The 54,938-nt window shown below is 72.5% G+C and carries 59 protein-coding genes (2 of these 59 cut by a window edge); 20 read left to right on the top strand and 39 right to left on the bottom strand.

Annotation, left to right across the window (positions count from 1 at the left end):
* Both ACH414_RS32555 and ACH414_RS32550 read left to right on the top strand, forming a co-directional pair.
* Positions 1–171, top strand: the final stretch of a protein-coding gene (locus ACH414_RS32555) for an ABC transporter ATP-binding protein (RefSeq protein ID WP_382548321.1). Its footprint begins 513 nt before the window's first position; the window shows 171 of its 684 coding nt (coding positions 514–684); its start codon lies off the left edge, out of view; the stop codon is at positions 169–171.
* A complete protein-coding gene (locus ACH414_RS32550) occupies positions 168–2,516 on the top strand; it encodes an FtsX-like permease family protein (protein WP_382548319.1) in 2,349 nt (782 codons plus the stop codon). The genes ACH414_RS32555 and ACH414_RS32550 overlap by 4 nt, the downstream gene beginning before the upstream one ends.
* Here ACH414_RS32550 and ACH414_RS32545 read toward each other — a convergent pair.
* The gene (locus ACH414_RS32545; protein WP_382548318.1) at positions 2,503–3,447 is read right to left on the bottom strand and encodes a hydrogen peroxide-inducible genes activator; all 945 of its coding nucleotides are present in this window, start codon (positions 3,445–3,447) and stop codon (positions 2,503–2,505) included. The genes ACH414_RS32550 and ACH414_RS32545 overlap by 14 nt on opposite strands.
* Positions 3,448–3,598: 151 nt before the next feature.
* Here ACH414_RS32545 and ACH414_RS32540 point away from each other — a divergent pair, with 151 nt between their 5' ends.
* Complete coding sequence (locus ACH414_RS32540; RefSeq protein WP_382548316.1) at positions 3,599–4,153, top strand: peroxiredoxin; 555 nt, start codon at positions 3,599–3,601, stop codon at positions 4,151–4,153.
* A 2-nt stretch (positions 4,154–4,155) separates the two neighbouring features.
* Complete coding sequence (locus tag ACH414_RS32535; RefSeq protein ID WP_398944610.1) at positions 4,156–4,689, top strand: alkyl hydroperoxide reductase; 534 nt, start codon at positions 4,156–4,158, stop codon at positions 4,687–4,689.
* A gap of 76 nt (positions 4,690–4,765) precedes the next feature.
* Here the strand turns inward: ACH414_RS32535 and ACH414_RS32530 are convergent, their stop codons facing one another.
* The 5 genes from ACH414_RS32530 to ACH414_RS32510 form a co-directional block, all read right to left on the bottom strand.
* Positions 4,766–5,452, bottom strand: a complete 687-nt coding sequence (locus ACH414_RS32530; protein ID WP_398944608.1) for a hypothetical protein — start codon at positions 5,450–5,452, stop codon at positions 4,766–4,768.
* On the bottom strand, positions 5,449–6,933 hold the full coding sequence (locus ACH414_RS32525) for an AI-2E family transporter (RefSeq protein ID WP_398944607.1): 1,485 nt from the start codon (positions 6,931–6,933) through the stop codon (positions 5,449–5,451). Before ACH414_RS32525 ends, ACH414_RS32530 begins: the two co-directional genes overlap by 4 nt.
* A gap of 98 nt (positions 6,934–7,031) precedes the next feature.
* Positions 7,032–7,742, bottom strand: coding sequence for a transglycosylase SLT domain-containing protein (locus ACH414_RS32520; RefSeq protein ID WP_382548310.1), 711 nt, complete (start codon positions 7,740–7,742; stop codon positions 7,032–7,034).
* Positions 7,743–8,084: 342 nt separating this feature from the next.
* Entirely contained in the window at positions 8,085–9,407 is a 1,323-nt protein-coding gene (locus tag ACH414_RS32515; RefSeq protein WP_382548308.1) for a PhoH family protein, read from the bottom strand.
* A gap of 311 nt (positions 9,408–9,718) precedes the next feature.
* Positions 9,719–10,480 (bottom strand): isoprenyl transferase, encoded by a 762-nt coding sequence (locus ACH414_RS32510; RefSeq protein ID WP_382548306.1) that lies wholly within the window; start codon positions 10,478–10,480, stop codon positions 9,719–9,721.
* Between the two features lie 109 nt (positions 10,481–10,589).
* On the opposite strand from ACH414_RS32510, the gene mgrA reads away from it, so the two are divergent.
* Positions 10,590–11,627 carry an L-glyceraldehyde 3-phosphate reductase gene (mgrA, locus tag ACH414_RS32505; protein WP_382548304.1) on the top strand — a complete coding sequence of 346 codons (1,038 nt, stop codon included), beginning with the start codon at positions 10,590–10,592 and terminating at the stop codon, positions 11,625–11,627.
* 389 nt (positions 11,628–12,016) lie between these two features.
* Here mgrA and ACH414_RS32500 read toward each other — a convergent pair whose 3' ends face one another.
* Together ACH414_RS32500 and ACH414_RS32495 are read right to left on the bottom strand one after the other, a co-directional pair.
* Positions 12,017–13,543 carry a DUF2079 domain-containing protein gene (locus ACH414_RS32500; RefSeq protein ID WP_391770144.1) on the bottom strand — a complete coding sequence of 509 codons (1,527 nt, stop codon included), beginning with the start codon at positions 13,541–13,543 and terminating at the stop codon, positions 12,017–12,019.
* A 25-nt stretch (positions 13,544–13,568) separates the two neighbouring features.
* The gene (locus tag ACH414_RS32495) at positions 13,569–14,315 is read right to left on the bottom strand and encodes a prepilin peptidase (protein ID WP_382548300.1); all 747 of its coding nucleotides are present in this window, start codon (positions 14,313–14,315) and stop codon (positions 13,569–13,571) included.
* A 43-nt stretch (positions 14,316–14,358) separates the two neighbouring features.
* Between ACH414_RS32495 and ACH414_RS32490 the strand changes: the two genes are divergently transcribed.
* A complete protein-coding gene (locus ACH414_RS32490) occupies positions 14,359–14,733 on the top strand; it encodes a DUF192 domain-containing protein (protein WP_382548299.1) in 375 nt (124 codons plus the stop codon).
* On the opposite strand, the gene ACH414_RS32485 is transcribed toward ACH414_RS32490, so the two are convergent.
* Together ACH414_RS32485 and ACH414_RS32480 are read right to left on the bottom strand one after the other, a co-directional pair.
* The gene (locus ACH414_RS32485; protein ID WP_398944602.1) at positions 14,705–15,973 is read right to left on the bottom strand and encodes a hypothetical protein; all 1,269 of its coding nucleotides are present in this window, start codon (positions 15,971–15,973) and stop codon (positions 14,705–14,707) included. The two genes, ACH414_RS32490 and ACH414_RS32485, sit on opposite strands and share 29 nt — an antisense overlap.
* Positions 15,974–16,004: 31 nt before the next feature.
* Positions 16,005–16,361 (bottom strand): hypothetical protein, encoded by a 357-nt coding sequence (locus ACH414_RS32480; RefSeq protein ID WP_382548295.1) that lies wholly within the window; start codon positions 16,359–16,361, stop codon positions 16,005–16,007.
* 169 nt (positions 16,362–16,530) lie between these two features.
* Here ACH414_RS32480 and ACH414_RS32475 point away from each other — a divergent pair, with 169 nt between their 5' ends.
* Positions 16,531–17,514 (top strand): hypothetical protein, encoded by a 984-nt coding sequence (locus ACH414_RS32475; protein WP_398944601.1) that lies wholly within the window; start codon positions 16,531–16,533, stop codon positions 17,512–17,514.
* Between the two features lie 112 nt (positions 17,515–17,626).
* On the opposite strand, the gene ACH414_RS32470 is transcribed toward ACH414_RS32475, so the two are convergent.
* The 13 genes from ACH414_RS32470 to ACH414_RS32410 all read right to left on the bottom strand — a co-directional run bounded on the left by ACH414_RS32470 (position 17,627) and on the right by ACH414_RS32410 (position 27,305).
* Entirely contained in the window at positions 17,627–18,229 is a 603-nt protein-coding gene (locus ACH414_RS32470; RefSeq protein ID WP_382548289.1) for an OmpA family protein, read from the bottom strand.
* 10 nt (positions 18,230–18,239) lie between these two features.
* Positions 18,240–18,791, bottom strand: a complete 552-nt coding sequence (locus ACH414_RS32465; RefSeq protein WP_391770148.1) for a hypothetical protein — start codon at positions 18,789–18,791, stop codon at positions 18,240–18,242.
* 57 nt (positions 18,792–18,848) lie between these two features.
* On the bottom strand, positions 18,849–19,520 hold the full coding sequence (locus ACH414_RS32460; RefSeq protein WP_398944599.1) for a pilus assembly protein TadG-related protein: 672 nt from the start codon (positions 19,518–19,520) through the stop codon (positions 18,849–18,851).
* Positions 19,520–19,741: a Flp family type IVb pilin gene (locus ACH414_RS32455; protein ID WP_386568165.1), complete on the bottom strand. Its 222-nt coding sequence runs from the start codon at positions 19,739–19,741 to the stop codon at positions 19,520–19,522. Before ACH414_RS32455 ends, ACH414_RS32460 begins: the two co-directional genes overlap by 1 nt.
* A gap of 90 nt (positions 19,742–19,831) precedes the next feature.
* Positions 19,832–20,407, bottom strand: coding sequence for a response regulator transcription factor (locus ACH414_RS32450; protein ID WP_386568163.1), 576 nt, complete (start codon positions 20,405–20,407; stop codon positions 19,832–19,834).
* Positions 20,408–20,415: 8 nt separating this feature from the next.
* Entirely contained in the window at positions 20,416–21,303 is an 888-nt protein-coding gene (locus ACH414_RS32445) for a DUF5936 domain-containing protein (RefSeq protein ID WP_382548400.1), read from the bottom strand.
* A gap of 13 nt (positions 21,304–21,316) precedes the next feature.
* Positions 21,317–22,261: a type II secretion system F family protein gene (locus ACH414_RS32440; protein WP_382548283.1), complete on the bottom strand. Its 945-nt coding sequence runs from the start codon at positions 22,259–22,261 to the stop codon at positions 21,317–21,319.
* A gap of 15 nt (positions 22,262–22,276) precedes the next feature.
* Positions 22,277–23,623 carry a CpaF family protein gene (locus ACH414_RS32435; RefSeq protein WP_382548281.1) on the bottom strand — a complete coding sequence of 449 codons (1,347 nt, stop codon included), beginning with the start codon at positions 23,621–23,623 and terminating at the stop codon, positions 22,277–22,279.
* Complete coding sequence (locus ACH414_RS32430; RefSeq protein WP_382548279.1) at positions 23,620–23,994, bottom strand: TadE/TadG family type IV pilus assembly protein; 375 nt, start codon at positions 23,992–23,994, stop codon at positions 23,620–23,622. Before ACH414_RS32430 ends, ACH414_RS32435 begins: the two co-directional genes overlap by 4 nt.
* Positions 23,991–24,356 (bottom strand): TadE/TadG family type IV pilus assembly protein, encoded by a 366-nt coding sequence (locus ACH414_RS32425; protein ID WP_382548277.1) that lies wholly within the window; start codon positions 24,354–24,356, stop codon positions 23,991–23,993. The genes ACH414_RS32430 and ACH414_RS32425 overlap by 4 nt, the downstream gene beginning before the upstream one ends.
* A gap of 2 nt (positions 24,357–24,358) precedes the next feature.
* Entirely contained in the window at positions 24,359–25,609 is a 1,251-nt protein-coding gene (locus tag ACH414_RS32420) for a CpaE family protein (protein WP_382548275.1), read from the bottom strand.
* An 8-nt stretch (positions 25,610–25,617) separates the two neighbouring features.
* Positions 25,618–26,322, bottom strand: coding sequence for a Flp pilus assembly protein CpaB (gene cpaB, locus ACH414_RS32415; protein ID WP_382548273.1), 705 nt, complete (start codon positions 26,320–26,322; stop codon positions 25,618–25,620).
* A gap of 92 nt (positions 26,323–26,414) precedes the next feature.
* Positions 26,415–27,305 (bottom strand): hypothetical protein, encoded by an 891-nt coding sequence (locus ACH414_RS32410; protein WP_382548272.1) that lies wholly within the window; start codon positions 27,303–27,305, stop codon positions 26,415–26,417.
* A gap of 307 nt (positions 27,306–27,612) precedes the next feature.
* On the opposite strand from ACH414_RS32410, the gene ACH414_RS32405 reads away from it, so the two are divergent.
* Complete coding sequence (locus ACH414_RS32405; RefSeq protein ID WP_398944595.1) at positions 27,613–29,295, top strand: chitinase; 1,683 nt, start codon at positions 27,613–27,615, stop codon at positions 29,293–29,295.
* A gap of 211 nt (positions 29,296–29,506) precedes the next feature.
* Positions 29,507–30,850: a M14 family metallopeptidase gene (locus tag ACH414_RS32400; RefSeq protein ID WP_398944593.1), complete on the top strand. Its 1,344-nt coding sequence runs from the start codon at positions 29,507–29,509 to the stop codon at positions 30,848–30,850.
* 5 nt (positions 30,851–30,855) lie between these two features.
* Here ACH414_RS32400 and ACH414_RS32395 read toward each other — a convergent pair whose 3' ends face one another.
* The 4 genes from ACH414_RS32395 to ACH414_RS32380 are packed head-to-tail and all read right to left on the bottom strand — an operon-like array spanning position 30,856 to position 33,966.
* Entirely contained in the window at positions 30,856–31,386 is a 531-nt protein-coding gene (locus ACH414_RS32395; protein ID WP_391770152.1) for a hypothetical protein, read from the bottom strand.
* 47 nt (positions 31,387–31,433) lie between these two features.
* A complete protein-coding gene (locus ACH414_RS32390) occupies positions 31,434–31,844 on the bottom strand; it encodes a RidA family protein (RefSeq protein WP_382548264.1) in 411 nt (136 codons plus the stop codon).
* Entirely contained in the window at positions 31,841–32,611 is a 771-nt protein-coding gene (locus ACH414_RS32385) for an IclR family transcriptional regulator (RefSeq protein WP_382548262.1), read from the bottom strand. The genes ACH414_RS32390 and ACH414_RS32385 overlap by 4 nt, the downstream gene beginning before the upstream one ends.
* Positions 32,608–33,966, bottom strand: a complete 1,359-nt coding sequence (locus ACH414_RS32380) for a sugar kinase (RefSeq protein ID WP_398944627.1) — start codon at positions 33,964–33,966, stop codon at positions 32,608–32,610. The genes ACH414_RS32385 and ACH414_RS32380 overlap by 4 nt, the downstream gene beginning before the upstream one ends.
* A 183-nt stretch (positions 33,967–34,149) precedes the next feature.
* On the opposite strand from ACH414_RS32380, the gene ACH414_RS32375 reads away from it, so the two are divergent.
* Both ACH414_RS32375 and ACH414_RS32370 read left to right on the top strand, forming a co-directional pair.
* The gene (locus tag ACH414_RS32375; RefSeq protein ID WP_386568210.1) at positions 34,150–35,415 is read left to right on the top strand and encodes an alanine racemase; all 1,266 of its coding nucleotides are present in this window, start codon (positions 34,150–34,152) and stop codon (positions 35,413–35,415) included.
* A 9-nt stretch (positions 35,416–35,424) separates the two neighbouring features.
* Positions 35,425–36,999 (top strand): amidohydrolase family protein, encoded by a 1,575-nt coding sequence (locus ACH414_RS32370; protein WP_398944589.1) that lies wholly within the window; start codon positions 35,425–35,427, stop codon positions 36,997–36,999.
* Positions 37,000–37,033: 34 nt separating this feature from the next.
* On the opposite strand, the gene mptB is transcribed toward ACH414_RS32370, so the two are convergent.
* Positions 37,034–38,572 carry a polyprenol phosphomannose-dependent alpha 1,6 mannosyltransferase MptB gene (gene mptB / locus ACH414_RS32365; protein ID WP_398944587.1) on the bottom strand — a complete coding sequence of 513 codons (1,539 nt, stop codon included), beginning with the start codon at positions 38,570–38,572 and terminating at the stop codon, positions 37,034–37,036.
* A gap of 44 nt (positions 38,573–38,616) precedes the next feature.
* On the bottom strand, positions 38,617–39,087 hold the full coding sequence (locus tag ACH414_RS32360) for a hypothetical protein (RefSeq protein WP_382548254.1): 471 nt from the start codon (positions 39,085–39,087) through the stop codon (positions 38,617–38,619).
* Between the two features lie 173 nt (positions 39,088–39,260).
* Between ACH414_RS32360 and ACH414_RS32355 the strand changes: the two genes are divergently transcribed.
* Both ACH414_RS32355 and ACH414_RS32350 read left to right on the top strand, forming a co-directional pair.
* Positions 39,261–40,472, top strand: a complete 1,212-nt coding sequence (locus ACH414_RS32355; protein ID WP_382548252.1) for a pyridoxal phosphate-dependent aminotransferase — start codon at positions 39,261–39,263, stop codon at positions 40,470–40,472.
* A 90-nt stretch (positions 40,473–40,562) separates the two neighbouring features.
* Positions 40,563–40,955, top strand: a complete 393-nt coding sequence (locus ACH414_RS32350; RefSeq protein WP_382548250.1) for a hypothetical protein — start codon at positions 40,563–40,565, stop codon at positions 40,953–40,955.
* A 213-nt stretch (positions 40,956–41,168) separates the two neighbouring features.
* Here ACH414_RS32350 and ACH414_RS32345 read toward each other — a convergent pair whose 3' ends face one another.
* The gene (locus ACH414_RS32345; protein ID WP_382548248.1) at positions 41,169–42,992 is read right to left on the bottom strand and encodes a phosphoenolpyruvate carboxykinase (GTP); all 1,824 of its coding nucleotides are present in this window, start codon (positions 42,990–42,992) and stop codon (positions 41,169–41,171) included.
* A gap of 197 nt (positions 42,993–43,189) precedes the next feature.
* Between ACH414_RS32345 and ACH414_RS32340 the strand changes: the two genes are divergently transcribed.
* Positions 43,190–43,882 (top strand): hemolysin III family protein, encoded by a 693-nt coding sequence (locus ACH414_RS32340; protein WP_382548246.1) that lies wholly within the window; start codon positions 43,190–43,192, stop codon positions 43,880–43,882.
* Positions 43,883–43,943: 61 nt separating this feature from the next.
* Positions 43,944–44,585: a TetR/AcrR family transcriptional regulator gene (locus ACH414_RS32335; RefSeq protein WP_382548244.1), complete on the top strand. Its 642-nt coding sequence runs from the start codon at positions 43,944–43,946 to the stop codon at positions 44,583–44,585.
* Here the strand turns inward: ACH414_RS32335 and ACH414_RS32330 are convergent.
* From ACH414_RS32330 to ACH414_RS32320, 3 genes are read right to left on the bottom strand one after another with little or no spacing between them, the layout of a single operon-like run.
* A complete protein-coding gene (locus ACH414_RS32330) occupies positions 44,551–45,552 on the bottom strand; it encodes a glycoside hydrolase family 26 protein (protein ID WP_383162149.1) in 1,002 nt (333 codons plus the stop codon). The two genes, ACH414_RS32335 and ACH414_RS32330, sit on opposite strands and share 35 nt — an antisense overlap.
* A 34-nt stretch (positions 45,553–45,586) precedes the next feature.
* Positions 45,587–46,234, bottom strand: a complete 648-nt coding sequence (locus tag ACH414_RS32325) for a vitamin K epoxide reductase family protein (RefSeq protein WP_382548240.1) — start codon at positions 46,232–46,234, stop codon at positions 45,587–45,589.
* Between the two features lie 19 nt (positions 46,235–46,253).
* Positions 46,254–46,757, bottom strand: a complete 504-nt coding sequence (locus tag ACH414_RS32320; RefSeq protein ID WP_382548238.1) for a DUF5949 family protein — start codon at positions 46,755–46,757, stop codon at positions 46,254–46,256.
* A 149-nt stretch (positions 46,758–46,906) separates the two neighbouring features.
* Here ACH414_RS32320 and ACH414_RS32315 point away from each other — a divergent pair, with 149 nt between their 5' ends.
* Positions 46,907–47,323 carry a tyrosinase family oxidase copper chaperone gene (locus tag ACH414_RS32315; RefSeq protein ID WP_386568144.1) on the top strand — a complete coding sequence of 139 codons (417 nt, stop codon included), beginning with the start codon at positions 46,907–46,909 and terminating at the stop codon, positions 47,321–47,323.
* Complete coding sequence (locus ACH414_RS32310; RefSeq protein ID WP_382548234.1) at positions 47,307–48,173, top strand: tyrosinase family protein; 867 nt, start codon at positions 47,307–47,309, stop codon at positions 48,171–48,173. The genes ACH414_RS32315 and ACH414_RS32310 overlap by 17 nt, the downstream gene beginning before the upstream one ends.
* A 51-nt stretch (positions 48,174–48,224) precedes the next feature.
* Here ACH414_RS32310 and ACH414_RS32305 read toward each other — a convergent pair whose 3' ends face one another.
* From ACH414_RS32305 to ACH414_RS32280, 6 genes are all read right to left on the bottom strand, one after another.
* Positions 48,225–48,494 (bottom strand): chaplin, encoded by a 270-nt coding sequence (locus ACH414_RS32305; RefSeq protein ID WP_382548232.1) that lies wholly within the window; start codon positions 48,492–48,494, stop codon positions 48,225–48,227.
* Positions 48,495–48,791: 297 nt separating this feature from the next.
* On the bottom strand, positions 48,792–49,286 hold the full coding sequence (locus tag ACH414_RS32300) for a hypothetical protein (RefSeq protein WP_398944584.1): 495 nt from the start codon (positions 49,284–49,286) through the stop codon (positions 48,792–48,794).
* 131 nt (positions 49,287–49,417) lie between these two features.
* Entirely contained in the window at positions 49,418–50,320 is a 903-nt protein-coding gene (locus ACH414_RS32295; protein ID WP_398944583.1) for an LPXTG cell wall anchor domain-containing protein, read from the bottom strand.
* A gap of 244 nt (positions 50,321–50,564) precedes the next feature.
* Entirely contained in the window at positions 50,565–50,831 is a 267-nt protein-coding gene (locus tag ACH414_RS32290) for a hypothetical protein (protein ID WP_382548226.1), read from the bottom strand.
* Between the two features lie 255 nt (positions 50,832–51,086).
* Complete coding sequence (locus ACH414_RS32285) at positions 51,087–51,551, bottom strand: hypothetical protein (protein WP_398944581.1); 465 nt, start codon at positions 51,549–51,551, stop codon at positions 51,087–51,089.
* Positions 51,552–51,828: 277 nt separating this feature from the next.
* Complete coding sequence (locus ACH414_RS32280; RefSeq protein WP_382548222.1) at positions 51,829–52,068, bottom strand: chaplin; 240 nt, start codon at positions 52,066–52,068, stop codon at positions 51,829–51,831.
* Between the two features lie 400 nt (positions 52,069–52,468).
* Here ACH414_RS32280 and ACH414_RS32275 point away from each other — a divergent pair, with 400 nt between their 5' ends.
* The 3 genes in view from ACH414_RS32275 to ACH414_RS32265 are tightly spaced (at most 1 nt apart) and all read left to right on the top strand, a layout consistent with a single transcriptional unit that may run on beyond the window.
* Positions 52,469–53,557 carry a DUF3344 domain-containing protein gene (locus ACH414_RS32275; RefSeq protein WP_382548220.1) on the top strand — a complete coding sequence of 363 codons (1,089 nt, stop codon included), beginning with the start codon at positions 52,469–52,471 and terminating at the stop codon, positions 53,555–53,557.
* A 1-nt stretch (position 53,558) separates the two neighbouring features.
* The gene (locus ACH414_RS32270) at positions 53,559–54,665 is read left to right on the top strand and encodes a glycosyltransferase (protein WP_398944579.1); all 1,107 of its coding nucleotides are present in this window, start codon (positions 53,559–53,561) and stop codon (positions 54,663–54,665) included.
* On the top strand, positions 54,662–54,938 hold the start of the coding sequence (locus ACH414_RS32265; RefSeq protein WP_382548216.1) for an exopolysaccharide biosynthesis polyprenyl glycosylphosphotransferase. 1,154 nt of this gene lie beyond the right edge of the window; the window shows 277 of its 1,431 coding nt (coding positions 1–277); the start codon lies at positions 54,662–54,664; its stop codon lies beyond the right edge, outside the window. The genes ACH414_RS32270 and ACH414_RS32265 overlap by 4 nt, the downstream gene beginning before the upstream one ends.

Raw genomic sequence — 54,938 nt, 5'->3', positions numbered from 1 at the left:
GCGCTCGACTCGCTCAACGGCGAGCGGGTGATGCGGCTGCTCACCGACGCCTCCCGGGACACCGGCGCCGCCGTCGTCCTGGTCACCCACGAGGCCCGGGTCGCCGCCTACTCCGACCGCGAGGTCGTGGTCCGCGACGGCTCCGTACGGGACACGGAGTGGGCGGCATGAACCTGCGGACCTGGGCCCGCGACCTGGCGCTCGGCGCGCGCTTCGCCGTCACCGGCGGCCGCGGCGGCTGGCTGCGCACGGCCCTGACGGCGACCGGGATCGGCCTCGGCGTCGCCCTGCTGCTCGTCGCCGCGTCGATGCCGAACATGCTGTTCCAGCGGGAGGTGCGCGAGTCGGCCCGGCAGCCCGACGCGAGCCACGAGGTCGCCAGGCCCGGCCCGGACACCTTTCTGTACGCGAACAACGAGACCGTCTACCGGGGCGAGAGCGTCACGGGACTGCTGCTGCGGCCCGAGGGCGGGCGCGCCCCGGTGCCGCCCGGTGCCGCCGCACTGCCGGGCGCTGGCCGGATGCTGGTCTCCCCCGCGCTCGGGGAACTGCTCGACTCCCCCGAAGGCGCGCTGCTGCGCGAACGCATCCCGTACGAAAGGGTCGGCACCCTCGGCGAGCCCGGGCTGATCGGCCCGGCCGAACTCCGTTACGTCGCCGGCAGCGCCACCCTCACCACCGACAACCACGACGGCCGCGCCAGGACCTACGGCTGGTCGGTGCCCGAGGAACCGCAGAACGCCTTCCTGCTGCTGCTCGTCGTCATCGCCTGTGTGGTGCTGTTGCTGCCGGTGCTGGTCTTCATCGCCACCGCCGTCCGCTTCGGCGGCGAGCAGCGCGACCGGCGGCTGGCCGCGCTGCGGCTGGTCGGCGCGGACACCGCCATGACCCGGCGGATCGCGGCCGGCGAGTCCCTCGCCGGGGCGCTGCTCGGCCTCGTGGTCGGCGCCGGCTTCTTCGCCGCGGCCAGGCAGCTCGCCGGCACGGTGCAGATCTGGGACGTCAACGCCTTCCCCGGCGATGTCTCCCCGGTGCCCTGGCTCGCCGGGGTGATCGTGGCGGCGGTGCCCGTCGCGGCCGTCGTGGTCAGCCTCTTCGCCCTGCGCGGAGTGGCGATCGAGCCGCTCGGCGTGGTCAGGACCGCCACCCCGAAGCCCCGCAGGCTCGCCTGGCGCCTCGTCCTCGTCCTGGCCGGCGCGGCCCTTCTCGTGCCGACCGTGGGGAGCGTGGACTTCGAGGAGACCTCGATCGACACCGCCGGCATCGCCATCGGAGCGACCGTCGTCCTCGTCGGTCTGACGACCCTGCTGCCCTGGCTGGTGGAGGCGCTGGTCCGGCGCGTCCAAGGGGGGCCCGTGGCCTGGCAACTCGCCATCCGCAGGCTCCAGCTGAGCAGCGGCACCGCCGCCCGCGCGGTGAGCGGCATCGTCGTCGCGGCGGCCGGCGCGATCGCCCTGCTGATGCTGTTCCAGGCGATCCAGAACGACTTCATGCGGCCCACGAACATGGACACCTCCCGGGCCCAGATGCAGACCAAGGCCGGCGCCCGCGACGGCCAGGAGGCCCGGCAGCTCATCGACCGGCTCGCGAAGACCAAGGGCGTCACCGCCGTCACCGGCTCGATCGAGTCCAACGTGTGGCGTCCGGGTCCGCCGGGCAAGGGCGAGGACTTCGGCCCGATCACCTCGATGACCGTCGGCGACTGCGCCTCCCTGCGCGAGTTCGCCACCCTGCCGTCCTGCACGGACGGCGACGTCTTCATCGCCCTCGCGCACGGCGTCGAGGGACCGGAGGACTCCTGGGTGACCAAGACCGCCCGGCCGGGCGCCACGGTGGCGCTGCGCGACCCGGTCGCCCACAAGGCGGGGCCGCCGCCCACCTGGCGCATCCCGGCCTCGGCCCGCACCGTGGACGCCCGCCCGGACCCCATGGGCCTCATCCGGTTCGGCGTGCTGGCCACCCCGAAGGCGATCGACGCCACCCGGCTCGACGCCCCCGAGGCCGGGGCCATGATCCGGCTCGACCCGGCGGTGCCCGACGCCCCGGAGTACGTACGGAACACGGTCGCGGCCCTCGATCCGCTGACCCGCGTGGGCACCCTGCAGGACATGGAGCGCGACACCCGGTTCACCAGCGTCCGCACCGGCATCCTGGCCGGCGCCACGCTGACCATGCTGCTCGTCGCGGTCTCGCTGCTGGTCACCACGGCGGAGCAACTGCGCGAGCGCAGGCGGCTGCTGTCCACGCTGGTCGCCTTCGGCACCCGGCGCGGCACGCTCGGCTGGTCGGTGCTGTGGCAGACGGCGGTGCCGATCGTCCTGGGCCTCGCCCTGGCGGTCGCGGGCGGTCTCGCGCTCGGCGTGGCACTGCTGCGACTGATCGGCAAGCAGGTCGAGGACTGGTGGGCCTTCCTGCCGGTCGCCGGGGTGGGCGCGGCACTGATCGCGCTGGTCACCGTGGCGAGCCTGCCGCTGCTGTGGCGGCTCATGCGTGCCGACGGCCTCAGGACGGAGTAGCGCCCGCCGGGACGATCCGTACCGGAAGCCGCTTCATCGCCTCGCGGAGCGCGCCCGCCAGTTGCTCGAACTCGCGACTGCGGGCCGCTCCCGTGCGCATGGCGAGCGCGATCCGGCGGGACGGGGCCGGTTCGGCGAAGCAGCCCGTGTGCAGGGCCGCGTTGCGGGCCGTCTCGACCCTCACGGCGGTGCGCGGCAGCAGGGTCACGCCGAGGCCGCCCGCGACCAGTTGGACCAGCGTCGACAGGCCGGCCGCGGTGGTGGTGACCGGCGCCCCCTCCGTGCGGCCGGCCTCGCGGCAGATGTCCAGGGCCTGGTCCCGCAGGCAGTGCCCCTCGTCCAGGAGGAGCAGCTTGAGCTCCCTGAGGGCCTCGCGCGGAATGTCCTGGCGCCCGGCGAGCGGATGCCCCTCGGGGGCGACCAGGACGAAGTCCTCGTCGAACAGGGGGAGTTCCGTGACTCCGGGGGCGCCTAGCGGGACCGCCAGCAGCAGCAGGTCGAGGCGGCCGGCGGCGAGCCCGTCGAGGAGCGAGGAGGTCTGCTCCTCGTGGACCTGGAGGTCGAGCTCCGGGTAGCGGGTGTGGACCAGGCGCAGCACGGTCGGGAGCAGATAGGGCGCGACCGTGGGGATCACCCCGAGCCGCAGCACGCCGGTGAACGGGGCCTGGGCGGCCTCGGCCTCCTCCATCAGCTCGCCCACCGCGTCGAGCACGGCGGCGGCCCGGGCCGCGAGCCGCTCCCCCGCGGTCGAGAGCAGCACCTTGCGCGTCGTACGCTCGAGGAGCTGGACACCGAGTGCCTCTTCGAGTGCCGAAACCGCGCCCGAGAGGGCGGGCTGGCTCATGCCGATGGCCGCTGCCGCATCGCGGAAGTGGAGGTGCTCCGCGACCGCCACGAAGGCTCTGAGCTGGGAGAGGCTGGGCTGTTTCACCCGTCGGGCCGGAATCACTGATAACCACCTTCGATCAACCTGACCCAGTCTAGCTATTTCACTGATCAATGCACTCCGTGCCATGCTGGGATCCGTCCAACCCCTCACGGAAGACCCCAAAAGGGCATCTTCCGAACTGCAAGGAGAGCGCGTGCTCACTGTCGGTGACCAGTTCCCCACCTACGACCTGACCGCCTGCGTGTCGCTGGAGAGCGGCAAGGAGTTCGAGCAGATCGACCACAAGTCCTACGAGGGCAAGTGGCGCGTGGTGTTCTTCTGGCCGAAGGACTTCACCTTCGTCTGCCCCACCGAGATCGCCGCCTTCGGCAAGCTGAACGACGAGTTCGCCGACCGCGACGCCCAGATCCTCGGCGTCTCCGGTGACTCCGAGTTCGTCCACCACGCCTGGCGCAAGGACCACGCCGACCTGCGTGACCTGCCCTTCCCGATGCTCGCCGACTCCAAGCACGAGCTCATGCGCGACTGCGGCGTCGAGGGCGCGGACGGCTTCGCCCAGCGTGCCGTCTTCGTGATCGACCCGAACAACGAGATCCAGTTCACCATGGTGACCGCGGGCTCCGTCGGCCGTAACCCCAAGGAGGTCCTGCGGGTCCTCGACGCCCTGCAGACCGACGAGCTGTGCCCCTGCAACTGGAACAAGGGCGAGGACACCCTGGACGCCGGCAAGCTCCTGGCCGGTGAGTGAGCATGGCGCTCGATGAGCTGAAGGCCGCCGTCCCGGACTTCGCCAAGGACCTCAAGCTGAACCTCGGTTCGGTCATCGGCAACAGCGACCTCCCGCAGCAGCAGCTGTGGGGCACGGTGCTGGCCTGCGCGATCGCCTCGCGCTCGCCGAAGGTCCTCAAGGAGCTGGAGCCGGAGGCCCAGGCCAACCTGAAGCCCGAGGCGTACCAGGCCGCCAAGTCGGCCGCCGCGATCATGGCGATGAACAACGTCTTCTACCGGACCCGGCACCTGCTGTCGGACCCGGAGTACGGGACGATGCGCGCCGGTCTGCGGATGAACGTCATCGGCAACCCGGGTGTCGACAAGGTCGACTTCGAGCTGTGGTCGCTGGCCGTCTCCGCGATCAACGGCTGCGGCCAGTGCCTGGACTCGCACGAGCAGGTGCTGCGCAAGTCCGGTGTCGACCGCGAGACGATCCAGGAGGCCGTGAAGATCGCCGCGGTCATCCAGGCGGTCGGCGTCACGCTGGACGCCGAGGCGGTCCTGGCCGAGTAGGGCCGGTCCGCGCGACGAGCGCACGAAGGGCCCCGGGGCGCAGCACGCCCCGGGGCCCTTCGTGCTGTCGGCGGCGCTATTTCCTGAGCGCCGCCAGCAGCGCGTTCATGTCCTCCACCAGGAAGGTGCGGGTGGCGGCGGGGTCGAGTTCGGGCGGCGCGGGCTGCGGGCCGTCCTCCTCGTAGGTCAGGACCGGGGAGAGCGAGAACGAGACGACCGCGTGCCCGTCCAGGACGTGCAGCTCCATCGTGCCGGCCTCGTCCTCCTTGACGTACGCCAGCTGTCCGACGCCCGAGATGCGGTCGCCGCCGCCCTGCAGCGGGTCGGCCATCTGCGCCTCGAACTCCGGGCGCGGGTCGGTGACCCGGTGCAGTGTGTAGGTGACGAGCACGTCGTACGGGGTGGGCTTGGCGTCCAGGGACACCGAGCACTCCGCCCGGAACAGCGCCGGGTGGTCCTGGGTGAGCGGGTTGGTGCTCTCCTTCTTGGGTCCGAACGCCGAGGTCAGCCCGGGCAGGACCGCCTTCGCGCACGGGTCCTCCTGCGCCCGGTACCCCCGCAGGTCCGGCCCCTCGGCCTCGTCCTGCCGCTCGTGCACGGCGAGGGCTCCGGCCCACACCGCCGAGGCGGCGACCGCCCCGCCGAGCGCCCACAGCCAGGGGCGGCGGGCCCGGGGCGGCTTCGGCTCGTGCCGCTGCGGGGGCAGCGGGGCGACCGCCTCGGGGAAGTCCGTACCGCCGACGAGCTCCGGTTCCGAGATCATCCGTCCACCCGCTCGACCGCGCCCGGCGCCGGGGTCGGCGCGACCTGGTGGGCGGTGGCGCCGCGCGGTTCGGGCGCGGCCCGCAGCGCCTGTTCGTGGCTGTACGCGCGGAGGTAGCCGACCACCGTGTTGGCGACGGCGACCAGCGGGACGGCCACCACGGCGCCGCCGATGCCGGCGGTCAGTCCGCCGGCCGCGACCGCGAGGACCACGGCGAGCGGGTGCACCCGGACGGCCCGGCCGAGGATGAACGGCTGGAGCACATGGCCCTCGATCTGCTGCACGGCGAGCACCACCACGAGCACCATCAGGGCGGTGAACACCCCGTTGGTGACGAGCGCGACGACACAGGCGAGAGCACCGGAGACGACGGCGCCGACCAGCGGGATGAAGGCGAAGAGGAAGATGAAGACGGCGAGCGGCACCGCCATCGGCACCTCGAGGAAGTAGAGCCCGAGGCCGATGAAGACGGCGTCGATCAGCGCGACCAGCACCGTGCCGCGGACGTACGCGGTGAGGGTGCGCCAGGCGCGCGGGCCGGCACCGGCCACACCCGGTCGGGCCTGGGCGGGCACCAGCTTCAGCGTCCACTCCCAGACCTTCTGCCCGTCGTAGAGCAGGAAGAGGGTCGAGAACATGGCGAGCAGGATCCCGGTCATCGCCTCGACGATCACGGTCACGCCCTGGAGTCCGGCGGAGGTGATCTGCTCGGCGTTGGCGCCGATGGTGTCGCTGAGGTTCTTGGCGATCTCGTTGATCTGCGACTCGGTCACATGGAACGGGCTGTCGAGCAGCCAGCGCTTGAGCTCCTCGATGCCGTCCCTGACCCGGTCGGACAGGTTGTCGATGTTGTCCATCACCTGCCAGACCACGAACCAGCCGACGAGGCCCATCACCACGAAGCCGGAGACCGCGGTGACGGCGGTGGCGAGACCGCGGGGCAGGCCCTTGCGGCGCAGCAGGGCGACGGTGGGCTGGAGCAGCGCGGTGATGAGGAGGGCGGCGACGAAGGCGAGCACGACCAGCTGGACGGAGCTGATCACCTTCATCAGGACCCAGACCGTGCCGGCCAGGACGAGCAGCCGCCAGCCGGCCTCGGCGGCGACCCGCATGCCCCACGGGATCGCGGCGACCGGGTCGGGGCGGGCCGCGACGGCCGGCGCGTAGGCGGGGGGTGCGGGGACGGAGGGGACGAGGGCCGTGGCCCCGCCGGGCTCCGGCGCCGTACCGCCGCCCTTGCCGCCGTCCTTGCCGATGTCCTCGCCGGTGCCTCCGCCGGCGGCCGGCCGGGTGCCCGGCTCGGCGACGGCGGCGGTCACGGCGGCGGGAGCGGGTGAGGGGGGGTAGACCGGGGCGTCCGGAAGGTCGTAGGGGCCCAGCGGGTCCTCGCGTTCGGCCTCCGCGCGGCGCTCGTCAAGGCGCGCGCCCATGCGGCTGAGGCTCGCGCCCAGCCGGTTCAGCCATCCTGGCAGTCTCGACATGCTCTATCCCTCTCCCCCCTCGGATCCCCGAACCTACACGCACGAAGCCCCCCACCGTAGGACGGCGGGGGGCTTCGCGAAGTTGAGCGCTGCCGGTACTAGTACCAGCGGTTGGCCTGCCAGAACGACCAGGCGCCGCAGGGGCTGCCGTAACGGCCGTCCATGTAGCTCAGGCCCCACTTGATCTGGGTGGCCGGGTTGGTCTGCCAGTCCGCGCCGGCCGAGGACATCTTCGAGCCGGGGAGGGCCTGGACCAGGCCGTAGGCGCCCGAGGAGGCGTTGGTGGCGCGGTAGTTCCAGCCGGACTCGTGGTCCACGATGTTGCTGAAGCACTGGAACTGGTCGGCCGGGATCATCTGGCGGGCGATCGCCTTGACCTCGGAGACGCTGTACGAGCCCTGGGCGGAGAAGCTGGAGGCGTCGCGCACGGCGGAACGGCTGGCGCGCTCGGCTTCCTCCTTGCGCTCCTGCTCGGCCTTGTCGGCCGCCTTCTTCTTGGCCTCGGCGTCCTTGGCGGCCTGGATGCGGGCGGCTTCCTCGGCGGACTTGCGCGCGAGGGAGTCGGCGGCAGCGGCCTGGACGTCGGCCTGCTCCGAGAGCGAGGAGACCTGTACCTGGGCCTGCTCGCCCGCGGGGATGTCCGCGAGCAGCGTGGCGTCGGCCGCGGTGGCCTCGAAGTTGTCGTCCGAGGGCTGCGCGGCATTGCCCGAGGCAACGCCGACGACGGCGCCGACAGTGGTGACCGCAGTGGCCGAAGCCACCGCGAATCCCCGGACCGAGATCCGGCTCACACGGTTTCCTTCCAGCATCGCCCGCACAGGTGACCAAGCGGGCGAAATCGTGCCCCTGACGCTGGTCTCCGAACTAATGGGTCACAGAAGACACGGGCCCGTGGTGCTGTGGGCGGCATACGGCTGACGGCTGTTGAGTTGTGTGGTGCTGCACCCCTGAGGGTGCACGTGTGCCGTATGCGGGGCCTGACGGAAGCAAGACTCTGCCGGACGCCGACACCGCAAGGCAATTCCGTGCTGCGTGTGAAAGCTCACATCAGGGCGGGCGCACGGGTTTTGGCCGATACGCGGGACAACGCGGCGCCGCCCGGCTAAGCTCCTGCGCTTTGCCGGGCGGCGCCAACTACGGGATTTTCCAGGTCAGATCTGGCCGTCCTCCAGCATTTCGGTCACGAGCGCGGCGATCTGCGAGCGCTCGGAGCGGGTGAGGGTGACGTGCGCGAAGAGCGGATGGCCCTTCAACTTCTCGACCACGGCGACGACTCCGTCGTACCGCCCGACCCTCAGGTTGTCGCGCTGGGCGACGTCATGGGTCAGGACGACTCGGGAATTCGACCCGATCCTGGACAGAACGGTCAACAGCACGTTCCGCTCCAGGGACTGGGCCTCGTCCACGATGACGAACGCGTCGTGCAGCGAGCGCCCCCGGATGTGGGTGAGCGGGAGCACCTCCAGCATCCCCCGGCCGAGCACCTCCTCGATCACCTCGCGCCCCGCCACGGACGAGAGGGTGTCGAAGACGGCCTGGGCCCAGGGGCTCATCTTCTCGGCCTCGGTGCCCGGCAGATAGCCGAGCTCCTGGCCGCCGACCGCGTACAGCGGACGGAAGACCATCACCTTCTGGTGCTGACGGCGCTCCAGGACCGCCTCCAGGCCCGCGCAGAGCGCGAGCGCCGACTTGCCCGTGCCGGCCCGGCCGCCCATCGAGACGATGCCGACCTCCTGGTCGAGCAGCAGGTCGAGGGCGATGCGCTGCTCGGCGCTGCGGCCGCGGATGCCGAAGACCTCCCGGTCGCCGCGCACCAGCCGGACGCCGCCGTCGGCCGCGACCCGGCCGAGCGCCTTGCCCCGCTCGGACTGGAGGACCAGGCCGGTGTGCACGGGCAGCTCGGCCGCCTCCGGCACGTAGAGCGTCTCCTGGTCGTAGAGGATGTCGATCTGGTCGGCGGAGAGGGCCAGTTCGGACATGCCGGTCCAGCCGGAGTCCGTGATGGCGAGCTCCGCCCGGTACTCCTCCGCCAGGAGGCCGACCGAGGAGGCCTTGATGCGCAGCGGCAGGTCCTTGGAGACGACCGTGACGTCGTACCCCTCCGCCTGGAGGTTGCGCGCGACCGCGAGGATCCGTGAGTCGTTGTCCCCCAGCCGATAGCCGGCCGGGAGGACACCGGGGTCCGAGTGGTTGAGTTCGACGCGGAGCGTGCCGCCCAGGTCCCCGATGGGGAGCGGGGAGTCGAGGCGTCCGTACCGGACCCGGAAGTCGTCGAGGAGGCGCAGGGCCTGCCGGGCGAAGTAACCGAGCTCGGGGTGGTGCCTCTTGGCCTCCAGCTCGGTGACCACGACGATCGGGAGCACGACCTCGTGCTCGTCGAAGCGGGACATCGCGCTCGGGTCGGCCAGCAGGACGCTGGTGTCGAGAACATAGGTGCGCCTGTCGGACAAGCGGCGCTTAGTGCTGGTCACCACGGAAGGACAGACCCCCTTCGAGGACCCCTGTGAGGTCGGGGTGCGGCGGCTCCGTACACGGTGGAGCCGTCGTCGCTGCGGAATGGGACCGGGCTCAGGCCGCGATGCGCGGGCCGAGCTCCGGCCCTCCGCGTCGTCCGTACATGTCCTGCACGGTCGTCCTGGTGCAAAGGGCCTCCCGGGTGGCGGTCTCCGTGCCGCTCACTTCACCAGGGATATGCCCTCGAACACACGCCGTCATGCCATGGCATATGACGGCGTGTTCATGAACAAGGAGTGACGAGGGGTGCGCCGGTGTCCGCCGTGCCGGGTCAGGAGCCGAAACGGCGGTGCCGGGCCGCGTAGTCGCGCAGCGCCCGCAGGAAGTCGACCTTGCGGAAGGCCGGCCAGTGCACCTCACAGAAGTAGTACTCGGAGTGCGCGCTCTGCCACAGCATGAAACCGGACAGGCGCTGCTCGCCGCTGGTGCGGATCACCAGGTCCGGGTCGGGCTGGCCGCGCGTGTAGAGGTGCTCGGAGATGTGCTCGACGTCGACGATCTCGGCGAGCTCCTCGAAGCTCGTGCCCTTCTCGGCGTGCTCCAGGAGCAGCGAGCGGACCGCGTCGGCGATCTCCTGGCGGCCGCCGTAGCCCACCGCGACGTTCACGAGTATCCCCGTGTTGTCGTGGGTGGCCTGCTCGGCCTCCTTCAGCACGGACTGGGTGCGCGCCGGCAGCAGGTCCATGGTGCCCACGTGGTGCACCCGCCAGCGGCCGTCGGCGGCGAGCGCGCGCACCGCGTCCTCGATGATCGCGAGCAGCGGGACCAGCTGCTCCTCGGGGCGGTTCAGGTTGTCGGTGGAGAGCATCCAGAGCGTGACGACCTCGACGTCCGTCTCGGAACACCAGCCGAGCAGCTCCTGGATCTTGTCGGCACCGGCCTTGTGACCCTGCTCGGGGGTGCCGCCGGCGGCCTTGGCCCAGCGGCGGTTGCCGTCGAGGATGACACCGATGTGCTTGGGCACCTGGGCGTGGTCGAGTCGGCCTTCCACCCGGCGTGCGTACAGCCCGTACACCAGGTCACGCAGGTTCACCGTTCTTTACCCCTCCATGAGTGTCGGCCCCCGAAGCCGCCACATTACTGCGCACGGGTCACGGCCTCCCAGCCCGGGACTGTCACAAGTCCGTGATAGGGAGAGATACGTGACTGATTCCCCCCTGTACCGCGCCGCCGCGAACCGCTACGACTCCATGGAGTACCGGCGCACCGGCCGCAGCGGGCTCAAGCTTCCCGCGATCTCGCTGGGCCTGTGGCACAACTTCGGCGACGACCGCACCCTGGACTCCCAGCGGGCGATCCTGCGCCGCGCCTTCGACCTGGGCGTGACCCACTTCGACCTGGCGAACAACTACGGCCCGCCGCCCGGCTCCGCCGAGCTGAACTTCGGCAAGATCTTCGCCCAGGACTTCGCGCCCTACCGGGACGAGCTGATCGTCTCGACGAAGGCCGGCTATCTGATGCACCCCGGCCCGTACGGCGAGTGGGGGTCCCGCAAGTACCTGATGTCGTCACTCGACGCCTCGCTGAAGCGGATGGGCCTCGACTACGTCGACATCTTCTACTCGCACCGCTTCGACCCGCACACCCCGCTGGAGGAGACGATGGGGGCGCTCGCCTCCGCCGTCCAGCAGGGCAAGGCGCTGTACGTGGGCGTCTCCTCCTACACCAGCGAGCAGACCGCCGAGGCCGCGCGGATCCTGAAGGAGATGGGCGTCCCGGCCCTGATCCACCAGCCCTCGTACTCGATGATCAACCGCTGGACCGAGGACGACGGGCTCCTCGACACGCTGGAGGCGGCCGGCATGGGCTGCATCTCCTTCGTGCCGTTGGCCCAGGGGCTGCTCACCAACAAGTACCTGAAGGGCATTCCGGAGGGCTCGCGCGCCACCCAGGGCAAGTCCCTCGACCCGAACCTGCTCTCCGACGAGGTGCTGCGCCGGCTGCGCGGCCTGGCGGACATCGCCGGGCGCCGCGGGCAGTCGCTCGCGCAGCTCGCGCTGGCGTGGGTGCTGCGGGACGAGCGGATGACCTCGGCGCTGATCGGCGCGTCGAGCGTGGCCCAGCTGGAGGAGAACATCGCGGCGCTCGCGGGTGCTCCGCTGTCGGAGGAGGAGCTGGAGGAGATCGACTCCTTCGCCGTCGACACCGAGGGCACCAACATCTGGGCCGGCCGGGGCTGACGCGGCGCCTCGGAGGCCCGGGGCGTGCCGGGTCTCAGGGGCCGGGGGCGTCTCGTCCTCAGGGGCCCGGTGCGTCTCGGCTCTCGGGGCCCGGTGCATCTCGGCTATCGGGGCTCCGTGCGCCTCGCTCTCGGGGCCCGGGAGAAAGAAAACGGGCCGGTCCGTGGGGGGGATACGGACCGGCCCGAGGGGGGGTTTCCACCATAACCCTTCATTAGTCGTGCTGCGTGCCACGTGCGCCGACCAGTGGGGCGCGGATTCGGTGGAGCCCAAGCGGCACAAGGGCTGTAGGGCCCCGTGGCGGGTTTGCGCCCGGGCGTGGCGGCGGAATCGGTACCTCCCACGGGGGACCCCCGCGTCATGTCGCCCGGTTGACGCGGCGCCGCAGGTCAGGACCGGGGGCGCGGAGCCCGCGCGCGGTGCAGCAGGGTGATGCCGTCACGGCGGGCGACCATTTCGTAACCCTGGTCGCGCTGGGCGGCCCGGAGCTCGGCGAGCTGCTGGGGCAGCGGGTAGGGCCAGTGTCCGGGCTTGTACGGCCAGGCCTCCGGGGCCTGGCTGTCGTGGATGATCCACTCGGCGGTCGGCGGCGGCAGGTCCTTTGCGGGGTACGCGTAGAGGCGTCCGCCGACCGGGAAGGTCGGGAAGAGGACGACGGTGCAGCGCGAAGTGAGCTGCGGGGCCAGCCGGTTGGACGCGGCGACGGTCGCCCCGTCGGGGATCTCCTCGAGCAGGGCGCGGGCGGCGCGCAGATGGCCGGTGGAGTGCCAGGTGGCCCGCTGGGCGAGCTGGGCCAGCGGGAACGAGGGCAGCAGGACGCCCGTCACGGCGAGCACGGTGACGAGCGGGGCGCGGAGCCTGCGGGGGTCGCCCTCCCGGCCGAGGACGTCGATCAGAGCGGCGAAGACGACGGGCATGAGGATCGCGCTGTAGTGGAAGGCCGTGCCCCAGTGGAAGCCGTTCTCCGAGGCCAGCCGCCAGCCGAGGGTGGGCAGGGTGAGCAGCGCGAGCGGGGAGCGCAGGGCGAGCAGCGCGGACGGCGCGAAGACGAGCACGAGGGTGGTGGCCTTGGTCTCGGGGCGCAGCAGGTCGAGCGGGGCGTGGGCGAGGGCGCCGAGGAGGGAGCCGTGGGCGGCGGCGAGGTTGCCGCCGTGCGCGTAGCCGCCGCCGGGGTCGAGCGCGGGCAGCAGGACCTTGATCTCCAGCAGCGAGCCGAGCAGCCCCGCGGCGGCGGTGGCCAGGCCGAGCCGGAGCGCGCCGCGGGAGGCGCGGCCGGTGAGGGCGATGTAGCCGCCGACGGCCGCCAGGGTGAGGCCCAGGTCCTCCTTGACCAGCAGCAGCGGCGCGGCCCAGGCGACGGCGGTCCGCCAGCGGCGCCGGCCGAGCGCTTCGAGACAGCAGGCGAGCAGCGGGACGGCGAGGGTGACCTCGTGGAAGTCGAAGGCGGCGGCGGACGCCACGCCCCAGCTCAACCCGTAGCCGAGGGCGACGACATGGGCGGCCCGGCGGCCGAGCGCGCGGTCGGCCCAGCGGACGAGCGGGACGGCGGCGAGCGCGAGGAGCGCGGACTGGGCGACGAGCAGGGTGAGCGGGGAGGGCCAGAGGCGGTAGAGCGGGGCGAGGGCGGCGAGGAGCGGGTGGAAGTGGTCGCCGAGGAGGTTGAAGCCGTCGCCGCGCAAGGGGACGACGGGGGCGCGGAGTTCGGCGTAGGCGCGGACGGCCTGTTCGAAGATGCCGAGGTCGTAGCCGGTGGTGCGCATGAGCTGGTGGCGGCGCACGGCGACGGTCGAGTAGAGCAGACAGAGGACCAGGGCCCAAACCCAGGGCAGGAGGGCGGGGCGCCGGTACCAGGGGGTGGGGGCGGTACGTTCCGGACCGCGCGCGACTGATGCCGGTTTCTCAAGGATTGTCCGCATATGGGGTGATGCTAGGGGTGGCCGTTCAGGGGATCGCGGTGAACGCGCCGAGGAGGAGGCCGAGGAGGGCACCGGCGATCATGAAAGGGCCGAACGGGATCGCGGAGCCGCGGCCCGCCCTGCGGGTGAGGACGAGGGCGAGCCCGTAGAGCGAGCCGAGCAGGAAGCCCGCGAAGGCCCCCGCGAACAGCACGCCCCAGCCGTACCAGCCGAGGGCGGCGCCGAGCGGGACCGCCAGCTTGACGTCGCCGAAGCCCATGCCGGCCGGGTGGATCAGGAAGAGCAGCAGATAGCCGCCGCCCAGGGCGAGCGCGCCCAGCAGGGCGCCCGCCCAGGACCCGGCCGCGTACGGCAGGAGCGCGGCCACCGCGAGCAGCAGCGGCAGCGCGGCGGCGAGCGGCAGGGTCAGCGGGTCGGGCAGCCGGTGGACGCGCAGGTCGACGCAGGCGAGGAGGGTGCCGAAGGGCGCGGCCAGGAGCCACACGAGCAGTTCGGGCCGGGGGACGCCGACGGCCGCGGCCAGCGCGGCGCAGGCGAACGCGGTGAGCAGCGGTGCGGCGAGCGGCGCGGGACTGGTGGCGCAGCCGGACCGCCCCGGGCCGCCGAGCCAGCCGCGGGCCGGTCCGGCGAAGCGGTGGCCGGCGGGGCAGCGGTCGCGCCAGGGTTCGTCCGGGGCGACGGAGAGCCGGTACGCGGCCCGGGGCACGAGCCGTCCGGCGGCCGCGCCCCACAGGGCGGCGGCCACGACGAGGGTGATCCGGACGGCGTCCATGGACCCGACCCTAGGGCTAGGGTCGGGGGCCTGGGGAGGGCTCATGGGCAGGACTGTTGACAAGCGCTGGCGTGACGGCTCCGGGACGCTCGGGACTCCGGGCGGGGCGGTGCCTTTGGAGATCGCGGCTTCCTATCGGGCCCGGCGGCGGGGGCTGCTGGGCCGGGACGGGATCGCGGGCGCGCTGCTCATCACGCCGACGAACAGCGTGCACACCTTCGGCATGCGCTTCACGATCGACGTCGCCTATCTGGACCGCTCGCTGACCGTCCTCGACGTGGTCACCATGCGGCCGGGCCGGCTCGGCATGATCCGCCCGCGCGGGCGGCACGTCCTGGAGGCGGCGGGCGGCGCGATGGCCGACTGGGGGCTGCGCCGGGGCGTACGGCTCACGGTGGACCGGAGCCGAGGAGCGTGAACGCCCCGTAGACGCCCGAACCGACGGCCAGCACGACAAGCACCGGCACGGCGGTACGGGGGCGGAGCCGGGCCAGCGCCACGGCGGGCGGCAGGAGCAGTCCGAACGCGGGCATCATCAGACGCGGCCGGGAGCCGAAGTAGGCCGCGCCGACGAGCGAGACGGCGACGACGGCGCCCGTGTAGACGAGCAGCGGGAGCGGCTGCCGCTGCCGCACGCACAGGGCGAGCAGCCAGCCCAGCAGGGCGAGCGCGGCGCACAGCCCGAGGGCGGCGGGCCAGGGCAGGCCGGCGATGAAGCGGGCGAGGGCGACGCCGCCGTCGATGGAGTTGCCCCAGGCGGCCTGGACGTCGAAGTAGGCGGTGGCGCTGCCCTGCCGGACGCCGACGTAGACGATGTACGCGAGCCAGCCGAGCGGCGCGAGCAGGGCGCCGACGATGACGGGGGCGAGGCGGCGGGCGAGGCCGGGCACGGGGGCGGGGGCAGGGGCGGGGCCGGGCTCGGCGGCCGGCTCGGCGCCCGGGCCGACTCCTGCGGGGGCGGTGGCGTCGGCGCGGGCGGTGCGGGCGGTGCGGGCGGTGACGTCCGCGCGCGGGGTGCGGATGGCGACGTCGGCGCGGGCGGCGCGTATCTCCCGTACGACCGTGACCAGGGCGGTGATCCCGATCGCGGCGATCAGCGCGGCGGCGGTCGGCCGGGTGAGCCCGGCGAGCACGCACAGCGCGCCCGCCAGGATCCAGCGCCCGCGCAGCACGGCGAGGATCGACCAGGCGGCGAGCGCGGTGAAGAGCGTCTCGGTGTAGGCCATCGACTGCACGAACGCCGTCGGGTAGACGCCCCACAGGACGGCCAGCACGACCCCGGCGCGCTCCCCCGCGACCCGCGCACCGACCTCGTAGATGCCCCAGGCGGCGGCGAGCGAGGCGGTCCAGGAGACGAGGAGTCCCGCCGTCGCCGCGTCGACGGGCAGGGCCGCGGAGACGGCCCGTTCGAGCGCGGGGAAGAGAGGGAAGAAGGCGAGGTCGGCGTGGACGTCCCCGCGGGGCAGGGTGACCTGGTAGCCGTAGCCGTGTTCGGCGATCCGGGCGTACCAGACCGCGTCCCAGCGCCCCATGAGCCGGTGCAGCCCGTCCTTGCCGGTGGCGGCCGCGACGGTGAAGAGGGCGGCGAGACCGATCAGACGCGTGGCGGCATAGCCGCCGAGGGCGAGCCAGGGCGGGGCGTGGGTGGTGCGGGACATGTGCTCGATTATGTCCGGGCCCGCCGGACGCCTATCCCAGCGGTCGGATCCGCAGGAACTTGGCGGCGAGGACCGGCCCCAGCTGCCCCGCAATCTCGTGCCCGGGTTCCGGCGGGGAGGGCAGGTCGCCCAGGAACGAGGTGACGATCACCTCGTCGATGCCGAGGACGCCCCGGCAGCTCTGCTCCTCCAGGAAGTCCAGGGTCCGCCGCCAGCGGTCCTGGTCCTCCAGGAAGGAGCTGACGGTGCCCTGCACCACGTCCCAGAAGAAGACGTGCGGCAGGACACCGCCTTGGGTGAAGACGTGCGACTCGTATGCGTCACGGAACTCGGGGATCCGGGCGACGAGGTCGCTGACCAGTTGCACGCTCGGGGTCGTGGTCGTCATCGGCTGCCCATTTCGGACGTCGCGAACACTCTGAAGCTGTTGCTCTCCGGACCAGCATGCGCCTCCTGAAGTGCCCCGTCCCGTCACTTTTGCGCTTTCCTGACGACGTCTTATGCCGGGTTTTCCACAGGGGGTGCGAAAGATCCCCCATCCGTGGATCGTTGCTCGTATGTACGAGTTGGTGACACTGGCCCGGGGCGGGGTGCTCCTCACGATGTGGGCGCTCGCCGCGGGCTGGCCGCGGGGCCGTCTCGACGGACGGCTGCGCGGGGAGGGCTGGCAGCGGATCTGCAGGGGCGCGTGGGCGGTCCCGGGGAAGGAGGTGGACTGGAGGGTGCGGGCGACGGCGGTCCAGCTGCTCCGCCCGGACCTGGTGTGCAGCCATCGCACGGCGGCGGCGCTGCACCGCATCGAGCTGCTGACGGGCGGGGCGGAGGGTCCGGATCCGCTGGAGTTCACGGCGCGCGGAGGCAGCGCGTCCGGTGGCCGGATACGAGCGGGGACACGGCTGTACGGGACGGCGGGCCGGCTGACGGACCAGGACTGCTCGGTGCGGCGCGGGCTGCGGGTGACGAGCCCGGCCCGTACGGTCGCCGACCTGATACGGACCGCCGCCACGCGCGAGGCGGCGGTGGTGGTCGCGGACTCGGCGCTCTCCCGCCGCTTCGTGGCGGGCCTGCGCCGGGAGCCGGTCGTCGACCGGGAGGAGCTGGCGGCACAACTCGCGGTGCCGCGCCGGCCGGGCGCTCCGCGGGCCCGCCGCTGGCTGCCGCTGGCCCAGGCCGGCTCGGGCTCGCCCGCGGAGACGGTGGCGCGGCTGCGGATGGGGGATGCGGGGCTGCACCCCGAGGTCCAGCCCACCCTCCGCACGGCCGCGGGCCGTTCCCTGCACCCGGACTTCTACTTCCGCGCCGCGGGCCTGGCCGTCGAGATCGAGGGCTTCGCCTTCCACGGAACCCGCACGGCCCACGAGCGGGACGTACGGCGCTTCAACGAGCTCCAGAACTGCCCGGGGGTCCGGCGGGTGCTGCGCTTCACGGCACGCGAGGTGTTCGACCACCCGGAGCGGATGACGTCACTGATCCGGGAGGCACTCGACTCCCTCGCCCCGCTGCCGCGCGCCGCCCCCGGGGCCGGCGGCGGCGGGCGGTGACGACGGGGCGGGGGCGGGCGGTGCGGTAGGCGGGCGGTGCGGGCGCGGAGGCCGCGCCGCCTCCCAGCACCCCCGCGGCGAGCGCGGCGGCCACGACCCTGCGCATCGGCCGCTACCCGGTCCGCGGGAAGGAGACCTCGACGCGGCGGTTCTTCTTGCGGCCCTCCTCGGTGGAGTTGTCGGCGATCGGATAGTCCTCGCTGTAGCCGCGGATGTCGAAGGTCTTGCCCGGGTCGAGGTTCTTCGCGAGCTCCAGCTGCACGGCGTCGGCCCGCTGCTTGGAGAGCTTCAGGCCGTGCTCGTACGACCCGAGGTTGTCGGTGAAGCCGAAGACCCGCACGCGGCTCGACCCCTGCTTGTTGATCTCCGCGGCGATGGCGGCGATCCGCGCGGTGGCGGAGGGACTCAGCCGGGCGCTGTCCTTCGGGAACAGCACCTCGGCCTGGAGCGCGAACGTCACGTCGACGTTGGTGTCCTCACGGCGCTGCTCGCCGCCCTCCTCCTCGACGATCTGCTTGATGTCGAGGATCTTTGCGGGCGCGAGGGTGGCGCCGTCGGGGAGCATGAGCGCGGGCGAGTTCGCGTCGATGGCGGGCGGCGGTGACCCACTGGACGTGGACCCGGGCGGATCGTCGGCCCGAGCGGCCCCCGAACCCCCGACCAGAAGCACGGCACCGGCGGCGAGAGCGGCGAGGCGGCGGGATGTCGTCGTCATGGCTGCGCCCTCAGGAGAGCTTGATGGTGGCGGGGTCGAAGGTGGGGAGCTGGAGGGAGACGTCGGTGGTGGCGGGGGGTGGGGCGGGGAACTGCATGAAGACCTCGGCCGCCTCGCCGGCGCCGAGGATGTCCAGTCCGGTGGTGGTCAGCGGCCGTCCGTCCGTGTCGCGCAGGACGTAGTAGCGCTTCTTCCCCTGCATGTCCACGAGCGTGGCTCCGCCGAGGGAGTTGCCGTGCTTCAGCACCTCCGTCTCGTTGCCCCGCGTGCCCACGGGGACGGCCCGCGGCTGGTCGGAGGTGTTCTTCAACGAGCCCTTGACGGTGAGGAATCCACCGGCGTCCCGCTCGGCCGAGGTGATCGCCAGCTCGAACCCTTCCTGTCCCTTGAGCACGGCGATCGGCTCGGCCGGTTCCTCGGACTGCGGCCGGGTGTTGCCGCTGGCCGTGTTCCGGGGAGTCGTCGTGGTGGCCTTCGGCTTGTCCTGGGGCGGCTGCTGCGTCTCAGCGCCGCAGCCGGCGAGGCCGAGGATCAGTCCGGCCGCGATGGCAGCCGTGGCCACTCCTCTGCCGGCCTTCGTTGCGTACCGCACTCTCATGTGAACAGGGTCCTTCGTTCGTCAGTCGGCCAGTCGGACGGTGAACAGGTCGGCGGCATCGGGCAGCCGGGGACGCTCCGGGTCGATCGTCCACTCGACGCCGTCGCAGACGAGGCCGGTGATCGGCTCCGGTTCGGGACTGGGGGTGGGCGTCGGCGCAGGGGTGGCCGAGCCCGACGGGGCCGGAGTCGTGGGGGGCGGTGGCGGTGGCGGTTCAGGGGCCTCGAAGGCACAGCGGGGTTCCAGGACGGCGGTCGCCGTCGCCGATGCGTGCCGGTCCTCCGTTCCGGGGACGAGCGACTTGCCCACGGTGCCGAGGGTGCGGATCCGCACGCGGAACCCCTCCTCGCCCGACAGGCGCACACATCCCCCGTCCCAGAGTTCGGCGTCGTTCTTCGCCGCGAACTCCGCCGCGTACCGGCAGGCGGATGCCGTGTCGTACTCCTCGCCCCGCAGATAGGCGCCCCAGGCGTCCGGGTCGAGGATCACGTCGAGCCAGCCGTCCCGAAGCTGTTCGCGCGCGTCCTGGGCCGCGGCGAGAGCGGCGGAGTCGGCGGCGGTCTGTCCCATGTTGCGCGTGGCCGCCGCCTGCCCGACGGCGAAGTACACGAACGCGAGGAAGAGGAGACCCGCCACGACGGTGACGTAGACGGGGAAGGCCTGGCCGGCCTCCGGATCCCTGCCGGCCGGCACTACTTGGTGAGCTGGGCGATCTTGTTCGTGATCGCCGCCTTGATCGAGGATCCGATGTCCGTTCCGGTGATCGCCACCACGATCGCCACCACCACCACGATGATCCCCAGGTACTCCACCGCCGTCTGCCCCCGGTCCCCCCTCCCGGTGGACCGCCTCGTGGGCCAACTTCCCGCGTGGATCCTGGCCTTGGTCAGGAGCTTCAGCAGCGCGTCGTTCATGGTGTTCCCCTCCGTGTCCGGCGACGCGGGCAGGGTACGCCTCGGAGGCGGGGTGTTCACAGGGTCCGTAGGCCCAATCACGGTGGGTAGTCATGACGCCGTCCTCGTGCCGAGCCAGGAGGCGATGGCCTCGCCGCGGGTGGTGCTGTCGAGTTTGGCGAAGATGCGGTTGATGTGGTTCTTGACGGTCTTCTCGGTGATGTGGCAGGTGGCCGCGATCTGCTGGTTGGTCATGCCCGACGCGATCAGGTCCATCACCTCCGCCTCCCTCACACTCAGACCGAACCGTCCCACATCTGATTGCACTTGCGAAGCTGGATTTCTGAAACGCAATATATTCGAGACGGTTGGCCTCGCGCCAGTGTGTGCAGTCGCACGCACCGCCGATAAGAGCTCCGCCACCGTGAACTCCCCGTGGACCAGGCACCCCTCCCCCGCCCGCGTGTGCGACAGGCGCAACACCGGTGCCAGCAGGCCCAGTTCGGGGGCCGCCTCCGGGGTGCCGTCCAGGAGGATCAGGTCCGGGGCGGTGCGGCGGGCCGTGGTGCGGGCCGTGTGGGGGTCCGGGGACTCCGCGAGGACGCGGATGTCGGGGTGCGCGCCGAGCAGGGCGGTGAGGCCGGCCCGTACGACCGGGTTCGCGCTCACCACCAGGACTCCCAGCATCACGGCCCTCATTCGCCCGTGATCGAGCCGAAGTCGGTGCCCGTGCCGAGGAACAGGCCCGCACCCAGCAGGATCATCGTCGCCGGGACCATCAGGGTCGTGATCACCATCGTCGCCTTGGGCACCGCCTTCGCCGCCTTGCGCCGCGCGTTCTGGGCGTCGGTGCGCCGCATGTCGTTGGCGATCTGGATGAGCGTGTCGACGATCGGCGCGCCCAGCTCCTCGCCCTGCTGGAGCGCCGTGACGAACTGCGCCACCTGCTCCGAGTCGTTACGCCTGCGCAGTTCGTCGAAGGCCTGGCGGCGGCTGACGCCCATGTCCATCTGGCGCAGGGTGATGCGCAGTTCGTCCGCCCACGGGCCCTCGTACTTGTCGGCCACCCGCTCCAGGGCCTGCCGGAAGCCCAGCCCGGCCGAGACGACGACCGCGAGCACGTCGAGGAAGTCGGGGAGGGTCCGCTCGATCTGGTCCTTGCGGATGCGGACCGCGGACCAGATGCCGACCTCGGTCCAGAACGCCCCGAAGGCGAGCAGCAGGACCGCCGCCAGGACCGAGCCCCTGCTCAGCATCAGCAGCCCGCCGAAGCCTCCGAGGGCGCCGTAGACGGCGCGCCGCGCCCCGTACCGGTCGATCGTGAGGCCCCCGGGGTTGCCCGCGAGGTCGATCCTGCGGCGGACCGCGTTGACCCGCTTGGGGCCCATGAGCCGCAGCACGGCCGGCGACCAGCGCATGCCGAGCCGGTCGACGAGCGAGTCGACGGCCCCGGTGCGGGTGGCGCCGACCTCCAGGGCGAGCTGGAGGTCGGAGGGCAGCTTGGCGTCCGCGCGGTAGAGGCGGATGCCGTAGCAGGCACCGGCGACGGCGAGCCCGGCGAGGAGGGCGAGCAGCAGGTCCATGGTCACCACGCCCCTACACGTCGATCTTCGAGAAGCGGCGGATCGCGAGGAAGCCCACCCCGTACAGGCCCAGGGCGATCACCACGGCCAGCTGCCCGATGCCCGAGCCCGTCATCCGGTCCAGCGCCCCGGGCTGCATGTTGTCGATGAGCAGCAGCGAGCCGACGCCGATGACCGGCACCGCGTACGCCGTCAGGCTCACCTGCGACAGCTGGGTGCGGACCTCGCGCCGGGTCTCCTTGCGCTCCTCCAGGGTCTCGGTGAGGTTGCGCAGGGAGGAGACGACCGTGCCGCCGGCGCGGTTGGCCAGGACCAGCGTCGTGACCAGGACGACGAGTTCGCGCGAGGGCAGGCGCTCGGCCAGCTCGCCCAGCGCGTCGTCGATCGAGGTGCCGACGGCCAGCTGCCGGGCGACCTTCGCCAGCTCGTCCCCGGCCGGGGCCTCCAGCTCGTCGGCGGCGAGCGAGAGCGCCATCCGCAGGGCGAGGCCTGCCTGGGTGGCGTTGGCGAGTATCCGGGAGAGTTCGGGCAGCTGGTTGATGAACCGCTCGATGCGCTTCTGGCGCTGCCAGTTGAGGAATCCCATCGCCACCCATACGCCGAGGAAGCCGCAGATCGGCCCGAAGAACGGCGACAGCAGCGCCTGCCCGGCGATCCACAGGACGGTGACCGTGGCCGCCATGTACACCACGAACTCGCCCGGGGTGACGTCCAGGCCGGTCGCGGAGATGCGCAGCTCCAGCCTGCGTCCGAAGGCCGTACGGCGGACGCGCCGGTCGATGCCCCGGAACGGGCGCCTGCGCCGTCCCAGGCGTTCCTCGTCCGACTCGCCGGTCGCCGACAGGCGGGCGATCAGCTCGGCCCGCCGGGCGGCCCCGCTCGCGTACGCATGGATGCCGGTCACGGCCAGGACGCAGGCGAGCAGCGCCACCCCGATGGTCGGCAGAGTCGGATTCACGTCGGTCTTCCTTCCCTACTTCGCTTCCCGCACGGCCAGTTGTGCGTCGTCCGCCGCAACCCCGAAGGCCTGCGGGACGGGCTGGCCCGCCATGTACAGCCGCTGGGCCACCCGGCGCGGCAGCGGGTGGTACGCGAACTCCCCGTACACCCGCCCGTCGGCCGCGAGGGGCCGGGCCAGGAATCGACAGACGGTGGCGAGGAGGTAGCGCTCGGGCCCGTCGGAGGCGAGGATCGCGATCTCGGTGACCCGGCGGGTGCCGTCGGGGTGCCGGGTGAGCTGGACGAGGACGTCGACGGCGCTGTTGATCTGGTCGCGCAGCGCCTCGAAGGGGACCTTGACCTCGGACATCGACGCGAGGGTCTGCAGCCGCATCAGCGCGTCCTCGGCCGAGTTGGCGTGCACGGTGGCGAGCGAGCCGTCGTGGCCGGTGGACATCGCCTGGAGCATGTCGAGGGTCTCGCCGCCGCGGACCTCGCCGACCACGATCCGGTCGGGGCGCATGCGCAGCGAGTTGCGGACGAGGTCGCGGATGGTGACCTGGCCGCGGCCCTCGATGTTGGGCGGGCGGGCCTCCAGGCGGATGACGTGGGACTGCTGGAGCTGGAGCTCGGCCGAGTCCTCGATGGTGATGACCCGCTCGCCGTCCGGGATCAGCCCGGACAGGGCGTTGAGGAGCGTGGTCTTCCCGGTGCCGGTCGCGCCCGAGACGATGATGTTGAACTTCGCCTGCACGAGCCCGGAGAGCAGCAGCAGCATCTGCTCGTCGAGCGAGCCCAGGCCGATCATCTCGTGCAGGGTGTACGCCCGGGGGAAGCGGCGGATGGTGAGCGTGGGCCCGGTGAGCGAGAGCGGCGGGATGATGACGTTGACGCGCTCGCCGGAGGGGAGCCGGGCGTCGACCATCGGATTCGACTCGTCCACCCGCCGGTTGACGGTGGACACGATCCGCTCGATGGTCTGCATCAGCTGCTCGTGCGAGGCGAAGCGCAGCGGCAGCAGCTCCACGCGGCCGGCCCGCTCGATGTAGATCTGGTCGGGGCCGTTGACCATGATCTCGGTGATGGAGGCGTCTTCGAGGAGCGGTTCGAGTACGCCGAGCCCGAGCGCCTCGTCCACGACCCGGCGGATCAGCTGGGCCCGCTCGGCGGTGGAGAGCACCGGGCCCTCGCGGCTGATGATGTGCCCGAGGACGCGCTCCAGGCGCGCCCGGCGCTCGGCGGCGGCGAGCGCGGACATCTCGGTGAGGTCGATCTCCTCCAGGAGCTTGGCCCGGAAGGACGCGACCAGGTGCCCGTCCTCCCGTCCGCCGCTCCCGGCCCCGTGCTCCTCGGGGTGGCTGATGCGGGCCCGCAGGCTCATGGCTGGTCCTCCTCGGGCACGGGCATGGTCGCCGATCTGGTGACGCTCGGCATGTCCAGGAAGGGGATGAGGGAGGGGATGTCGACCGTGACGCTCCAGCTCCCGGACCCCGCCGGATCGAAGCTGCTGTGGCCCGCGATCCAGTCGCTCATCGCCGCTCGTCCCGCGGTCTCCCCGCCCGGTACGGATCCGGGGTCGTCGACGCTGTCCGCCCGCGCCGCCGCCCGCGCTCCCGTGCCCGCCTGCTGGGCCGCGTAGGCGACGATGCCGAGCTGCACGCCGACGAGACCGATCAGCAGGAGCAGGGGCAGGAAGCCCAGGTACTCGACGGCCACTTGGCCCCGGTCCCGGCGCGCGCGTCGCCTCGTCACCGCTCCCCCTCCCATACGGCCCCGGCCTCGCCCGTCACGTCGAACGGAAAGCTGCCGACGCCCGGGAAGAGCACGGGGACCCGCAGCCTCACCCGGGCGTGCGCGAGGCCGTCGTCGTGCCCGCAGTCCGCGCCGGCGCCGGACGCCCAGGCGCCGTCCAGGTTGCGCAGGGCGGCCTCCCGGCAGTCGTCGCCGACGGCGTACGCCCGCGCCGCCTCGTCCGCCGCGTTCCCTGCCAGCGTGTACGTGTACCCGATCAGCACGCACTGCCACAGCAGCACCAGCGTGAGCAGGATCAGCGGCAGCATGCCGACGAACTCGACGGCCACCTGCCCCCGGTCGTCCCGCCACGGCCCGCGCACGCCTATCTCCCCGCCCCGCGCCGCCGCAGTCCCAGCGCGCCCCGGTCGGCGGCGCGGACGAGCTCGCGGCCCGGCGCGGCGGCCGTCTTCACCAGGCCCAGCTCCCCCGCCAGCGCCCACAGCGCCTGCTTGACGGTGGAGCGGGCGTCGAGGTCGTGGAGGCGGCCGGCGTCCACATGGGCGGCGAGTTCCTTGAAGTGGGCGGGGACGGTGACCCCGGCCATCCGGGTGCCGGTGATCTTCTGGACGAGGGGCGGCTGGATCTCGGTGGACCGGTGGTGCCGGTTGACCAGCATGGTGGTCTCCTCCGGCTTGCGGACCTGGAGGCGGTCCCACATCCGGACGGCCCGTTTGGCGGCCCGTACGGCGATCACGTCGGGGGTGGTCACGAGGAGGGCCGTGTCGGCCATCTCGACGGTCGCGGCGCTCGCCGCGTCGAGGTGGGTGCCGCAGTCGACGACGACGACCTCGTAGCGGGTGCGCAGGGCGCTGACGATCTGCCGCGCGGAGCGGTCGGTGACCTCCTCGGCGCGCTCGCCCTCCGCGGGGGCGAGGAGCAGGCTGAGACCGGTCTCGTGGAGGAAGACGGCGTCCTGGAGGACCCGCGGCGAGATGTCGTCGACGGCGGCGAGGTCGGCGAGCGAGCGCCGGAACTGGACGTCGAGGTAGGAGGCGATGTCCCCGGCCTGGAGGTCCATGTCGACGAGGGCGACGGTGTGGCCCGAGGCGCGGGCGGCGAGGGCGAGGTGGACGGCGGTGACGGTGGTGCCGACGCCGCCCTTGGCGCCGCTGACGGTGACGACCCGGCCGCCGGGGCCGGTGAGGGCGTCGGTGCCGGCGCCGAGGTGCCGGCGGACCCCGGTGGACCACTGGGCGGCGGCCTGGACGCGGCTGGCGAGCTCCTCGTACCCGAGGGGGAGGGTGACGAGGCCGCGGGCGCCGGAGTCCATGGCGGCGGAGAAGAGCACGGGGCTGGCGTCGGCGGTGATGAGGACGACGCCGACGGCGGGGAAGCGGAGGGCGACCTCGCGGATGAGTTCGAGGGCGGGTACGGGGCCGATCCGCTCGTGGACGAGGACGACCTCGGGGAGTTCGTCGAGGGAGGCTGCGGCGAGGCGGGCCAGGGTGTCGACGAGCTGGGTGGAGTCGGCGACGGGGTCGGCGGGTTCGGCGTCGGGGAGCTGGCCGATGAGGGTGGTGACCGCGCGGGCCGCGTCCGGGTCGCCGACCGCCGGCAGGATCCTGGTGGTCATGCGGGGCCTCACTTGTCCTTGTCGAGCGTGTAGGTGCGGTCGCGCGGGTCGGGCGGGGTGCCGCCGCCGGGCGCGACGAGGGCGAGCCGGACGTGCTGGGCGAAGGACTCGGCGTAGGCGACGCGCTGGGTGTCGACGGTGGAGAGGGCGAAGGTGATGGGGACGGCCTCGGTGGCGCGGTTGCGGTCCTCGCGGTTCGGGGTGAGGGCGGTGAGCTCGCCGACGTCGATGACCCGCGCCCCGGCGACGATCATCTTGGACTGGGCGGCCTGGCCGCCGCGTTCGCCGGCGAAGGTGGCGTAGATGTTGACGGTGGCGCCGGGGGTGATCTTGCCGGCCACTCCGGTGGCGGCGTCGATCATGATGGCGATCTCCTGCTGGCCGGGTTCGAGCGCGGGACGCTTGACGATCATGTCGCTCTGGAGGAGCGAGCCGGCCTTGAGGGTGGTGACGGCGATCTTGCCCTCGATCTGGCGGAGGTCGGTGACGGCGGTGGACGGCAGCCAGCGCTCCGGCATCGTGATCTTCTCGAAGCGGCCGGGGCCGAGCGCGGTGTAGGGCTCGATGTCGCCCTTGACGCGGTACGCGGTGACCTCGGGTCCGACCTTGGAGTTCACGTCGCCGATCACCGAGAGCACGCCGGCGAAGGCGCCGAGGGCGCACAGGACGGAGAGCAGCAGGAGGATGACACCACGGCGCTGGCGGGAGTTCATGGCCGTACTACCTCGATCGTGGACGGGTCGCGCGACGGACGGGGGCGGACGGGAACGGGGCGGACGGGAACGGGGGCGGAAAGGGGGCTTCGCTAGCGGGACATGGGGTGCGCCGTGGTCGGTTCGGCCGTGGGCAGCGGGGCGGCGCAGAAGCCGCAGCGGTCGCCGATGAGTTCCATCCGGCACCAGTGGCAGGTCTCCCGGCGTACGGAGGCGACCAGTTGGTGCAGGACGGGGAGGTCGGCGAGGTGGGCGGCGAACTCGACGAGCTTGCCCGTGCCCCACCAGTGCGGCGAGGACTCGGGCAGCGTGGTCTCCTGGACGGCGCGGACCTGCCAGTGCGGGGCGAGGGTGGCGGTCGGCCACTCGGTCTGGAGCTGGCCGCGGGCGAGCACGAGGTCGGTGGTGAACTCGGGCCCGGTGAGCAGCGCGGGGGCACCGGACCGCCCGGAGCCGCCGCCGGACGCGGCCCCGGATCCGATCCGTACGAGTTCGGCGACGGGCCCGGCGAGGACGCCGAACTGGGCGCCGGGGAGCCAGCCCTTGACGTGCGAGGTGAGACCGACGGGAACGCGGTCCAGCTTGGCGACGGAGCCGAGGACGGCGCCCGCGTACACGTAGTGGGTGAGCAGCCGGGCGGCGGAGGCGAGCACGCCGGGGCTGAAGTCGCAGGCGGAGAGCTGGCGCAGCTGGCGCACGAGGACGGCGGCGCCGAGCGGCGGCAGCGCGGTCCTGACGATCGCGATCCGGTCGGATTCGAGCAGCGAGCGGACGGCGTGCAGCCGCTGTTCGGTCGCGGGCGGTGCGGAGGTGGGGCAGACCACGATCACATGCCCGTGCCGTTCGAGCAGGAGCTGGACGTCGGCGAGGGAGGCGTCGAGGGACCGGGTCTCGGGTCCGGGCAGCACGGCCGCGGGGGGTGTCTGCGGGTCGGTGGGGGGCAGCACCAGGTCGGGGCTGGTGACCGCAATCGCTGTCGGCACGCGGGCTCCCCCGATCCCTCAATGATCACTAGCTGCACGCGCAGCGTTACCGCCTCTGCACTGTATCCAGGCCACTGGAGTGGTGAACACACAATCCTTCAAGCTCCGTCACTTTCTCGATCGGAGCGGGCAGCCGGCGCAGGCGGCTCCGAGCAGGCGTCCCTGAACTGCGTTTCCTGCCAGAGGTCTTGACAACCCAATTGGTCTGGACCAGCTTGTTCCCCCGACGGTGGCCACCGTTCCGCACCTCCGTACGAAGGCGTACGGCCGCCCCTCCCCGCTCCCCCACTCCCCCCGGAGGCAGCAAGTGGACCGCACCACCAGAGCCGCGCTGGCGCTCGCCGTCGGCGCCGGGCTCGTCCTCGTCGGCGGCACCGGCACCGCGCAGGCCGCCGACGTCAACGTCGCCAAGAACGCCGGCTTCGAGAACGGCCTCGCCAACTGGTCCTGTTCCGCCGGCAGCGGCACGGTCGTCTCCTCGCCGGTGCGCACCGGGGCCGGCGCCCTGCGGGCCACCCCGGCCGGCCAGGACAACGCCAGGTGCACCCAGACCGTGACGGTCAAGCCCGGCTCCACCTACACGCTCAGCGCCTGGGTGCAGGGCGGTTACACCTATCTCGGCGCGACCGGCACCGGCACCACCGACGTCTCCACCTGGACCCCGGACAGCACCGGCTGGAAGCAGCTGACCACCAGCTTCACCACGGGAGCGAACACCACATCCGTGCAGATCTACACCCACGGGTGGTACGGCACGGCCGCGTACTCCGTCGACGACGTGAGCGTCTTCGGGCCCGACGGGGGCGGCGGCACCGATCCGCAGCCGACGATCCCGACCGCCCCCACCGGCCTCGCCGCGGGCACCCCCACCTCCTCGTCGGTCCCGCTGAGCTGGGGCGCGGTCTCCAACGCGACCGGCTACAAGGTCTACAAGGACGGCGCCCTCGCCACCACGGTGAACGGGACCTCGGCCACCGTCACCGGCCTGACCGCGAGCACCACGTACCAGTTCCAGGTCTCGGCCACCAACGCCGCGGGCGAGTCCGCCAAGTCGGCCGCGGTCTCCGCGCGGACCGCGGACGTCACCAACCCCGGCCCGGGACCGGCCGTGCCCAAGCACGCCCTGACCGGCTACTGGCAGAACTTCGACAACGGCGCCACCGTGCAGAAGCTGCGGGACGTGCAGGCGCAGTACGACATCATCGCCGTCTCCTTCGCGGACGCCACGGCCACCGCGGGCCAGATCACCTTCAACCTGGACCCGGCCGTCGGCTACGCCTCCACCGCCGACTTCAAGGCCGACGTCGCCGCGAAGAAGGCGGCCGGCAAGTCCGTCATCCTCTCGGTGGGCGGCGAGAAGGGGAACGTCACCATCAACAGTGACGCCTCCGCGACCGCCTTCGCCGACAGCGCGTACGCCCTGATGCAGGAGTACGGCTTCAACGGCGTCGACATCGACCTGGAGCACGGCATCAACTCCACGTACCTGACCAAGGCGCTGCGCCAGCTGTCCGCCAAGGCCGGTTCGTCGCTGGTGCTCACCATGGCCCCGCAGACCATCGACATGCAGTCGACCGGGACGGAGTACTTCAAGACCGCGCTCGCCGTGAAGGACATCCTGACGGTGGTCAACATGCAGTACTACAACAGCGGTTCGATGCTCGGCTGCGACGGCAAGGTCTACAGCCAGGGCTCGGTGGACTTCCTCACCGCGCTCGCCTGCATCCAGCTCCAGGGCGGCCTCGACGCCTCCCAGATCGGCTTCGGCGTCCCCGCCTCGCCCCGCGGCGCGGGCAGCGGCTACGTCGACCCGCAGATCGTGAAGAACGCGCTCGACTGCCTCGCCAAGGGCACCGGCTGCGGCAGCTTCAAGCCGTCGAAGACCTACCCGAACGTGCGCGGTGCGATGACCTGGTCGACCAACTGGGACGCGACGGCCGGCAACGCCTGGTCGAACGCGGTCGGCCCGCACGTCCACGGCCTGCCGTAACCCCCGCACACCGCCGACCGACCCTCCCCCCTTCGGGGGAATCCCCCGCAGCGCCGCCGCTTCCCCGGCGGCGCTGCGCCGTTTCCGGGGTCCGGGGGCGGAAGAATATGGCCGAACTCCACTCCTTGACCGGTCCATGTCATGGCCGGACCATGTCACCACCGCACGACCGTCTGTCGCACTCCCCCACACTCCCCACCCAGGAGACAGCATGCGACTCCGTATCCGCGGAAGAAGGTCCGCCGCACTCGCGGGCCTGCTGGCGCTCGCCCTCGCGGCGCCGCTCTCCGCCCTCGCGACACCCGCCGGGGCCGACCCGGCGCCGACCGCCGTCACCCGCGGCGGGGACGAGGTGATCCGGCAGTACGAGATCGCCGGACCCGCCACCCCCGCCGAACGCACCGCCCTCGCCGCCACCGGCGTCTCCATCGACGAGGTCGACGCCGGCCACGTCGTGGTCAGCGCCAACGCGCAGCAGGCGGCCCACCTCAAGAGCCTCGGCTACCGGGCCGTCGCCCTGCCCGCCCCGCCCGACCGGGGCGAGAGCGCCAAGTCGGCGCTCGGTCCGCTCGACTTCCCCTCCGCCGACGCGAAGTACCACAACTACGCGGAGATGAACGCCGAGATCGACCAGCGCCTCGCCGCCTACCCGAACATCATGAACAAGCGGGTGATCGGCAAGTCGTACCAGGGCCGGGACATCATCGCGATCAAGGTCAGCGACAACGTCGCCACCGACGAGAACGAGCCCGAGGTCCTCTTCACCCACCACCAGCACGCCCGCGAGCACCTCACCGTCGAGATGGCGCTCTACCTGCTGCGCGAGCTCGGCGCCGGCTACGGCACCGACTCCCGGATCACCAACATGGTGAACAACCGGGAGATCTGGATCGTCCCCGACCTGAACCCGGACGGCGGCGAGTACGACATCGCCAGCGGCTCCTACCGCAGCTGGCGCAAGAACCGGCAGCCCAACTCCGGCTCCTCGTACGTCGGTACGGACCTCAACCGCAACTGGGACTACAAGTGGGGCTGCTGCGGCGGCTCCTCCGGCTCCAAGAGCTCCGAGACCTACCGCGGCACCGCCCCCGAGTCCGCGCCCGAGGTGAAGGTCGTCGCCGACTTCGTCCGCTCCCGGGTCGTCGGCGGCAAGCAGCAGATCAAGACCGGCATCGACTTCCACACCTACAGCGAACTGGTGCTGTGGCCCTTCGGCTGGACCAACGCCGACACCGCCACGGGCATGACCCAGGACGACCGCGACGCCTTCGCCACGGTCGGCCAGAAGATGGCGTCGAGCAACGGCTACACCCCCGAGCAGTCCAGCGACCTCTACATCACGGACGGGTCGATCGACGACTACCTCTGGGGCGCGCACAAGATCTTCAGCTACACCTTCGAGATGTACCCGACGGACTCCTGGAACGGCGGCTTCTACCCGCCCGACGAGGTGATCGAGCGGGAGACCAGCCGCAACAAGGACGCCGTGCTCCAGCTCCTGGAGAACAGCGACTGCATGTACCGCTCGATCGGCAAGGCCGCGCAGTACTGCTGAACGGGCTAGGCGTTCTCGTCGAAGTAGGCGTCCAGCACGGCGTCGAGCTGTGACTCCCACTCGCCGATGCGCTCCCTGGCCGGCGCGTCGATCTCGATCGGATACCAGCGCCGGTCAGGGGTGTGCACGGTGACGGTGAACCGCTTGCGCCCCGCCGCGGTCTCGACCGCGCCGATCTCGTCCCAGCGGAACTCGCAGCTCTCCTCGTCGAGGCTGAGCCGTACGCCCTCGGCGTCGGCGACGATCCGGGCCCGCCGGTCGGCGGCCTCGAACACCGGCCCGTCCACGTCCCCGTCCTCCCGGACGGGGACTTCGGCGTCCTCGACGACGGCGTCCTCCACGCGGGCGTCCTCGACGACGGCGTCCGCGGCCGCGGAATCCCCGACCTCGGAATCCCCGACGAGTACGTCGCCGTCACTCACCGCCGGTCCTGCCGCCGCGTCCGGGCGTGGCCCCGTGATGCCGGGGACGAACGCCGGATCGGCCGCGGCGCCTTGGAGGGGCGGAATGCTGCTGGGTCCTGTGCTCTGCTCCACGCGGGAAGTATGGCCGACGTCCCTGTGAGCGGCGCGGGCGGCCCTCGTCAGCCCAGGACCGCCAGTGCGTCGATCTCGATGAGCAGCCCCTTGGGCAGGCCGACGTAGACCGTCGTACGGGCGGCGGCGGGGGCCTTGAGCCCCTGCTCCTCGAAGTAGGCGTTGTAGATCTCGTTCATCTCGGCGAAGTGGTCGACGTCCGTGAGGTAGACGCGCATCATCATCACGTCGTCCCAGGTGGCGCCGCCCTCCTCCAGGATCGCCTTGACGTTGGCGAAGGTCTGGAGGGTCTGCTCGCGCAGGGTCGGACCGGCCGGCGTCGGGGGCTGGCCCTCGACGGCGGGCAGGAAGCCGACCTGACCGGCGACCTGGAGGATGTTGCCCTTCTTCACGCCGTGGGAGAACTTGGCGGGCGGGGTGGTGTGGGTGGCGGGGACGAGGGCGGTCTTCTCGGTCATGCGTTGTCCTCGGTGTCGTTCGTCGGGGCGGAGCCGGAGTAGTCGCGGCTGATCTGCTCGGCGGTGCGGCGCACCAGCGGGAGGAGGGTGAGGAGTTCCTCGGCGGTCACGACGACGTTCGGCGCGGAGACCGACATGGCGGCGACGACGCGCCCGTCGGCACCGCGGACGGGCGCGGCGACGCAGTTGATGGACTCCTCGTGGCCACCGAGGTCGGTGGCCCAGCCCTGTTCGCGTACGGTCGCCAGCTCCTTGAGGAAGGCGGCGGCGTGGGGCGTCGAACGGGACGTGTACAGGGGGTAGTCGAGCTTGGCGGCGAGGGCGCGGCGCTCGGGCTCGGGCAGGTCGGCGAGGAGCAGCTTGGCGACGGCGGCGACGGTGATCGCGACGGGCTTGCCGATCCGCGAGTACATGCGCACCGGGTAGCGGCTCTCGACCTTGTCGATGTAGAGCACCTCGCCCTCCTCGTACACGGCGAGGTGGACGGTGTGCCCGATCCGCTCGTTCAGCGCGGCGAGATGGGGGTGGGCGATCTCGCGGATGTCGAGGTTCTCGACGGCCTCCTGGGCGAGCGCGAAGAGCCGGGCGCCCAGGCGGTAGCGCTGGTCCTGCTGGCGGTAGACGAGCCCGTGTTCGTGCAGGGTGCGCAGCAGGCGCAGGGCCGTGGACTTGTGCACGCCGAGCCGTTCGGCGACCTGGCCGAGGTCGGCGGGCCCCTGCGCCAGCAACGGCAGGATGCTGAGGGCGCGGTCGACGGTCTGGCTCATGACGTACGTACCTCCTGGTCGTCCCCCGTCCACCCGGGGCCGAGGTGCAGTGTCTCCCACGCCCTGTCGTCGAGTGCGGCGAGCAGGTCGGCGCGGGCGCGCCGGGCCGGCACGGCGAGGTCGCCGGGGACGGTGAGGGCGGCGGCGGCCATCAGATGCCCGTGCCGCGCCCGGGCGACCGTACCGAGTCCGCGCAGCGTCCCGGAGAGAAACCCGGCGGCGAAGGCGTCCCCGGCTCCGACGGGGGCGACGACGTCGACGCGGGGGGCGGGGACGACGTGGACGGCGTCGGGGCGGCCGCCGGGACCGGGACCGGTGCCACGGCTGGCGCCGGGGCCGGCCACAGGACCGGCGCCGGGGCCGCGGCCGGCGTCGCCGCCGGAGCCGGTGTAGGGGCCGCCGCCGGCTTCGGGGCCACGGCCGGCGCCGGGACCACGGCCGGCTTCGGGATCGGTGCCGGTGCCGTGTCCGGCTTCGGTGCCGTGACCTGTGTCGGGACCGGGACCGGGACCGGGACCGGGGCCGGGGCCGGGGCCACGCCCGGCGCCGGCCACGGGACCGGCGTCGCGGCTGCGGCCTGCGGCGGCCCCGGGGTCGGCACCGCGGCCGGCGTCGCCCACCGGGCCGGTGCTCGCGCGGGTGCCCGGCGTCCCGGCGGGGCGGGCGGTGTCGGCGCCGCGCTCGAACACGACGGCCCCCTCCGCGCCCCGCTTCACCACGAGCACGGCCGGCTCCGGCAGCAGCGCCCGGATCGCCTCCGGCTCGCCCACGCCCCAGGCCGCCTCCGCCTCGTCGGCCCCGACGAAGACGAGGTCCGCCCCGCGCGCCAGCTCCAGGAGCACCTGTCCGCCCCGGCCGGCGTCGCCCCACAGGACGGGACGGAAGTTGACGTCGAAGGAGACGAGCGGCCGGGCGCCCCGCGCCGCCGTGAGCGCGCGCACGAGCGCCAGGCACGAGGCGGACAGCGCGGCGGTGATGCCGGACAGGTGCAGGATCCGCCCGCCCGAGACCTCGGCGTACGGAACGGTCGCCGGCGACATCGCGGAGGCGGCCGACCCGGCGCGGTAGTAGACGACCTCGTGCGCCTCGCTCGCCCGGTCGGTGGCGGTACGGAAGTAGACCCCGGTCGGCCGCTCGGGATCGCGCGTCACAGCGGAGACATCGACCCCGTACGCGCCGATCGCCGCGACCAGGTGCTCCCCGAAGCCGTCCCGCCCCACCCGCCCCACCCACTTCGTCCGGTGCCCGGCGGCGGCCAGCGCACAGGCGACGTTGGACTCGGCGCCGCCGATGGCGCGGGTGAAGGAGGGGACGTCGGCGAGGCGCCCAGGCCGGGCGGGCAGGAAGGTGACCATGGACTCGCCGAGGCAGACGACGTCCGGCGGAGCGTCCACGGGCGGCGGGGTTCCGGTCACCGTCGGCCTCCTTCACTGTGGTGGGGGTCCATTGACCCGGCGTCGGCCCGGATGTTAGACAGCCATGAGCGATAGACGCAACGGTCGTTGCACATCATGCAACAGCAGGAGGAGGAGCGCCCCATGCCGGACCTGGCGAACGAGGTCGTCGACCACCGCTTCAAGGCGCTGCCCCCGGACGCCGAGGGCCTGACCGTCGGCGAGCTCGCGGCCCAGCGCCGCAACCTCTTCACCGGCGGCTTCACCACCCCGGTCCTCGCCCTCTCCGCCGAGTCGGTCGCGCACAACCTGCGCCTCCTGGAGGAGTACGCCGAGCGCCACGGCCTGGCCTTCGCCCCGCACGGCAAGACCTCCATGGCCCCTCAGCTCTTCGAGCGCCAGCTCCGGCACGGCGCCTGGGGCATCACCGCCGCCGTCCCCCACCAGGCCCGCGTCTACCGCGCCCACGGCATCGCCACGATCTTCCTGGCCAACGAGCTGGTCGACGCCGCCGCCCTGCGCTGGCTGGCCGCCGAACTCGACGCCGACCCGGACTTCCGCTTCGTCTGCTACGTCGACTCCGTGCGCGGGGTCGAGCTGATGGACGAGGCCCTGCGCGCCGCCGGCGCCCGCCGCGCCGTGGACGTCGTGGTCGAGCTGGGCGCCGGCGAGGCGGGGCGCACCGGGGTGCGGACCGAGGCCGAGTGCGAGGCCGTCGCCGACGCGGTCGCCGCCACGGACCGGCTGCGGCTCGTGGGCGTGGCGGGCTACGAGGCCACGATGCCCGGGGCCGACGCGGCCCTGGTGCGCGCGTGGCTGAACCGGCTCGTGGGGCTCGCGGCCGCCTTCGACAAGGCGGGCAGGTTCGCGCCCGAACTGCCGGAGATCGTCGTCAGCGCGGGCGGCAGCGAGTGGTTCGACACCGTCGCCGACGTCTTCGCGCGGATCCCCGACCTCTCCCGCCCCGTCCTGAAGCTGCTGCGCTCCGGCGCGTACGTCTCGCACGACGACGGCCAGTACCGCGAGCGGACCCCCTTCAACCGGATCCCCGAGGAGGGGGCGCTCCAGCCCGCCTTCCGGCTCTGGTCGCAGGTCGTCTCCCGCCCCACCCCCGCCCAGGCCTTCACCAACGCGGGCAAGCGCGACGCCGCGTACGACCTGCACCTGCCCGAGGCGCAGGTCGTGCGCGACGGGCGCACCGGCGAGATCCGCCCGGCCGCCGGCATCACCGTCACCGCCCTGTCCGACCAGCACGCCTGGCTGGGCACGGAGCCGGGGGCGGACGTGGAGGTCGGGGACTGGCTCGGCATGGGCCTGTCCCACCCGTGCACGGTCTTCGACAAGTGGCAGCTGATCCCGCTCGTCGAGGCGGACGGCACGGTCGTCGACTACGTCCGCACCTTCTTCTAGGGGCCGGTCATGGATCTCGTCTTCCGCGACGCGGAGGTCGTCGACGGCAGCGGCGCGCCCTCCTACCGCGCGGACGTCGCCCTCGACGGCGGCCGGATCGCCGCGATCGTCAAGGAGGGCGCGGCGGCCGGGTGCCAACGCCCCACCGCCCGGCGGGTGATGGACGCCGAGGGGCTCGTCCTGGCGCCCGGCTTCATCGACATGCACGCCCACAGCGACCTGGCCCTGCTGCGGGACCCGGACCACAGCGCGAAGGCCGCGCAGGGCGTGACGCTCGAAGTGCTGGGCCAGGACGGCCTGTCGTACGCACCGGTCGACGACCGGACGCTGACCGAGGTGCGCCGGGCCGTCACCGGCTGGAACAGCGACGGCTCGGACATCGACTTCGACTGGCGCACGGTCGGCGGGTACCTGGACCGCCTCGACCGCGGCATCGCCGTCAACGCGGCCTACCTCGTCCCGCAGGGCACGGTCCGGATGTACGCCGTCGGCTGGGACGACCGGCCCGCCACGGAGACCGAGCTGAACCGCATGCGGCAGCTCGTCGCCGAGGGCCTGGAGCAGGGCGCGGTGGGCATGTCCTCGGGCCTGACCTACACCCCCGGGATGTACGCGCCGGACACCGAGCTCACCGAGCTGTGCCGGGTCGTGGCCGCGTACGACGCCTACTACTGCCCGCACCACCGCTCCTACGGGGCGGGCGCCCTGGAGGCGTACGCGGAGATGGTGCGGCTCACCCGGGACGCGGGCTGCGCCCTGCACCTGGCCCACGCCACGATGAACTTCGGCGTGAACGAGGGCCGGGCGCCGGAGCTCCTGGCCCTCCTCGACGAGGCCCTCGCCGCGGGCTCGGACATCACCCTGGACACGTACCCGTACACCCCGGGCTGTACGACCCTGGCGGCGGTGCTCCCGAGCTGGGCCCACGAGGGCGGCCCGGAGGCGCTCCTCGCCCGCCTCCAGGACGGCGCCACGGCCGAACGCATCCGGCACCACATGGAGGACCTGGGCTCGGACGGCTGCCACGGGGTGCCGGTCGACTGGTCCACGATCGAGATCTCGGGCGTGTCCGACCCGGCCCTGTCCTCGTCCGTCGGCCGCCGCCTCGACGGCTGGCCCGCCGCCCGGCGCCTGCTCCTGGACGACCGCCTGGGCACGACGATCCTCCAGCACGTGGGCCACGAGGAGAACGTCCGGGCGATCATGCGCCACCGGGTGCACACGGGCGGCTCCGACGGCATCCTCCAGGGCGACAAGCCCCATCCGCGCGCGTACGGCACCTTCCCGGAGTACCTCGGGCGCTACGTCCGCGAGGAGGGGGTCCTCTCCCTGGAGGAGTGCGTCGCCCACCTCACCTCCCGCCCCGCCGCCCGCCTCGGTCTGCCGGACCGCGGCCTGGTCCGCGAGGGCTACCGGGCGGACCTGACCCTCTTCGACCCGACGACGATCGCGTCGGGCGCGACGTACGCGAACCCGCGCACGCTCCCGACGGGCATTCCGCACGTCCTGATCGACGGCCGGTTCGTCATGGAGGACGGCAAACGGACGACCGCCTTGGCAGGCAGATCGATCCGCCGCCACTGACAACCGCGGCCGTTCCCGTCCGGGGCCTGCGGCCCTAGGCGCGCCGTCCCGTGTGCCCACCCTTCCCCGGACTTCGTCCGGGGGGACCCCCGGGGGGACCCCCACCGCCCTGCGGGACGATCGCCCACACGGGGGCGGGCAGAGCCGGCCCCCCACGGGCGCGGGCGGCACGGAGCCAAAGGAGCCCCGCCGCCAGCGCCACGCCCGCCAGGGCGAAGCCGTACGCCGGGGTGTGGCCCGAGGGCGCCGTCTCGTACGCCAGCGCCCCGCACATCACCGCGAGCCCCCACCCCGAACGCCCGTCCCACGCCACCGCCGCCACCGCGCAGACCCCCCACAGCACGTACCACGGCTGCACCATCGGCGAGAGCCCCACCAGCACGAGCAGCGAGACCCCGAGGCCCAGTACCGGATCCATCCGCCCTTGCCAGCAGCGCCGGCCCAGCACCCCGATGACCGCGACGGCCACCAGCAGGCCCGCCCGCTGGACGAGCGTCTTCACCGGGTCCGGATCGTCCGCGACGAGCAGCCCGAGGCCGAGCCCGAGGTCGCTCGTGACGGAGAGCGCGGTGTGGATGGAGCCGGCCACGCTCTGGGTGCGGAGCCACCCGAAACCCGTCCCCGCGGCCACGGTCGCCAGTCCGGCCACCCCCGCGGCGACGACGCCCGGCAGCAGGCCCTTCAGAAGCCCCCGCGCACCCCCGCCCGCGCGCCGCGCGACGATGATCCCCACGAACAGCAGCGCCACCGCCGCCGGCGACTTCACCATGACGGCGAGGCCGACGAGCACGCTGCCGAGCACCCACCGCTCCCGCACCGCGAGCAGCACCCCGCCGAGCATGAGCCCGATCATCAGCCCGTCGTTGTGCATGCCGCCGACGACGTGGATCAGGAGCAGCGGATTGAGCGCGGCGAGCCAGAGCGCCCCCGGGCGGCCGCCGGACAGGCCGCGGACGGCCCAGACGATCAGGGCGAGCGCGCCGAGGGCGAGGATCCGCATGCCGAGGACAGCCGGCACGACCGCCCCGCCGGTGAGCTTCACGACCGCCTGCGCCAGCACGAGGAAGACCGGACCGTACGGCGCGGGCGTGTCCGTCCAGTGTCCGCCGACGCTCGCCGCCGCGTCCGCCCCGAGCGAGCCGGGCCCGAGCACGGACGGCCCGGCGCCGTACACGTCGTGGCCTTCGAGGACCATCGCGCCCTGGGCGATGTAGCTGTACACGTCGGCGCTGTAGAGCGGCGGCGCGAGCAGCAGCGGCGCCGTCCACCAGCCGAGGGTGACACCGACGCGTTCGCCGGACCGCCCACCGACCCGCTCACCGGACCGCTCGCCCACGCGCCGCCCGTCGCCGGCCGGGAGCAGCCGCCCGTACTGCCACCACGCGGCGATCAGCAGCGTCAGGCCGAGGTACGCGAGGACCGCGCCGGCCACGGTGAGGGCGGAGCCGCGTGGCTCCCAGAGCCCCCAACCGCCGCGTACCGGAAGTGTCCCGGCCGCCCATCCGCCCACGCTGACGGCGAGCGAACCGGCGGCGCCGAGCCACCGGCATCCGGCGGTGCTGAAAACCCACATGACGGGACAACCTATCCTGCGGGCCCGCCCGCCCCGGCCCGCCGCTACCTCTGCTTCTTCTTGACCCCCGGCGCGTCCCCCGACTTTCCGGGCGCCCGCCCGGCGGAAGCGGTGGCCGTCACGCCGGGCGCGGGCCCGGTGGCGGGCGCCGTGGCACCGGCGCCCGGCCCCGCGCTCGCCGAGGGGGCGGCCGACGCGGACGCGGACGCCGTGCCGCCTTGGGAGGGGGCGGGCGTCCCGCTCTCCCGGGCGCCGTCGCCGTCCTCGGAGTCGGCGGAGCCCGATCCGGAGCCGGGATCGGGCTGGATCAGCGCCGGCATCCCGGGCCCGCCGCCGTCGACGGCCGGGGAGCCCCGGTCGGGGCCGGAGTCGAAGGCGGCGGCCACGACGGCGGCGAGCGCCCCGAGCACGACGACGGCACCGCCCCCGATCATCAGGAGCGGCGCGGGCCCGCGCCTCGCGGCGTGACGGCGGCGTCTCGGGCCGTCGTCGGCCCCCGTGTCGTACTGGCTCACGAACGGGGATTGTAGGGAGCACACGCGTACGAGAGCGACCTGGGTCACACGGCCGGACGGGACGCGTCACGGCGCCCGTACGCCCGCCCGGGCGATCACCCGGACGCCCGAGCCGTCGCCGACGTGGCTAAGAACACGGAGCGCGCCGACCGGCACCGCCGTAAGCTCTCGTCATGCAGGTGATCCAGTCCACGAAGCTGTCCAACGTCTGTTACGAGATCCGGGGCCCGGTGCTCGAAGAGGCGATGCGGCTTGAGGCTGCGGGTCATCGCATCCTCAAGCTCAACACCGGCAACCCGGCCGCGTTCGGCTTCGAGTGCCCGCCGGCCATCCTCGAGGACATGCTGCGCAACCTCGCCGAGGCGCACGGCTACGGCGACGCGAAGGGCCTGCTGTCCGCTCGGCGCGCGGTGATGAGCCACTACGAGACCAAGGGCATCCCGCTCTCCGTCGAGGACATCTACCTGGGCAACGGCGTCTCCGAGCTGATCCAGATGTCGATGCAGGCGCTGCTCGACGACGGCGACGAGGTGCTCGTCCCGGCCCCCGACTATCCGCTGTGGACGGCGTCGGTCTCGCTGGCCGGCGGTACGGCCGTGCACTACCGCTGCGACGAGCAGGCGGACTGGATGCCGGACCTGGCCGACATCGAGCGCAAGATCACCGATCGCACCAAGGCGATCGTGATCATCAACCCGAACAACCCGACCGGCGCCGTCTACGACGACGAGATGCTCCGCTCGCTGACGGAGATCGCCCGCCGTCACAACCTGGTGGTCTGCTCGGACGAGATCTACGACAAGATCCTCTACGACGGCGCCACCCACACGCCGACCGCCGCCATCGCCCCCGACCTGCTGGTCCTGACCTTCAACGGGATGAGCAAGAACTACCGGGTGGCGGGCTTCCGGTCCGGCTGGCTCGCGGTCTGCGGCCCGAAGGCGCACGCCTCCTCGTACATCGAGGGCCTGACGATCCTGGCCAACATGCGCCTGTGCGCCAACATGCCGGCCCAGCACGCGGTGGCCGCCGCGCTCCAGGGACGCCAGTCGATCGAGGACCTGGTGCTGCCGGGCGGGCGGCTGCTCGAACAGCGGGACACGGCGTACGAACTGCTGACGCAGATCCCGGGCGTGACGTGCGTGAAGCCGAAGGGCGCGCTGTACCTCTTCCCGCGGCTCGACCCGAACGTCTACAAGATCAAGGACGACCGGCAGATGGTCCTCGACCTGCTGCGGGCCGAGAAGATCATGGTCGTGCACGGCACGGGCTTCAACTGGCACGAGCCGGACCACTTCCGGATCGTCACCCTGCCCACCGCCCCCGACCTGGCGGACGCGGTGACCCGGATCGGCACCTTCCTGGACGGTTACAGCCAGCACTGACCCGGCCCGACCGGAACACTTCCCGGACAGCACACAACTTTAGATTGAATCTAAGCTAGGATGCCTCCAGAGCAACCAGGAGGCCGTCCCATGTACGAACCGATCCGCACCAAGTCGGTCCACCGGATGGCCGACGACGACCGGAACGCCTACCCGCACCGCTCCCGCGAGGAGGAGCTGGACATCCAGCTCGCCGGACACCTCGCCGCCCTGCTCGCCGTCACCGACGAGCTCGGCGACGGCGAGGCCGGCGAGCTGATCGCCCGGCAGGTCGCCCGGCTCCGCGGCGCGCCCCCCGCCCGGCACGCGGGCCTGAGCGGCTCCCCCGCGGAGGCGCTGCACCGCAGGGCCCACGCCCTCGCGGGCCGCGCCCTGGTCGTCGCCGCCTCCCGGGCCGACACCGCCGCCGCGATCCTCGCCGCCGAGCGCATGGACGCACACACCGCGGCGCTCGCCGGGGACTCCCTGGTCGGCACCCCCTGACGGCCCCGGTCCGCGCGGCCACGACACCGCGCGGACCGGGCGCCACCCAACCCGTCACCCCTCCCGGCCGCCGGCCGCCCCCGCACATGCGCCGGCCCCCGCAGCCGTGAGGGGGCTCCGGGGGCCGGATGCGTCGTGGTGGGCCGTCGTGACCCCACTGGTCAGGGCGGTGTTTCGGGGCAACCCACCACGAGTCTCGGTGTCGCTACGGGATCAGCCCAGGCGCTCGACCAGCGCGCGGTACTCGTCCCACAGCTCCTTCGGGGTGTGCTCCCCGAAGGTCTCCAGGTGCGCGGGGACCAGAGCGGCCTCCTCGCGCCAGACGTCCTTGTCGACGGTGAGCAGGAAGTCCAGGTCGGCCTCGGGCAGGTCCAGGCCGGCGGTGTCGAGGGCCTCGCGGGTCGGCAGGATGCCGATCGGCGTCTCGACGCCCTCGGCCTTGCCCTCCAGGCGCTCGACGATCCACTTCAGGACGCGGCTGTTCTCGCCGAAGCCCGGCCACACGAACTTGCCCGCGTCGTTCTTGCGGAACCAGTTCACGTAGTAGATCTTCGGCAGCTTCGCCTGGTCCTTGTCGGCGCCGACCTTGATCCAGTGCGCCATGTAGTCGCCCATGTTGTAGCCGCAGAACGGCAGCATGGCGAACGGGTCGCGGCGCAGCTCGCCGACCTTGCCCTCGGCGGCGGCGGTCTTCTCGGAGGCGACGTTGGCCCCGAGGAAGACGCCGTGGTTCCAGTCGAAGGACTCGGTCACCAGCGGCACCGCGGAGGCGCGGCGGCCGCCGAAGAGGATCGCGGAGATCGGGACGCCCTTGACGTCCTCCCACTCGGGGGCGATCGTCGGGCACTGCCCGGCCGGGACGGTGAAGCGGGCGTTGGGGTGGGCGGCCGGCGTCTCGGACTCCGGCGTCCAGTCGTTGCCCTTCCAGTCCGTCAGGTGGGCGGGCGCCTCCTCGGTCATGCCCTCCCACCACACGTCGCCGTCGTCGGTGAGCGCGACGTTGGTGAAGACCGAGTTGCCCCAGAGGGTCTTCATGGCGTTGGCGTTGGTGTGCTCGCCGGTGCCGGGCGCGACGCCGAAGAAGCCGGCCTCGGGGTTGATCGCGTAGAGGCGGCCGTCCTCGCCGAAGCGCATCCAGGCGATGTCGTCGCCGATGGTCTCGACCGTCCAGCCGGAGATCGTGGGCTCCAGCATGGCGAGGTTGGTCTTGCCGCAGGCCGAAGGGAAGGCGGCGGCCACGTACTTGGCCTCGCCCTGCGGCGGGGTCAGCTTGAGGATGAGCATGTGCTCGGCGAGCCAGCCCTCGTCACGCGCCATGACGGAGGCGATGCGCAGCGCGTAGCACTTCTTGCCGAGCAGGGCGTTGCCGCCGTAGCCCGAGCCGTACGACCAGATCTCGCGCGTCTCGGGGAAGTGCGAGATGTACTTGGTGGAGTTGCACGGCCACGGAACGTCGGCCTCGCCCTCGGCGAGCGGGGCGCCGAGGGTGTGGACGGCCTTGACGAAGAAGCCGTCGGTGCCGAGCTCGTCGAGGACGGCCTGTCCCATGCGGGTCATGGTGCGCATGGAGACGGCGACGTAGGCGGAGTCGGTGATCTCGACGCCGATGGCGGAGAGCGGGGAGCCGACGGGGCCCATGCAGAAGGGGACGACGTACATCGTCCGGCCCTTCATGGAGCCGCGGAAGATGCCCTTCTCGCCGGCGAAGATCTCCTTCATCTCCGCGGGAGCCTTCCAGTGGTTGGTCGGGCCCGCGTCCTCCTCCTTCTCGGAGCAGATGAAGGTGCGGTCCTCGACGCGCGCGACGTCGGTCGGGTCGGAGGCCGCGTAGTACGAGTTCGGGCGCTTGACCGGGTCGAGCTTCTTGAAGGTCCCCTTGGAGACGAGCTCCTCGCACAGGCGCTCGTACTCGGCCTCGGAGCCGTCACACCAGACGATGCTGTCCGGCTGGGTGATCTCGGCGATCTCGTTGACCCACGAGATCAGTTCCTTGTGCTGGGTGGGGACGCTGGAGGGAGCCGCGTTGTCGCGCGCCACGATTGCTCCTTGTTGAGGGGTTTTTAAGATGTATGCCCCTTGGGGGCTGCGACCCGGATGCGTCGTAGGCGCTCATCCGGTGCCGACCGCACTCATTTGATCATCCGATGCTACCGCCCATATGTCCAGAGGGCCTCACACGTGAGCATCGCCACTCATATCCGGAACCTACGGTGGCGTAGATAGCATTCGGTTCCATGACTGCAGCCACACCGGACCTCACGACGACGGACCAGCACCCGGCGCTGCCGCTCCCCCTCAAGCCGAGACTCCGGGGCTGGCTGCACGCCGGGATGTTCCCCGCGGTGATCGTCGCGGGCCTCGTCCTGGTCGCCCTCTCGCACTCCCCGCGCGCCCGGATCGCCTGCGGGATCTACGTGCTCACCGCCTGCCTGCTCTTCGGCATCAGCGCCCTCTACCACCGCGGGAACTGGGGCCCGCGCGGCGAGGCGGTGCTGCGGCGCCTCGATCACGCCAACATCTTCCTGATCATCGCGGGCACGTACACCCCGCTGACCCTGCTCCTCCTCCCGGATTCCACCGGCCGGCCCCTCATGTGGGCGGTGTGGGCCGCGGCCGCCGCCGGCATCGCCTTCCGGGTCTTCTGGGTCGGCGCCCCGCGCTGGCTGTACACGCCCTGCTACATCGCCATGGGCTGGGCCGCCGTCTTCTTCCTGCCCGACTTCATGCGCACCGGCGGCATCGCCGTCCTCGTCCTGGTGATCGTCGGCGGCCTGCTCTACAGCGCGGGCGGGGTCATCTACGGCATCAAGCGCCCCAACCCCTCACCCCGCTGGTTCGGCTTCCACGAGGTCTTCCACTCCCTCACCCTCGCCGCCTTCATCGTCCACTACGTCGGCATCTCCCTGGTCGCCTACCAGCACGCGTGAGCACGGCCGAAAGCCCCTCACAGGCCCCGCCCGACCCTCGCTGACCAGGCACAATGACGCCATGGCCGCCGACACCCCCGAACCCGCGAGCAGCCCGCGCCCCTCGCTGCGCGAGCGCAAGAAGCTCAGGACCCGCGCCGCGATCCGCCGGGCCACCTACCGGCTCGTGACCGAGCAGGGGTACGAGGCCACGACCATCGAGCAGATCGCGGCCGCGGCCGAGGTCTCCCCCTCCACCGTCGTGCGCTACTTCCCCGTGAAGGAGGACATCCTCCTCACCGACGACCAGGACACCCTCCTGGAGGCCCGGCTGCGCGCCCGGCCGGCCGAGGAGGAACCGCTGGACTCGCTGCGCGCCGTCGTCCTCGACGCCGTCACGGCCTCCCTCGCCGACGAACCCGCCGAGACCCGGATGCGCGCCCGGTTCGTGGTCGAGATCCCCGCCGTCCGCGCCCGGCTCACCGAGACCACCGCCGAGACCGGCCGGCTGCTCTCCGGAGCCATCGCCGAGCGCACCGGCCGCGCCCCCGACGACCTGGAGGTACGGGTCTTCACCGCGGCCGTCCTCGGCGCCCTGCGCGAGGCCACCGTCTACTGGGCGGAACACGGCCGGGGCGACGACCTGGTCCCGCTCCTCGACCGGACCGTCGACACCCTCAAGGCCGGTCTCACCCTCCGGGGACCCGGCCGAGCGCGCCCCTGACCACCTCGCCCGACGCGGGGTTCCGGTCGCAGCCCCACACCCCGTGCGGGCAGTAGTCGGTGAAGGTCTGGTAGACCGGCCGGTGCCGGGCGAACCAGTCGAGCATCCCCCGGACGTACGCCGGGTTGTCCCCGTTGCGGAACAGCCCCCACTCGGGGAACGAGACCGGCTTGCCGTGCGCCGCCGCGAACCGCACATGGTGCGCCAGCCCGTACTCCTCGGCGACCTGCTCCTCGAAGGAGAGCCCGGCCGGCTGGTCGTAGGCGTCCATGCCGATGATGTCGACATGGGCGTCGCCCGGGTAGCAGCGCGGCCAGGCGATGGCGTCGAGCCCCCGGCTCGGCGTGAAGTCGAAGCGGAAGCTCTGGCCCGGCACCGCGCGCAGCACCTCCACCACCCGCCGCCAGTACGCCTTCCAGCTCACCGGGTCGGGACCGCAGCGATGGCTGTACGTGGTGCCGTTCATCTCCCAGCCGAGCACCAGCACCGCGTCCCCGAGCCCGTGCGCCACGAGCCGCTCGCCCAGGGTCCCGAAGTGCCCGTCGTACGCCCCGGCCGCCCCGCGCCGCAGCTCCCGCCGCACCTCCCCGTCGGACAGGCCCGCCTCGTTGCGGTCGAGCAGCGGGACGTTCAGCACGAAGAGCCGCCCGGCCCGCTCGTTCTTCCACCGCGCCCAGGGCTCGAACAGCGCGGGATGCCCCTCGATGTTGGACCAGCGGTCGCCCGGCAGATAGGTGTGCCCGACGCTCAGCGGCTCGCCGCCCAGCCATCGCTCCACCTCGGCGATCCGCCGCACGCCGGCCTCGTCGGAGCCGGTGAAGAAGCCTGAGGGCACCTCGGGGGGCAGCGGCGGGGGCGGGGGCGGCGGCTCGGGCGGCGCCGCCCGCTCACCGGCCGGCCGGCCGCCCGGCGCGAGCCGCTCCGGCGGCAGCAGGATCACGAGGAAGGCCGCGAGCAGCACGGCCAGTGCCACTCGCGGCCAGGAGAGGGGAAGGCGCACGTCAGCTGGTCCAGAACTCCCACCAGCGGGTCAGGATCAGCATGCCGATGATCCCGATGTGCAGCACCGGCAGCGCGAAGGTGAAGTCCCCGAGGAAACCCCGCACCGGCGCCGGCGCGGGCAGCATCCCGTGCCGCACGTTGTGCGCGGTGACGTACCAGAACATGGTGATCGTGGCGCACCAGGCCAGACAGCACCACAGGCAGAGCGAGTTGATCTCGTACAGCGACTGGTACATCAGCCAGGTGCAGAACCCGACTCCGAACAGCATCCCCGCGTTGAGCCCGAGCCAGAACCAGCCCCGGTAGCGGGCGCCGGCCAGGATCCCGGCGCCCGCGGCGACGACCACGGCGTACGCGACGAGCCCCAGCATCGGGTTCGGGAAGCCGAACACCCCCGCCTGCTCGCTCTTCATGATGTTGCCGCACGAGACGACCGGGTTGAGGCTGCACCCGGGCTGGAATCCCGGGTCCTCCAGCAGCTTGAACTTGTCGATCGTGATGACCCAGCCGGCCAGCACGCCGGCCGCGCCCGTCACCACCAGCATCCAGGCGAAGGCCCGGCTCGCGCCGGTCCCCGCTCCGCCCGTCCGCTCGCTCTCCTGCTGCCGCTGCCCCGGTACCGCGCCCCGTACGTTCACCGTCGCCATGACGCCGGCCCCTCTCCGCTCAGCCCTGGATCCGGCTCACCGGAACCGCGATGTGGCCCGAGTTCTTCACGATGTCGTCGGCGCTGATGAAGGCACGCAGCCCGTCCTCGTCGACCGGAGCCCCCGGCTGCGCGTCCGGCCACGGCACGACCGGGACCTTCACGATGACGTGGCCGGTCTCGTACGCCGCCTCCTGCCAGTCCGCCGACACCTGGCACTGCGCGTTCATGAACGGCAGGGTGAGCACGGCCCGCTCGGCCTCGACGAGCAGGTGCGCGCCGATCCCGCGGTCCTGGCCGGCGTCGACGACGATGCCGCCGATCGGCACGCCCATGCCCTCGAGGGTCGCCCGCAGCTCCGCCTCGCCGGCCTCCGCGCCATGCAGGCCGTCGCCGAGCGAATACACCATCAGAAAGGGGGTGGCGGGCATGTCGTCGGTGGGCCCGAGGGTCCACGAGATGACGGAAAGCGTTCCCATCGTGTGGGCGCTGTGCTCCGTCGGCAGGACGTTGGAAGTGGTCATGGAACCGGATGCTAGGGGACGAACAGCCGCACCCCTCAGCCGAATTCACTCATTCGGCCGACATTCCATCTCCCGCCATTTCCGCCGCAACGAAGCGCGGTTTACATCGTTGTGCCCAGAGGGCATCAGCCGACCTCAGGAGATCGCACATGATCGTCCCGCGCCGCGCCGCTTTGCGGTCCTTCTTCGCGCTGGCCGTCACCGCTTTCACGGGCGGCGCGCTGGCCCGGATCGGCACGTCCGGTCCGGACGTCCCGGGCACGGAGACCGACTTCGTCACCACCGAATCGGCCGTCGCCTTCGACGAGATGTACGCCGGGCGGCGCATCCAGGGCTTCCCGGGACCGTCCGGCGAGCCGCTGGCCCTCGTCGACGGGCGGCCGCTCCATCTGATGCGCTGCGCCGACGGTGGCTTTGTCACCCCGATCGACCACTACGAGTCCTGTCCGACACCGCTGGCGGCCGTCCGCGCGGCCGTGGACGAGCTGGGCTCCGCCCCGCTTTCCCGCCTCGCCGCCGCCCACGGCACGCACCCGGGAGGAAGCCCGCGTGGCGTACACGCGTAAGAACCAGCGCGATCTGACGAGCGCCGAGCGGAAGCGGTTCGTCTCCGCCGTCCTCGAACTCAAGCGGAGGGGGACGTACGACGACTTCGTCCGCACCCACATCGACCACTACGTCGCCGACGGCGAGGGCAAGCGGCGCGAGGCGCACATGTGCCCGAGCTTCCTGCCCTGGCACCGGAAGTTCCTGCTGGAGTTCGAGCGGGCGCTGCGCCTGATCGATCCGTCGGTGACCGTGCCGTACTGGGACTGGACCCGGGACAACACGCCGGCGGCTTCCCTGTGGAGCGAGGACTTCATGGGCGGCAACGGGCGGCGCGGCGACCTCCAGGTGACGACCGGCCCCTTCGCGTACGCGACCGGCCGCTGGACGATCAAGCACAACATGACGGAGGGCAGCTTCCTCACCCGGGACTTCGGGCGTCCGCGCGATCCGATCACGCTGCCGACGGCGGCGCAGGTGGACGAGGTCCTGCGCGAGCGGGTGTACGACGTGTCGCCGTGGAACTCGACCAGCTCCTCCGGCTTCCGCAACCGGATGGAGGGCTGGTCCGCGGGCCAGGGCAACGACCGCTTCCGGGTGCACAACCGGGTGCACCGCTGGGTGGGCGGGATGATGCTGGGCGGCGCCTCGGTCAACGACCCGGTGTTCTGGCTGCACCACGCCTTCGTGGATCTGCTCTGGTCGCGCTGGCAGCAGCGCAACCCGGGGGCGGGCTATCTGCCGAAGGACCCGCCGCCGCTGGGCGATCCGCAGTACCGCAAGGTGGCCTCGCTGAACGAGCGGCTCGGTCCGTGGAACGTGACGCCGGCGGAGCTGCTCGACCACAGCGCCGTCTACCGCTACGCATGACAGCGTCCCCCCGGCCCGACGGGCCGGGGGGACGCTGTCGTGGGCGGGAGGTCAGCCGCCGTAGCCGCCGTCACCGTGGCCGTCGACGTTCGCGCACTGGTTGCCGAAGGTCGGGTTCAGCAGGCCGATGAGGCTGGCGGTGTTGCCGCAGAGGTTGATCGGCACGTGGACCGGGACCTGCACGACGTTGCCGGAGGCGACACCGGGGGAGTGGGCGGCGACGGCCTCGGCGCCCGAGTCGGCGACGGCCATGCCGGCTCCGCTGAGGGCAACGGCACCCGTGCCGGCGAGAACAGCGGCAGCCTTCGCGATGCGAGACATCAGGAACTCCTTGGAACGTGGAAAGCGACCGCGAGAATCACGGCCACGCGCTTGCTTCAACGGTGAAATGCACCACTGGTCACGGGCATTGCGCCGAATGGAAACGAAATCGGAAGAGATGGCCCGCAGATCACCCGTTCGCCGCCGTCGGCTACGGCGGAACGAACCGGGATCTGCGGGCCGCGGCCATGCGACAAGCCTCCCTCTGCAACGAGCAGTGACCCCTCGGGTGGCGGGAAGAATCGTGTCTTCACCCGCCGGGCCAAAGTTCGTACAAGAAGAACGCCGTCAGGCCGGCTACGGCGCCAGACCCACCTGCGGGTCCAGCGCGCCGTTCAGCGCGGGGGTGAGGACGCCCACCTCGGGCGCGGTGAGCCCCGGGAGGAGCCCGCCGGCCCCCGGGGTGCGCAGCGCGTTGCCGACGGTGGCGCCAGGGGTGACGGCCTTCATCTCCGCGCGCGGGCTGGTGACCTCGGCGGTGCCGGGCTTGCTGCCGCGGAGCAGCTCGGGCAGCGGCGCGGCGACGTCGGTCTTCGACAGCGTGCTGTCGAACGGGATACGGGGCAGGGTGAGGTCCGGCAGGCTGCCGACACCCTCGTGGAAGCCGGTGGGCGCGCCCGGGACCGGGGTGGGGACGCCGGTGGCGATGGTGGGGGCGTCCATCGGGATCACCGGCTCGAGGCCCTGGAGCGGGACCACCACGGGGGCGTCCGCGGCGGCGGGGGTCGCCAGGGCCGCGGAGGCGAGTGCGGTGGCCAGGAGACCCAGGCCGGCGTGAGATCGCAGATTCATGTCCTGCAAACGAGTTCCGTGCCGGGAACGTGACGCAATTCCCCTGAGTGCAGCAACGGGCGAGGTCCTCGCCGGTGAGCGGCGAGGACCTCGGTTGACGTGGTGTCAGCCCGTCATGACGGCGCTGCGGTTCAGTGCCGGCCGCGGACGAGCCGGCCGCCGCGCAGGTACATCACGGCGCCGCCGACGAGGAGAGCGGCGCTGATCGCGGCGGCTCCCATGAGGGCGCCGGAGTCGCTGCCGGTGTCGGGGAGGTGCGGGTGGTCGGTGTGCCCCGGCGTGCCGGGCGGCGTGGACTCGGTGGGCGGAGTGGTCTCCGTCGGCGGAGTGGTGGGCGGAGTCGTCTCCGTCGGCGGAGTGGTAGGCGGAGTCGTCTCCGTCGGCGGAGTCGTGGGCGGCGTGGTCTCCGTCGGCGGAGTGGTAGGCGGCGTGGTCTCCGTCGGCGGAGTCGTGGGCGGCGTGGTCTCCGTCGGCGGAGTCGTGGGCGGCGTGGTCTCCGTCGGCGGAGTGGTAGGCGGAGTCGTCTCCGTCGGCGGAGTCGTGGGCGGAGTCGTCTCGTGACCGGGACCGCAGTCCGGACCCGAGTCGCCGTATTCGCACTCCCCCGGCTCGTCGGGCTGGGTGGGCGGCGGCGTCTCGCCGGGGTGCGTCGGGTGATCGCCGGGGTGCGTCGGGTGGCCGCCGGGGTGCGTCGGGTGGCCGCCGGGCTGGGTCGGGTGGCCGCCGGGCGAGTGGCCCTCGTCGCCGTAACCGCCGGGCTCGTCGTCGTCCCCGCCACCGTCCGGCCCCTCGGTCGCCGAGCGCAGCGCCTGGGCGCACAGCTCGTTGATGGCGGCGGCCATGTCCCCGAGGTGCGCGTGGCTGCCGCAGACCTTGGCCGCGGCAGGCGTCCGGGCATGGTTCCCGGAGCCGGCTCCGGGTGAATCCCCCGCGCCCGCGGCCGAGTTGGCCGCGAGGGCGAAGCCCCCGGTCAGCGACAGGATGCCGGTCGCCGCCGCGGTGGTGAGCATCTTCCTGGTGATGATGGATCGCATACCGCTCTTCCTCGGTGAAAGGGAGAGACCGGCGAGGATCCCCCCTCGCTCCGACCGGCCCGATGTTCCCCGCCGTCCGACTGCGGGGGGATGGCGAGAGCGTAAGGAGCGGACACTCGGCGCGACCGAATCAACACGGCACGTGATCCGAAAATCATTCAATTGACTCATCTGGCGGACAGTGGAAAGCCCTGGCGGGGAAGGTCCGCCAGGGCCGGGTGAAGCGAGGGGCTTTGACCGTCCGTCAGCCGCCGAGCGGGAGGCCGCCGAGCAGGGCACCGGCGCCCTTGCCGGCCTGGTTCAGCTGGCCCGCGGTCTCGGTCACCTTCTGGACGGGAGAGCCGTCCGTGGTGCTGCTGAGCGCGTCCGACTTCAGCCCCTGGCTGGTCAGTGCTCCGAGGCCACCGTCCAGGCTGGTGGGCGTCAGCGACTCCGCGGCCATCGCGGGCGCGGCGACACCCAGGGCCATCACAGAACCGGCGATGGCCGCGGCAACCTTGGTGGGCTTCATGAATGAGGATCCTTCCTTGCTGGCGTACACGGGTCAGCGCAAGCAACTGGCTTGCCGCACAGGCCTCTTGAGTGATTCCCGTACGTCGTTCTGCCTTCTGTAACGAGACGTGCGCCCCCCGGAAACTCCGGGCGGAGGGATTTCTCGACACTGCACCCGAATGATGCGGGCCGGTGTTATTTGCGGATCGGATGGGGCATGCGGGCGTGCCCGCCCGGGAGACCCGGGCGGGCACGGCGCGTGGGGCGGGCGGGATCAGTCGTCCGACAGCGGGGGCTGCACCGGCAGGGCGCCGGTGTCGACCGGGGGCTTGACCGGCACGTCGACCGGCAGACCGGCGGGAAGGCCGGCGGGCAGATCGGTGGAGACGTCGGGCTTCGCCAGGCCCGGCACCGCGGGCGGTTCGGGGAGCGGCAGACCGCTGCCGAGGACCGTCGACGTGACGAGGTTGACCAGGGAGGTCAGCGTCGACGTGACCTGCGAGAGGACACCGGTGGCACCACCCGCGCTCAGGGACGCCAGCAGGTCGGCGACCGTCTTCTGCACGGTGGCGAGTACGTCGGTGACGCCGTCGGCCGGGACCTTGGGGGCCGGAACGGAGGCCACGGCCGGGGTGTCGGCGGGGCGGGATTCGTCGGCGAGGGCGGGACCCGCCGCACCGAGGGTGATGACGGCGGATATCGCCAGGGCGGTGAGACGGGGTGAGACACGGGGACGCATATGTGTTCCTTTTCCTTATGCGTCGGACAACGTCACCGCCACCGTGCCTGCGGGTATAGCGGTCCGCAACCGCAGAACTACTGAGCGCCACGTCTCCGTTCGAGTGAATCCCGCGCCTGACCTGCCCCTCCAAGGGGCGTACGCCGTTGCACCGGGCGGCGCACGGGATGCGTCCGAACGAGTCACCACTCAGTCAGCAGAAGGCGAAAGGCCGGCGCACCACCCCTGGCGGGGGTGGTGCGCCGGCCTCGGAAGGACCGCGATCCGGCGTGCGAGATCAGGCGTTGATGCAGGTGTTGCCGAAGGCCGGGTTCAGCGCGCCGATCACGTTGACGGTGTTGCCGCAGACGTTGACCGGGACGTGGACCGGGACCTGGACGACGTTGCCGGACAGGACACCGGGGGAGTGCACGGCCGCACCGTGGGCGCCGGCGTCGGCGGCGGCGACACCGGCGGCACCGGTGACAGCGGCGGCGGCACCGACGGACAGGGCGACGGCCTTGGCGATACGGGACATGAAGAGGCTCTCCTCGTTCGATGGAAAACAGGACGGACGACTCGGACTACGAGGTCGGCACGGACGGTTCAGCCCGGCTCCTTCAACAACGCTCCGGCAATTCATCGGTTGCTCTCCCGAACGGGTGACGTTCAACCGATCTTTGGGCCATAGGAGGGTCATTCCGCCGAACGGACGTGGAAAGGGGCAACACGCTCAACGAGGAACCGGCCTGAAGGGTACGGAAGTTAGCGTTTGTGAGCATCTAATGCTTACTATCGCCCGCCGTGGGGGTTATAACCTTCCCGAACGTTGCTTCCGGTCCCGTCACGCGTTCTTGCCTATTGCGCGGACGACCCCCTCCTCTCTCCCGATCTACACGGGTCTTCCCTTCCTTCTCTCATCAAAGCGGAGAACCTGTATGCGGAATTCAGCGGTTCATGCGGTACGCAGGGGCGTACTGTGCGCCGTGTCGTGCGCGGCCTTCTCCGCCGCGCTCCCGGCCGCCTCCGCCGTCGCCCCCCAGCCCAAGGAGGCCTCCCGCCTCCCCTTCGCACCGCGGTACCAGGCCGTGCAGCACGGGGGCATCGTCCGCGCCGCCAACGCCTCGGCCAAGGGGAAGCTGGGCACCGAGACGGTCAACGACGGCGCCACCATCGGGTACGTGGACGTCGACTCCGACGCCAACACCTACAACTCCAGCCGCGCCGAGCTGCGGATCCCGGCCGGGGCCCGGGTCAGCTGGGCCCGTCTGTACTGGGGCGGCAACCTGCGCGTAGGGGAGCAGAAGCCGCCCAAGGACAACGGGCGGGTGCTGATCGCCGAGCCCGGCGGCTCGTACAAGGCACTGCTCGCCGACACCACCACCGGCCACCGCACCTCCGACGGCGCCGACGCCTTCCAGGCCTCCGCGGACGTCACCGACCTGGTCCGCTCGGCCCGTCCGGGCCTGTGGACCGTCGCCCAGGTGAACGTCGCGATGGGCCGTTCGGCCGTCGGCGGCTGGGGCGGCTGGTCGCTGGTCGCCGCGTACGAGAAGGCCGACGAGCCCTTGCGCCGGCTGGCCGTATGGGACGGCTTCGAAATGCTCGGTCCGAAGAACCGCGAGCTGGGAATCCCGCTCGCGCTCGGCACGGACCGCATTCCCCAGAAGGCGGACGGACGACTCGGGCTGATCGCCTACGACGGCGACCGCGGGACTTCCGGGGATTACCTCGCGGTGGAATCCGAACGGGCTAAGAAGGTCACGCGGAGTGTGATCTCCGATTCCGCGAATTCCGCTGACGATGTGATGAACTCCAGCATCACGGAATCGGGAACAAGTCGGATGGAACGACTGCCCGCTCATCAGAACACCCTGGGGTACGACTCCGACGTCTTCGATCTGCGGGGGGCGCTGCGCCATGGGGCCGATCGTTTCCACATCCGCGTCGGCAGCCGGACGGACACCGTCTGGCTGGGGGCGCTCTTCGTCCAGGCGGACGTCCGGCGGGCGGGCGCCCGGAGCTGACGTGCTGCACGCGGTCCAGCCGGGCGACGGCGGGGTGGCCCGGGTCGTCACCGACCTGGTCCGCGCCCAGCTGGCGGACGGACTGCGGGTCGCCGTGGCCTGCCCGCCCGGCACCGAACTCGCCGCGGCCGCAACGGCCGAGGGCGCCGACGTCCACGTCTGGCGGGCGGGCCGCGACCCGGGCCCCGGGATCCTGCGGGAGACCAGGGAACTCGCCCGGGTGATCCGTGCTGTGCGCCCGGCGCTCGTCCACGCGCACAGCGCCAAGGCCGGCCTCTGCGCCCGACTCGCCCTGCGCGGCCGGGTTCCGACGGTGTATCAGCCGCACGCCTGGTCCTTCGAGGCGGTCGAGGGGACGACCGCCTCGCTCGCCCGGCGCTGGGAGCGCTGGGCCGCCCGCTGGACGGCCCGGATCGTCTGCGTCAGCGAGGCCGAACGGCGCACCGGCGAGGCGGCCGGGGTGCGGGCGCCCTGGTCGGTGATCCACAACGGGGTGGACGCCGAGCGCTTCGCGCCCGGCGCGCGGGAGGACGGGGACGAGGCGGCCGGGCCGCTCGTCGTGTGCGTGGGACGGCTGTGCCGGCAGAAGGGCCAGGACGTGCTGCTCGCCGCCTGGCCCGCCGTGCTCGCCGCCGCGCCGGACGCCCGGCTCGTCCTGGTCGGCGACGGCCCCGACGGGGAGCGGCTGCGGGCCGCCGCCGGGCCCTCGGTGCGCTTCGCCGGCGCCGTGACCGACACCGCGCCCTGGTACCGGGCCGCCGATCTCGTCGTCCTGCCCTCCCGCTGGGAGGGCATGGCGCTCGCGCCCCTGGAGGCGATGGCGAGCGGGCGGCCGGTGGTCGTCGGGGACGTGGACGGCGCGCGCGAGAGCCTGCCGCCCGGTCATGAGGAGCTGTGCCTGGTCCCGCCCGGGGACCCGGCCGCCCTCGCCGCCGCCCTCGGCCGCCTCCTCGGCGAGCCCGGGCTGCGGCACTCGCTGGGCCGGGAGGCCCGCGAGCACGTACTCAGCAGATTCGATGTGCGGCGCACCGGCGCGGCCGTCGCGGAGCTCTACCGCGAACTGGCCGGAGTGCGGTGCACGGAGCACAGAGAGCCGATTGCGCAGTGACTACCGAAAGCACCAGCGTTCCTTCGCCGGGCCCGTGGCCCTCGGCGGGCCCCCTCACGGGCCGCGCCTCCCTGGCGTCGCCCCGCGGCGGCTCCGACCGCCTCGCGCTGCCGCCGCGGCGGCGGGTCCGGATGCGGTTCGCCGCCGTGCCGCTGCTCGCGGCCGACGCCGCCGCCGTGCTGCTCGCGGTGTGCGCGCTGTCCGCGGCGCACCGGCGCTGGGAGCTGTCGCTGCTCGTCGTGGGGCTCGTCGTCGTCCTGGACGGGCGGGCCG

The sequence above is a fragment of the Streptomyces sp. NPDC020422 genome, from assembly GCF_044386705.1.
In the GTDB taxonomy this organism is placed as follows: domain Bacteria; phylum Actinomycetota; class Actinomycetes; order Streptomycetales; family Streptomycetaceae; genus Streptomyces.
The sequence above is the reverse complement of the archived record's forward strand: the minus strand, read 5'-3'. Positions and strand labels throughout refer to the sequence as shown.

Coding starts and splice junctions, on each gene's coding strand:
- ACH414_RS32470 (WP_382548289.1), bottom strand. CDS start 18,229: ATGACGACGACATCCCGCCGCCTCGCCGCTCTCGCCGCCGGTGCCGTG.
- ACH414_RS32480 (WP_382548295.1), bottom strand. CDS start 16,361: ATGACGACCACGACCCCGAGCGTGCAACTGGTCAGCGACCTCGTCGCC.
- ACH414_RS32285 (WP_398944581.1), bottom strand. CDS start 51,551: ATGCGTCCCCGTGTCTCACCCCGTCTCACCGCCCTGGCGATATCCGCC.
- ACH414_RS32400 (WP_398944593.1), top strand. CDS start 29,507: ATGCGACTCCGTATCCGCGGAAGAAGGTCCGCCGCACTCGCGGGCCTG.
- ACH414_RS32495 (WP_382548300.1), bottom strand. CDS start 14,315: ATGGACGCCGTCCGGATCACCCTCGTCGTGGCCGCCGCCCTGTGGGGC.
- ACH414_RS32490 (WP_382548299.1), top strand. CDS start 14,359: ATGGGCAGGACTGTTGACAAGCGCTGGCGTGACGGCTCCGGGACGCTC.
- ACH414_RS32295 (WP_398944583.1), bottom strand. CDS start 50,320: ATGCGATCCATCATCACCAGGAAGATGCTCACCACCGCGGCGGCGACC.
- ACH414_RS32435 (WP_382548281.1), bottom strand. CDS start 23,623: ATGAGCCTGCGGGCCCGCATCAGCCACCCCGAGGAGCACGGGGCCGGG.
- ACH414_RS32445 (WP_382548400.1), bottom strand. CDS start 21,303: ATGGACCTGCTGCTCGCCCTCCTCGCCGGGCTCGCCGTCGCCGGTGCC.
- ACH414_RS32380 (WP_398944627.1), bottom strand. CDS start 33,966: ATGGTCACCTTCCTGCCCGCCCGGCCTGGGCGCCTCGCCGACGTCCCC.
- ACH414_RS32355 (WP_382548252.1), top strand. CDS start 39,261: ATGCAGGTGATCCAGTCCACGAAGCTGTCCAACGTCTGTTACGAGATC.
- ACH414_RS32450 (WP_386568163.1), bottom strand. CDS start 20,407: ATGCTGGGAGTCCTGGTGGTGAGCGCGAACCCGGTCGTACGGGCCGGC.
- ACH414_RS32315 (WP_386568144.1), top strand. CDS start 46,907: ATGATCGTCCCGCGCCGCGCCGCTTTGCGGTCCTTCTTCGCGCTGGCC.
- ACH414_RS32290 (WP_382548226.1), bottom strand. CDS start 50,831: ATGAAGCCCACCAAGGTTGCCGCGGCCATCGCCGGTTCTGTGATGGCC.
- ACH414_RS32535 (WP_398944610.1), top strand. CDS start 4,156: ATGGCGCTCGATGAGCTGAAGGCCGCCGTCCCGGACTTCGCCAAGGAC.
- ACH414_RS32525 (WP_398944607.1), bottom strand. CDS start 6,933: ATGTCGAGACTGCCAGGATGGCTGAACCGGCTGGGCGCGAGCCTCAGC.
- mptB (WP_398944587.1), bottom strand. CDS start 38,572: ATGTGGGTTTTCAGCACCGCCGGATGCCGGTGGCTCGGCGCCGCCGGT.
- ACH414_RS32350 (WP_382548250.1), top strand. CDS start 40,563: ATGTACGAACCGATCCGCACCAAGTCGGTCCACCGGATGGCCGACGAC.
- ACH414_RS32275 (WP_382548220.1), top strand. CDS start 52,469: ATGCGGAATTCAGCGGTTCATGCGGTACGCAGGGGCGTACTGTGCGCC.
- ACH414_RS32370 (WP_398944589.1), top strand. CDS start 35,425: ATGGATCTCGTCTTCCGCGACGCGGAGGTCGTCGACGGCAGCGGCGCG.
- ACH414_RS32280 (WP_382548222.1), bottom strand. CDS start 52,068: ATGTCCCGTATCGCCAAGGCCGTCGCCCTGTCCGTCGGTGCCGCCGCC.
- ACH414_RS32325 (WP_382548240.1), bottom strand. CDS start 46,234: ATGGCGACGGTGAACGTACGGGGCGCGGTACCGGGGCAGCGGCAGCAG.
- ACH414_RS32530 (WP_398944608.1), bottom strand. CDS start 5,452: ATGATCTCGGAACCGGAGCTCGTCGGCGGTACGGACTTCCCCGAGGCG.
- ACH414_RS32475 (WP_398944601.1), top strand. CDS start 16,531: ATGTACGAGTTGGTGACACTGGCCCGGGGCGGGGTGCTCCTCACGATG.
- ACH414_RS32385 (WP_382548262.1), bottom strand. CDS start 32,611: ATGAGCCAGACCGTCGACCGCGCCCTCAGCATCCTGCCGTTGCTGGCG.
- cpaB (WP_382548273.1), bottom strand. CDS start 26,322: ATGAACTCCCGCCAGCGCCGTGGTGTCATCCTCCTGCTGCTCTCCGTC.
- ACH414_RS32455 (WP_386568165.1), bottom strand. CDS start 19,741: ATGAACGACGCGCTGCTGAAGCTCCTGACCAAGGCCAGGATCCACGCG.
- ACH414_RS32520 (WP_382548310.1), bottom strand. CDS start 7,742: ATGCTGGAAGGAAACCGTGTGAGCCGGATCTCGGTCCGGGGATTCGCG.
- ACH414_RS32335 (WP_382548244.1), top strand. CDS start 43,944: ATGGCCGCCGACACCCCCGAACCCGCGAGCAGCCCGCGCCCCTCGCTG.
- ACH414_RS32485 (WP_398944602.1), bottom strand. CDS start 15,973: ATGTCCCGCACCACCCACGCCCCGCCCTGGCTCGCCCTCGGCGGCTAT.
- ACH414_RS32500 (WP_391770144.1), bottom strand. CDS start 13,543: ATGCGGACAATCCTTGAGAAACCGGCATCAGTCGCGCGCGGTCCGGAA.
- ACH414_RS32305 (WP_382548232.1), bottom strand. CDS start 48,494: ATGTCTCGCATCGCGAAGGCTGCCGCTGTTCTCGCCGGCACGGGTGCC.
- ACH414_RS32550 (WP_382548319.1), top strand. CDS start 168: ATGAACCTGCGGACCTGGGCCCGCGACCTGGCGCTCGGCGCGCGCTTC.
- ACH414_RS32420 (WP_382548275.1), bottom strand. CDS start 25,609: ATGACCACCAGGATCCTGCCGGCGGTCGGCGACCCGGACGCGGCCCGC.
- ACH414_RS32375 (WP_386568210.1), top strand. CDS start 34,150: ATGCCGGACCTGGCGAACGAGGTCGTCGACCACCGCTTCAAGGCGCTG.
- ACH414_RS32300 (WP_398944584.1), bottom strand. CDS start 49,286: ATGAATCTGCGATCTCACGCCGGCCTGGGTCTCCTGGCCACCGCACTC.
- ACH414_RS32340 (WP_382548246.1), top strand. CDS start 43,190: ATGACTGCAGCCACACCGGACCTCACGACGACGGACCAGCACCCGGCG.
- ACH414_RS32320 (WP_382548238.1), bottom strand. CDS start 46,757: ATGACCACTTCCAACGTCCTGCCGACGGAGCACAGCGCCCACACGATG.
- ACH414_RS32390 (WP_382548264.1), bottom strand. CDS start 31,844: ATGACCGAGAAGACCGCCCTCGTCCCCGCCACCCACACCACCCCGCCC.